Genomic DNA, 55,369 nt, shown 5'->3' on the forward strand with positions numbered 1-55,369 from the left:
TGAGTGCGCCTACTCCGTCCGCCGGAGGGTCACGGCCAGTGCGCGTCTGCCGTCGAGGCGGGGCAGCATCCGGTGTGCTTCGCGCAGCATGTTCTGTGCTTGGTCCTCGCCGAGCTGGCGGCGGAGGTCGGCTTCGTGTCTGATCCACAGTGCGTACAGGCGACGCCACATGGCGGGTTCTTCGGGTCGGTCGTCGATGTGCTCGATCTCCAGCCCGGCGGCCTCGGCCTGGTGCCACGCCTGGCCAGGGTTCCCGCGTACAGCGCGGGTGACGACTGCGCGGCCACCGGGGACGAGGATGCGGTGTACTTCTCCCAGTGCGGTGGCGCGGTCGGGGGCGTTGCTCATGGCGTCCACGCAGACGGCGCCGTGTGCCTCCTGATCCGCGAGACCGGTTGCCTCCACTGTTCCCACGTGGAAGCGGGCACGCTCGGGCGGCACGAACTGGGACCTGCGGACGCTGGCGAGGTCTACAGCAGTGGGCGCGATGTCGATGCCGATGAGGCGTACAGCGAGCGCGCGCGCCAGCCACAGTCCCACCCCGCCAGTGCCGCAGCCGATGTCGACGAGAAGCTGACCGGGCCGCAGGCGCAGCCTGCTCACGAGCGTGCCCAGGAGCGTCCAGTCACAGGAGCTGGACGCGGCGACTTCCTCAGCGTGGGCGTCGCCCAGCGCCTCGGCGTACAGCCGGAAGGCGAGGTCCGACGAGGCGCGTGCCGCGTGGAAGGCGTCGAACAATCGCTGAAGTTCCTGTTCGGCGGCTGACAGCTGAGTCATCGGGGAATCGCCCTCCCGGTCCGGGACCGCGCTCCGGGGCAGATGACCTTGACTGCCGCGACCGGCGAGTCGGGTTCGGAGAGGTCGACACACATGGGCTCGTAGCCGGTGACCCGCTCAATGCGCGTCGCGACGGTGTGGACGTCGGAGGCGAAGCGGCCACGCCGCCGCCGGTACCGCTCCATCAGCTCGCCCCAAGGGCGCGACCGTTTCGCCTTGCGCGGGTGAGGGATGGCGGCGTCGAGGGCTACCGCGTGCGAGGGCAGGTCGTCGCGTGTCCCGGCAATGCAGGTCAGGCGGGACTGGGCGGCTTCGGTGATGGCTCGGGCCAGAGCAATGTGGGGGCTGGAGTGACATCCGGAACCGGCGAACCAGACGGGGTAATCCTCGGACCAGATGTAGGCGAGGCACACCGGCAGGCCGTAGGCGTTGTCCACCACCGCCAGCTCCACGTCGACACGAGCGGCCGCCAGCCTCTGCACAAGCCTGCGGTTGTACGACTCGGTGACGGACTCCGGGGTGATCAGGGTGCGGTGTCCTCCGCCTGCCACTTCGTCTGTATGCAGAGCGTCGCGTTCGATGACTTCGTAAAGGGCATGCAGCAGCGCTTCATCGCGGGTGTTGCCGCAGGCAAGGCCGGTGCTGGTGGGCCGGAAGACGTCCGGCTTCCAGACCGGCTGGCTCGCAGATCGCTCCACCAGGCCCATGGGGAGGGGCACCGCCCGACCACTGCGCACTCCTGTGCCGGCCGTCCAGTCCAGCGCCACGCCCGTCAAGCCGTCGTGCCACACCCTCACGGGCAGCGCCGCCAGCGGGTACGGCAGATCGACGTCACAGGCGGGGACAGTGAAGAGGGGCGTCATGGGCTGTTCGGCGTGCCAGAGCTCGACCGCCTCCATCACCGCCGAGATCTTCGCGAGCAGGTCTGTGGCCCCTTTGCCCTGGGAAGCGGCCAGGGTTTCGGCAGCGGGCCGGATGGCCGTCCACACCGGCAGGCCGAGATAGTCGAGTCCGGTCAGACGGGCAACTCTCGTGATCCCGAACCGTGGCAGCTGCGGAGCAAGCGCCGCCCAGGTGTCCTCGGGGCACCGAGCACGCTCCGTGCCGTCCAGGAGATCATCACCGCAGCACACTGCTCGTCGGCCCCCTCTCGATTTTCCCAGCCTGGTCGTGGAGAAGTCCCGCCATGAAGTGCTTCATCGACCCCACCGCCTGCGCGGCGCTGCGGAATCCGCGAGCAGCCGCTGCGCCTTCGAGTTCATCCGGATCACACCGCCATAACCGCAGCAGCGTGCTGCGGGTGGCCCGTTCGTCGACGGCCTCGGCGCTGAAGGCGCCCCAGGTAGTACCGGCCTGGTCGTTGCATGCCAGGTAACGCACGACGGCCGCCCGGTCCGCCTCCGTCTCACGCGTCAGCAGACGCCGGACCAGGCCCTTGTCCCGCAGGTCGACCGGAGGCCGGAACAGGATGCACGCGGGTACGAAGATCTTCCCCGCCGCTTCGGCTGCCACCGATTGCCCCGGAGAGTCGGCATGTCGAGACAGATGCTCGAGGTAGTCATCCCAGACGCCAGGAAAGTGCGGATCGAAGATCTGCTGGTAGGCAAGCCGGTGCAGGGTAGGCACCTCTCGCCCGTTCACCCGCTCGGTCTCGAAGTGGTTGGCCCATCGCCGGTAATAGCACGTCTCGGGCCGCGCCTCGGACAGCGAGCCCGCTGCTGAAGGGATGCCGTCCAGGGCGGTCTGGACTGCTTCAAGGGCGTCGAGTCGCTTGAGATCCCCGAAGTGCCGGTCGGCTCGACGCCGCTCTGCGAGCCACGCCGCGAAGTCCGCAGCCCCGTACCTGAGGCTGACAGCCCGGACCGCGGCCGTCGTGCGCTGCGGGTAGTACACCGCCCGCAGCAGGGTCAGCAGCCGAACGGCCATGACGTTTGTCATCACGCCCTCGCGCTCCGCCGCTCCAAGGACGTGCCGCACATTCACCAGCGGCCAGGTCAGGGCCCTCATCTCCGCACCGGGCTCCTGTCCCACGGCCACCTCGTCATCGCCCACCAGATCACCGCACGCATAGGCGGCGAAGACACGGCCGACACCGACCATCCCGAAATCGCACAGCTCCGCAGCACGTAGAGCACCGATACTCGCCGCGCCCACCACCCGGACGCCGCGGCTCATCAGGGCCAAGATCTCCTTATGCCGCACGGCCGGCACCTGGTGATAGACACCATCGATGAGGACTACCGTGTCGCTCTCCGCGATCGCTTCATCGAACAGGTCGCCATGGCGTACGGGCGGACGCAGCCGCACTCCGGGGACCGTGAGCAGCGGCTCATGACGAGGCAGCGTCGGCCCGACGTACACGTGAATCACCAGTGCGCTCCTGCCTGCCGGTCGTTGATGTTGATAGGGAGCCGCGGCACCGGTCTCTGTGCTGGGAGTCCAGCGCCGCGGCATTCAGCACACGTCCACGACACCTGCCGGGGCGAACGGCCCGCTGCCGGTCATGCCGCAGAGTGCCGGGACATGCGGGTCACGGACCCTCGTCCTCCACATCCTCGATGCGAACGACGCTGCCGGGCGTCACGATCTCTGCCAGATCCAGCTGCGTCAGCCACTCCGGCTCGGCCATGATGGCGCGGTCGGACTTCGACTCCATGGGCTCCTCCTCTCTGCATGTGTTCGTGGTGACGGCGCGGGCGGGTGCCCGCACCTTTTGCACGGCTGGCTCTGCGCTCACCAGCCACGCCCCACTGGGGCGTTGCCCGCCCCGGCAGGGTTTTCCCAGTCCTCCGGCCGGGGCGGGTGTTCTCCTGCGCGCGAGGCTCAACCCGTTGCGGTCGCTTTGGGTGTGGTGCGGGTGGTCAGCGGATGGTGTGTGGCCGCCGCGGGTGGCTGTCGGGTCGGCGGCGCGTCATGGGTGCCTTGCCTGGTCGAGGCGGGTCAGGGCGTCTGTGAGGGCGACTAGGGCGCGGGCGAGGCGCTGTGCGTAGGCGATGGCCTGGGTGAGGCTGCTGTTCGGGGGCTCCTCGAGAAGCCGGAATCCGGCCCGTGCGACGCTGTCCAGTGCGTTCGCCCATACGTCGTCGTTGTGCGGGTGGGCGGCCATCGCGTCCTCCACGGCGGGGGTGAGCCGCATGATGTGCCCGCGCATCCGCAGCGTCAGCTCGCTCAGCCCGTCGTGCGCCGGGCCGTCTGCGGGGGAGTCCAGCAGCTGCCGGGCGTCCGCCCGCATCTCCTTGGTGTTGAGCCGTGCCGGGCTCGTGGCGGGGCTCACGCGGTACTCCCGGGGTTGTGGGGGTGGTTGCGGATCTCGATGCTGAGGTCGAGGGCTTTCGACTGGTCGCCGGCGGCGAGGGCTTCGGCGCGCTGCCTGACCAGAGCGGCGCACACGCCGCATCCCGGCGCGGGCTCAGCTGGGGGGAGCGGGCTGGGCTCCGGCAGGTGGACGGGGACCGGCGCCGATGCGGTCATGCGATCACCCCGCCGGGGTGGGACAGCGCCGCCGCCCGTTCGCGCGAAGACAGCACATAGGGGCGCACCAGCACACCGGAGTCCAGATACACCTCGTGCGCCAGGACGTGGGACACGGCACGCGGCCGCGACACGTAGCTCCGCGCACTGCCCGGACCGTGCTGCGGCGTCTGGGACGGGCGGTGCGGCTGACGGGTGTACTGGCCGGGGCTGGGGCGCGCGTGCCGTCCAGGCGCGGCGGGCCCCAGCAGAACGGCTCTCACCCACGCGAGCGCGTGTGATAGGCAATGCATGTCGACTCCTCGTTAGTCGGCCATGCCCCGGGACCGTGTCAGGCGGTCGCCGGGGTCTCGTGGTGACCCGCGGGGATCAGGCGTGCCACGAACGCGCCGCGCTGCTTGATCCAGTCGTCGACGTCGGCCTCGCTGGCAGTGAGGTCGGTGACGATGCCCTCGGCTCGGTGCGCCTCGAAGAGCGCAGCGATGCTCGGCCACAGCGGCTGGTCGGCCAGGGCGGTGCCCAAAGCGAATTCGGCACCGAAGTGGCCCACGACGGTCCAGTCCCGAGCCTCTGCGTAGGCGCGGAGCCTGATCGCGGCCCGTCCGTAGAGGACTACTCGGATTCGTGACACCCCGGTGGGAGCATCAGGAAGGATGCCGTTGGCGGCGTCTGCGAGCGTTGCTCGTCTGATGCACTGCTGATGGGTGCGAGTCATACGGGTACGATCCCGCCGACTCGGTTGGGCATGAAGAAACGCCCCGTACGACTCTGACGATTAGTCAGTTCGCCAGTCGTACGGGGCGTATGGCTGTTGCAGGGTCAACTAGCTTTGCTCGTGCGGGACGTACGAGTTACAGGGCTGTGCTGGTTGTGGCGGGCTGGAAGCTGTCCGCGCCAGGGGCGGCCACGCCGATCAGCTTCGACACACGCCGCAGACGTGATGTGGATGCCTTGCCGACCTTCTGCACGATGATCGATGGCAGAGCCTGGTGGCGCGCCCATTCCGGGGCGTCGAGCAGCGCCGATTCGAGAGTGTCCAGCGAGGTGTCCCACATCTTCGCGTCTGCTTGCGCCATGGCCTTGTCCATGGCGTAGCGGTGGCGGGCGGCGCTGGACAGCGCGGCTTCGTGGTCCGGGTTGATGTCCTTCATCAGCGACAGGGCCTTGCCTGACTGCCCGAGTGCAACGTTGATGCCGACTGCCTGCGTCGTCGCGGTCACCGGGCCGAAGACCGTGCCGTGTTCCCTCGCCTCCTTGCCCATGCGGGCACCCGTGGCGTGGGACTGGGAGAGGTAGTCCTTCACCCTCTCCTTGTCCTTCATCCTGGACGCGACCACGGCGGCGAAGTTGATGTGTGATCCGTAGGCGACGAGTTCACCGGTGGTGGCTTTGGAGAAGCGTGGTTCGATGTCCGTTGCCGCCTGCTCCGCCAGGCGAAGGGCTTCCGGCAGGCGGGCGTCCCTGAGATACACCCAGGACCTGCCGGACATGACGAGTGCGGTGCGCAGGCTGTCGGCGGCCTTCGCGGCAGCGTGCTGGGCGTGCCCGATCGCGGCATAGGCGAGGTCTCGGGACCCCATGAGGTTGGCCACGTAGGCGGCGAGCCGGTAGCCGTCTGCCAGCAGCCCCCATGTCCCTGACTGCTCGTCGGCCGGCTGGTCGTGAAGCCGGGCCGCGGTCTCGGCGAGCAGCGGCGCTGCAAGTGAACCTGCCTCGACGTACTTCCCGTTCCAATACAGCTTCCACAGGCGCTGGCTGCTGGCGGTCAGGGTCTCGAGGCTGGGCGCGGTCACGGTGTCGGGGAGGATGCCCGCGGCCACGTCGTGGACAGTCTGGGACAGGGTGCGCATGACTGTCCGGTCGTCGTGTTCCATCGCCCGGCGTGGGGCCTGCTGGCCGAGGATGACGGACGTGTCCACCCGAAGGGCGTCGGCGATCAGGAGGAGCGTCTGGAGGGTGAGCCGCTTGTCCTGCTCGGCTTGCTGAATGGTGGGCAGAGACAGCCCGGTCATCTCTGCGAGGTCGGATTGCCGGATGTCTTTGCCACGAAGGATCTTGATGCGTGCGCCTGTGGTGTAGTCACTCCAGCGGGGCATACTGGTCTCCATTCCTAGCGTCCACTGGGAACGGTACCCCTGCTGAAGAGTTCGGGTAACGGTAACGGTCTTACGGTCTCCGGACCGTAAGACCGTTACGTTTGTCAGCGCGGCGGCGACGAATACGAGCCACACGCGAGTGACGCCCCAGCTGACCTGGGCGACTTGATCAGCCGGGGCGTATTGGCCGCTCGCTGCCGCGGAAGGACGGCAGAACGCAGCGAACTATCTCCTCTGCGGGGGCAGAAGGGGCGATATGCCGACCACAATGCGCCACCCTGGCCGAAACACACAACCCCTGTGCACGCCAATACGTCCCCACCGCCGGAGGGCCCCCAGCGCGTAGGGGGAGGGGCAGGGGAGAAGCCAACCGGCCGCACCGCGATCCGCCGGACTCGTCCTAGACCTCCCGGCCGCGCCCCGCCGCCCCCGGTTCCCGGACGCCGGTCAGATGCGCGTACGCCACCACATTGCCCCGGTAGCCGGTCTTCTCGTCGAAGGCGCCCCCGCAGGTGATCACCCGCAGTTCGGCGCGGCCGCGGGGGCCGTACACCTTGTCGTCGGGGAAGCCCTCGGCGTCGTACACCTCGACCGCGTCGACGGTGAACACGGCGGTGCGGCCGTCCGCGCGGATCACCTCGATCAGGGCGCCCTTCCCTAGCGCGCCGAGGCGGTAGAAGACCGCGGGCCCCCGCGAGTTGTCGACATGGCCGGCGACGACGGCGGTGCCGTTCGCGCCTGGGGGAGTGCCGTCCTGGTACCAGCCGGCGAGATTGCCGTTCTCGGCGGGCGGGACCTCCAGGCTGCCGCCCCTGTCCAGGCCGAGCCGCATCAGCGGGGTGTCGACGCCGATCGCGGGGATGCGCAGCTGTATGGGCGCGGCGGGCGGCAGCGGATCGGCGGCCGACTGGGCGTGCAGGCCGGGACCGGCGGCGAAGGTCTGCTCGGCGGAGGGGACGGGCGGGGTGATGTCCACGGAGCCGTTCTGGATCAGCCAGACGCCCATGACGAGGGCGATGGCTATGCCCCAGGCCCTGCTCCGCTTTCGGGTGGCGTCATCGGCCCCGGGCTCCGTCCCGGATGCCGTCCCGGACGTGGCGTCAAACGCGGCGTCGGAGGACGTCCGGGGCGCTGCCTTGGGCGTGGACACGGCCGGATCCCGACGCGGTCAGTGGTTCCGTGTGCCGTTCGCCCGGCGGCGCAGCATCAGCGCCCCGGCGACGGCGGCCCCGGCGATCACGGCCCCGCCCGCCGCCATCTGGAGGTAGTCCGGTCCCACGCTGCCGCCGACGCCGGTGTGGACATGGCCGCTGGGCCGCATGCCGTGATGGGTGGGGGCATGGGTCGGGAGGTGCGGCGGGCGGTGCGTCGGCTGGGTGTGGTGGTCCCGCCCGTCGCGGTGGTGCACCACCAGATCACCGGCGGCGCTCTTGCCGTTGTCGCAGCTCACGGAGATCTTGTAAGTCCCGGATTCGGCCTTGCGGGGCACGGTGAAACTCCCGGTGACGACCTCCTTGTGGGTGGCGGGGGTCAGCAGGAACTCCGGCACGCCCAGCTTCCGCGCCTCGCCCACGCCGCGCCCGCCCTTGCCGCAGGCGGTGGTGTTCACGGTGACGCTCTCGCCCGGCGAAGCGGACGACGGGAACACCTCCAGCGCATCTCTCTCCCCGGCGTGCGCTCCGGGTCCGCAGACCCCGATCGAGGCGGCCGCGAAGGCGACGCCGGTCAGCAGGCGGGCGGTGGTGCGCATGGTGTTCCTCCGGAAGCGCGGCGGTGCGATGCCATCCCTTCCGAGGTAATGCGCCCCGTGCGCCCCACGCCTGCTGATAGCTCATCAGATCCCCGCCCAGGCTTCGGCGTGTCGCGCTGGACGCCGACCGTCACCGCAGGTCATACCCGGAGTGATGGCCCATCAGAGGGGCGGTTCGCCCCGCCGTGCCGAACGGGTGACGGACGCTGCCGTAAGTCCTCAGTCCTCAGTCCTCGACCGCAGTGCCGTCCGTGCCCAGGAAGCCCGTCGTGTCGAGGTCGAAGTCGAACGGCGGGGGCACGTGCAGCGGTTTCCCGAAGGGGACCGTGGTACGGGAGCGGTACCCCTTCGGGGACGGGTCAACCCGGCTGTCTTCGCCCATTCAGGGCATGCTCAGTCTCCGACCAGCCGCCGCGGCCCCGGACCCTGTTCGGCGAGTTCGTCGCTCGGGTTGGACAGCGCACAGCTGTCCAGGGACAGGCAGCCGCAGCCGATGCAGTCCGTGAGGTGGTCCCGCAGCCGCTGGAGGGTGCGGATGCGGGTGTCGAGGTCCTCGCGCCAGCATTCCGAGATACGGGCCCAGTCCTCCCGGGTCGGGGTGCGGTCGTCCGGGAGCAGCGCCAGGACCTCGCGGATCGTGGCGAGCGGGATGCCCAGGCGCTGGGAGGTGCGGATGAAGGCGACCCGGCGCAGGGTGTCGCGGCTGTAGCGGCGCTGGTTGCCGGTGGTGCGGCGGGAGGCGATCAGGCCCTCGCGTTCGTAGAAGCGCAGCGCGGACGGGGCGACGCCGCTGCGCTCGGCCAGTTCACCGATCGTGGCTTCCTTGGCGTTCCAGGCGAGTTGCGTCATGCGGGCCAGCGTAGCTTGACCTCAACCACGCTTTAAGTACGAGCCTCGTGCGCATGGACTACACAGCAGAACAGCAGCAGCCGACGCGGTCGGAGTCGAGGCCGCAGCCGCTCCGTCTCGCCGTCATCCTCGGCAGCAATCGCGAGGGCCGCTTCGGCCCCGTCCTGGCCGAGTGGTTCCTCTCCCGCGCGGCCCAGCGCGAGGATTTCACCGTGGACCTCATCGACGTCGCCGAGGCCGAGCTGCCCACCTCGCTCTCCTTCAACCCCGGCCCGGCCGTGCGCGCCGAGCTCGCCAAGGTCTCGCCGCGCCTGGACCGGGCCGACGCCTTCGTCGTCGTCACCCCCGAGTACAACCACTCCTTCCCCGCGTCCCTCAAGGCCCTCATCGACTGGCACTACGGCGAATGGCAGGCCAAGCCCGTCGGGTTCGTCTCGTACGGGGGCATCTCCGGCGGGCTGCGCGCCATCGAGCAGCTCCGCCAGGTCTTCGCCGAACTGCACGCCGTCACCGTCCGCGACACGGTCTCCTTCCACAACGCGGGCGCGCAGTTCGACGACGCCGGGGGCCACAAGGACCCGATCGCCGCCGACGCCGCGAACGGCGCGGCGAAGAGCATGCTCGACCAGCTGTCCTGGTGGGCGCGGACCCTGCGGGACGCCAAAGCGGTCCGCCCCTACGCCGCATAGTCCGCATAGCCGCGCAGCCGCGCAGCCCGCAAAGCCGCATCAGCGACTGCCGACGCCGGTCCGGCGTGCTCGGCTCACCCACCGAGCACGAGCACGCCGACCACGGCCGTGACCGTGGTCAGGGCCCAGAGGAGATAGCTCGCACGTGGCGTCATGGAGGGCGGGCCAGAGAGGAGTGCGGGGCGGGCATGGACTGAGTAGACGGTAGGCAGAGATCATCACGGATACCGGGAGGTTGTGTAACAGCCGTGCGTACGGTGGCATGACCGGCCGTGATGTTCGTCCCGTCGTATGTGAGCCGAGTGAAACCGAGCGAAGGAGCCCGCCGAGTGAGCCTGGATGCGAACGCTGTGACCGTGCTGACCGTGTTGACCACGACCGACAGCGCCGAGAAGGCCGAGTCGCTGGCGCGCGGCGCGGTGGAGGCGCGGCTCGCCGCCTGCGCCCAGATCTCCGCCCCCGTCACCTCCGTCTACCGCTGGAACGGCGCGATCGAGACCGCGCAGGAGTGGCAGATCCTGTTCAAGACGACCCGGCATCGCTACGAGGCGCTCGAAGCCCATCTGATCGCCGCGCACGACTACGACACCCCGGAGGTCATCGCGACCCCGGTGGTGCGGGGCGGCACGGCCTACCTGGAGTGGGTCGCCGCGGAGACCGCCGCCCTGTGACGGCCCCGCCCGGCAGCCCGGAGCTGCCGTTCTTCGTCTACGGCACCCTGCGCCCCGGCGAGCGCAACCACGATCTGTTCCTCGCCGGCCGCACGGCGGCCGAGGAGCCCGCCCGGCTCGTGGGCGCGCAGCTGTACGAGGGCCCCGGCTATCCGTACGCGGTCGAGGCCCCGGACCCGGCCATGGACCCGGCCATGGACCCGGCCTGCGGGCAGGTGGCGGGCGAGCTGGTGACGGCGGCGCCGGGGGAGTACGCGCGGCTGCTCGCCGTGCTCGACCGGCTGGAGGAGTACATCGCGCCCGGACACCCCCGCAATCTGTACGAGCGGGTGGTCCGCGACGTCGTCCGCCGCGACGGCACGGCCGCACGCGCCTGGGTGTACCTCGCCGCCCCGCCGCTGGCCGAGCGGCTCCGGGCCTCCGGCGTGCTGATCACGGGCGGCGACTGGAGCACCGCCTCCGGCCGCTGACCCGCGGGCCCGGGCTCGTCTGCCGCGGCCAGGCTCGACGGCGACCCGTTGACCGCGGGTCCGCGCGCGCGGTCAACGGCTCAGGACTCCGCCAGCTCCACCCGCACCGCGCACACCTTGAACTCCGGCATACGGGAGACCGGGTCGAGCGCGGGGTTCGTGACCGAGTTGACGCGGCCCTCGCCCGGCCAGTGGAACGGCATAAAGACCACATCCGGCCGGATACCGCGGGTGATCCGCGCGGGCCCGACCGCCCGCCCTCGCCGTGACACCACGGCGAGGGCGTCCCCCTCGGCGGCGCCGATGCGCTCCGCGAGCTTCGGATGCAGTTCGACGAACGGCCCCGGCGCGGCGGCGGTCAGCTCCTCGACCCGGCGGGTCTGCGCGCCCGACTGGTACTGGGACACCACCCGGCCGGTCGTCAGCAGCACGGGATACTCCTCGTCGACGCTCTCCCCGGCGTCCCGGTGCCCGACCGCTGTGAACCGCGCCCGCCCGTCGGGCGTGGCGAACCGTTCCAGGAACAGCCGCGGGGTGCCGGGATGCGGCCCGTGGCTCGTACCGCCTGCGCCGCCCATGCCTGCGCCGGGCTCCGCGCCCGCGCCGCCCACGCCGGGCTCCGCGCTCACGCCTGCGCCGCCCGCGCCGCCCATGCCTGCGCCGCCCATGCCTGCGCCGGGCTCCGCGCCCACGCCTGCGCCGAGCTCCGCCGGGCCCGTGGCGGGACCCCGGCCCCCGTCCGGGGTCCTCCCCGCGCTGTCGGCGCCGGCCCGCGGCACTCGGGGCACGGCGACCCGCGCGTCGTCCACGGCAGCCCCGGCAGGCTCCGCTGCCGCAGCGCCCCCCGCAGCGGGCGCCGCAGAGGGCTCCGCCGGGCACGGCCAGAACACGCCGTCCTCCGCCTCGATCCGCGCATAGGTGATGCCCGAGTAGTCCGCGACGCCGCCCGCCGAAGCCCGCCCCAGCTCGTCGAAGACCTCCTCCGGGTCCGTGGAGAACCCCTTCTCGCACCCGAGCAGACCCGCCAGCGCGCTGAGCACCTCCAGATCGCTGCGCACCCCCGGCGGCGGATCGACCGCGCGCCTGCGCAGCAGCACCCGGCCCTCCAGATTGGTCATGGTGCCCGTCTCCTCCGCCCACTGGGTGACCGGAAGGACCACATCCGCGAGCGCCGCCGACTCCGACAGCACCACATCCGCCACCGCCAGGAAGTCCAGCGACCTCAGCCGTTCCTCCACATGGGCGGCGCGCGGCGCGGACACCACCGGGTTGGAGGCCATCAGCAGCAGGGCGCGCACATCCCGGCCCAGCGCGTCCAGCAGCTCGTACGCACTGCGCCCCGGCCCGGGCAGAGTCTGCGGCTCCACGCCCCACACCCGCGCCACATGCGCGCGGGCCGCCGGGTCGTCCAGCTTCCGGTAGCCCGGCAGCTGGTCGGCCTTCTGCCCGTGCTCACGCCCGCCCTGGCCGTTGCCCTGGCCGGTCAGACAGCCGTAACCGGACAGCGGCCGTCCGGCCCGCCCGGTCGCCAGACACAGATTGATCCAGGCGCTGACCGTGTCCGTGCCCTTGGACTGCTGCTCCGGCCCGCGCGCGGTGAGCACCATCCCGGTCGGCGCGTCGCAGAACATGCGCACCGTCTCGCGCAGCTCCGGCACGCCGACCCCGGTGATGCGCTCGACCAGCTCCGGCCAGTACGCCATCGCCGCCGCCCGCGCCTCGGGCCAGCCGCTGGTCCGCTCCCGGATGAAGTCCTCGTCCGTACGCCCCTCGGCGACGGCCAGATGCAGCAGTCCCAGCGCCAGCGCCAGGTCCGTGCCGGGGCGCGGGGACAGATGCAGATCGGCCTGCTCGGCGGTCTTCGTCCGCCGGGGGTCGATGACGATCAGCTTGCCGCCGTTCTCCTTCAGCTCGGTGAGGTAGCGCAGCGCCGGGGGCATCGTCTCGGCCAGATTCGAACCGACGAGGATCACGCACCCGGTGCGCGGGATGTCCTCCAGCGGGAACGGCAGCCCCCGGTCCACGCCGAAGGCGCGGATGCCCCCGGCCGCGGCCGACGACATGCAGAAGCGCCCGTTGTAGTCGATCTGCGAGGTGCCCAGCACCACCCGTGCGAACTTCCCCAGCGTGTACGCCTTCTCATTGGTCAGCCCGCCGCCGCCGAAGACGCCGACCGCGTCGGGGCCGTACGCCGTCCTGGCCCCCCGCAGCCCGTCCGCGATCGTCCGCAGTGCCTCCTCCCAGGTGGCCGGTTCGAGCTTGCCTGTGGCGGGGCGACGGACCAGGGGCTCGGTCAGCCGTACCCGGGAGGAGAGCAGCGCGGGGGCCGTGCGGCCCTTGCCGCACAGCGCGCCCCGGTTGACGGGGAAGTCGGGGCGCTCCACCACCTCGACCGCCTCACCGGTGGCGCGGAGGTTCATCCCACACTGCAGGGCGCAGTACGGGCAGTGCGTGGCGGTGTCGGCGGCGGTGGTGACATCGGACATGCCCCCAGCGTGAAACGCTTGTGTTACATGTCCGGATGCCGCGCATTACGACCCTGGTACGCCTGCCTCAGCCCACGTGTCCGCCGACCGTGAGGGCGCCCTGCTCAGCCGGGTCGCCGGGGGCCCGACGCCCGCTGGCTCAGCCCCGGTCGCGGTGCCCGGCGGCCCGCGCTCAGCTCCGGTCGCGGTGCCGGCGGCCCGCGCTCAGCCCCGGCGACCGGTGAGCGCCAGCAGCCGCGACTGCGCGCTGTCGCCCGGCGGCGGCTCGATCGGCGGCGCGAACAGCCCGGACTTGGCCAGATCCGACGCATAGGGAGTGATCTCGTCCAGCGCGAAGTGGACCAGGGCGTCCGGCAGCCGCTCGGACGCGCCGATGGCGCGGGACAGATCCCAGGCGTGCACGATCGCGTCCGTCGTCATCTGCGCGCAGTACGCCGAGGTCGGGGTCTCCCCGTACGACAGCTGCACCGTGCCGCGGAGCGCGCCCTCGGCCGCGAACGCCTTGCGCGCCGCCCGCGCGGCCGCGTCCCAGGCGTGGCGCGGCCGCTTGCCGAGCACATCGCCTTCGTAGGCGTCCCCGACGTCCGCCATCGACGCCCCGTCGGTGACCAGGTCCGGCACCCACAGCTGCTCGGCGGTGAGGTGGTTGACCAGATCGCGCACGGACCACTCGGTGCACGGGGTGGGGGCGTCCCACTGGTCGTCGCGGATGGCGTGCACCCGCTCGGTGAACAGCGCGAGCGCCTCGGAGTGGCGGGCGAGCAGAGCTGATGTGTCGGTGTCCATACGCCTCACTCTGGCCGCCTTCTGCCCGGTACGCGAGCCTTCATCCCCCGGCCGCGTCGAGCGCGTCCCGCACCCCGGTCTCCCGTGCTCCCAGAAACACGGGGTCGGGCCGGAACACCGCTTCCCCGGCCGCTCAGCGTCGCGGTCTCCCAGGGCCGCGAAGGCGCGGCCGAGGTGGCTGAGCAGGCAGGCGTTCTCCCGCCGGGGCAGCGACCTCGCCGCGCGGGCGTCCAGCAGCGGGGCGGACCAGTGCCCCGGCCCGCCACACGCCCGCGACGCGCGTGGCGAGCCGGGGCGCACAGCGGGCCGCACAGCACGGGAGAACCACCGGTGAGCCCATGGAAAACACCCGTCATCCCCATGCAACGGCACGGCAACCTCGGGCGGTCAGGATCGGTTCATGACGGAGCCTGCGACGCCCCTCGATCCGGTCGTATCCGACGACTCCTCCGAAACCTTCGATACGGCGGCGCAGCTGCTCCACCGTGTCAGCGCACAGCTGGGCACGCAGCTCAGACACGTCAGACTGAACGGAACCCCACGCTCATGCCCTACCACGACTCCGACGTCACCGTCCTCGACACCGCCCGCGGCCCCCGCCCCGGCAGCGGCGGGGCCGAGCGGCCCGTGCTCGTCGCCGTCGCGCACGGCAGCCGTGACCCGCGTGCCTTCGCCACCGTCAGCGCGCTCCTCGACCGGGTCCGCGAGCTGCGGCCCGGGCTCGACGTCCGCCTCGGGCACATCGAGCTGAATGAGCCCCTGCTGCCGGACGTCCTCGCCGGGCTGTCCCGGCCCGGTCGCCCGGCGCGGGCCGTGCTGGTGCCGCTGCTGCTCAGCCGCGGCTACCACGTCAAGCACGACCTGCCGCGGGCCGTGGCCGCCCTGGAGGGCATACCCGGCACGGATGTGCGGATCGCGGCCCCGCTCGGACCGCACCCGCTGCTCGTCGAAGCGCTGTACGACCGGCTGACCGAGGCCGGCTGGCGGCCGGAGGACGGGGCCGCCCGCAGTGCCGGGGTCGTACTGGCCGCCGCCGGGTCCCGCGACCCCGAGTCGGCCGCCGATGTACGCCGCACCGCGCGGCTGCTCAGCGAACGTCTCGGCGACACCCCCGTCGTCGCCGCCTACGCCTCCGCCGCCGCGCCCGCGGTCCCGGCCGCCGTCCGCGCGCTCACCGCACGCGGACGCCACCGCGTCGCCGTGGCCTCCTACTTCACCGCCCCCGGCCTCTTCGCCACCCGCAGCGCCGCGGCCGCGCCATGGATCGCCGCGGCCCCCCTCGGCGTGCATCCCGCCCTCGCCCGCCTGGTCCTCCACCGCTACGACGCCGCCCTGGCCGGACCGCACCCGCGGCGGGCCCGTGCGCGAGCGCACCTCGTCGCCGTCTGAGGGCCGTCCCGCAGAACTTGACGCTGCGGCCAGCTCGCCCCGCCGTTTCGGGGCGTCGAAGCCGGCCGCTGGGATGCCCAGTCTGCTCAGTCTGCTCAGTCGAGACAGAACTCGTTGCCCTCAATGTCCTGCATCACGATGCACGACTCGTTCTCGCCATCGGCAAGCATCGTTCGTACGTGTACCGCGCCGAGCGCGACCAGTCGGGCGCATTCGGCCTTCAGCGTGGCGAGGCGCTCTTCCCCCACGAGTCCGGCGCCGGCCCGCACGCAGAGATGTACTCGATTCTTGACGATCTTCCCTTCGGGAACGCGCTGGAAGAGCAGGCGCGGGCCCGCACCCGAGGGATCGCTGCATGCGAAGTAGGTGACCTGATCTTCGGGCGGCAGCGAGCGGTGGCAGTCCTCCCAGGTGGCGAACCCCTTGGGGACCGGCGGTACGACGTACCCCAGCACCTCGCACCAGAAACCGGCGAGCCGCGCGGGTTCTGCGCAGTCGAAGGTGACTTGGAACTGCTTGATCGATGACATCGGCGCACCCTAACAGCGGAGCCTCTGGCAAAGACCCCCGGAACGCGGCCTAGACCGGTGCGGTCTCGCGGAGGCGCATGACTAGACCGCCGTCGAACTGCGGGCCGGGCGGCCGCCGCGGCAGGGCGGGGCGCTCGACTGCGCTGGTCGCCGAGGTGACCGCCCCGCCGTGCGGAGGGCCGCCGGAGCCGACGCCGGGCGCCGCGCACGACTGGCTCTGCGCGGCGCTGGCCGCACAGACCGGCGGGTGATTCCCCCACCCCTTCCCTTGCGCCCTGGAGGCCAGCTCAAATCAGCCTCGCCGGCGTTTGAGGCGCGGGGGTCCGGGGGCGGAGCCCCCGGCAGGCGGGTCCGGATCGGGACCCCGCGCGGCCACGATGTCACCGCTTCCGGTTACCTTCGGTGCATGGCAGGCACCATCGCGACCAGCTCCCCCCACCACACCGCCCCCGAGCCGGACGGATACGACGAGGCGGCCGCCGAGCGCTGGGCCGCTGAGCCCGACAAACGGCCGGGGCGGACGGCTTTTCAGCGTGACCGGGCGCGGGTGCTGCACTCCTCCGCGCTGCGCAGGCTCGCCGGGAAGACGCAGGTGGTGACGCCCGGCTCACGCTCCCAGGCGTGGGACGCCAGCCCCCGCACCCGGCTCACCCACTCGCTGGAGTGCGCCCAGGTCGGCCGGGAGCTCGGCGCGGCCCTCGGCTGTGATCCGGATCTGGTCGAGGCGGCGTGCCTCGCGCACGACCTGGGGCATCCGCCCTTCGGGCACAACGGCGAGCAGACCCTCAATGACTTCGCCAAGGACATCGGCGGCTTCGAGGGCAACGCCCAGTCGCTGCGGCTGCTCACCCGCATCGAGCCCAAGCGGTTCGCGCCCGCGCCCGCTCCCGGTGGGGGAGACCGCGGCGAGCTGGTCAGCGTGGGGCTGAATCTGACCCGCGCCACCCTGGACGCCGCCACGAAGTACCCCTGGCCGCGCGGCGGACACCCCACGGACCCCGCCTCGGTGAAATTCGGGGTGTACGAGGATGACCGGCCGGTCTTCGCCTGGGCGCGCGACGGCGCACCCGGCCACCGCACCTGCTTCGAGGCGCAGGTGATGGACTGGTCCGACGATGTGGCCTACTCCGTGCACGACTTCGAGGACGGGCTGCACGCCGGGCACATCGACCCCAACTGCCTGCTGTCCGAACAGGAGCGCAGCGCCATCTGGGCGGTGGCGATCGGCCGTTACGTCCCCGCCGGCACCGATCCCCAGGAGCTGGCCGAGGCCCTCGACCGGCTCATCGACCAGGAGTGGTGGCCGCACCACTACGACGGCTCGGCCGTCGCCCAGGCCCGGCTCAAAGACGCCACGAGCCAGCTCATCGGCCGTTTCTGTCTGGCCGCCGAGGCCGCGACCCGCCAGGCTTACGGCCCCGGCCGGCTCACCCGGTACGCGGCCGAGCTGGTCGTGCCCCGCGCGGCGCGCCACGAGTGCGCGGTGCTCAAGGCCGTCGCCGACCGTTATGTGATGCAGCGCGCCGAGCAGGAGGCGCTCCGCGCCGATCAGCGGATCGTGCTCGCCGAGCTGGCCGACGCCCTGACGGCGCGCGCGCCCGAAGGGCTGGAGCCGCAGTTCCGGGCGCTGTTCGACGCCGCGGCGGACGACCGGTCACGCAAGCGGGTGGTGGTCGACCAGATCGCGTCCCTGACCGACGCCTCCGCCCGTACGCTCCACACACGGCTCACCGCCCGTCGCTGAGCCGCCGGGCCGCAGGGGCTACCGGGCCGCCGGGCCGCCGGGCCGCGGGGGTCACCGGGGCAGCCGGGCTGTGCCGGGCCGCCGCTGAGCCGTCGCCCGCGGCTCCCGCGCGTCCGGCCCACCCGCGATGACACGCCAGGGAGGCACTCCCTCTTTCGTCATCACGCTCCGTGCGGGACGCTCGCTTAAGGCTGCGCAGCGTGGAAGCAACGAGGAGGCATCACGTGGTCGACGCACATCGGACATTCGTCATCGTCGGCGGTGGACTCGCGGGGGCCAAGGCCGCCGAGACCCTCCGCGCCGAAGGGTTCACCGGACGAGTGATCCTCATCGGCGACGAACGCGACCACCCCTACGAACGCCCGCCCCTGTCCAAGGGCTATCTGATGGGCAAGGAGGAACGGGACAGCGTCTTCGTCCATGAGCCGGCCTGGTATGCACAGGCCGAGATCGAACTGCACCTCGGCCAGTCCGTCGTCGCCGTCGAGCGCGACGCCAAGGCCGTGCACCTGGGCGACGGCGCCGTCATCCAGTACGACAAACTGCTCCTCGCCACCGGCGCCGAGCCCCGCCGGCTGGACATCCCCGGCACCGACCTCGCGGGCGTCCACCATCTGCGCCGCCTCGCCCACGCCGACCGGCTCAGCCGGGTGCTGGCCGCCCTGGGCCGGGACAACGGCCACCTCCTCATCGCGGGCGCCGGCTGGATCGGCCTGGAGGTCGCCGCGGCCGCCCGCGGCTACGGCGCCGAGGTGACCGTCGTCGAGCCCGAGCCGACCCCACTCCACCAGGTCATCGGCCCCGAAGTGGGCCAGGTTTTCACCGAGCTGCACCGTGAGCACGGGGTCCGCTTCCGCTTCGGCGTCCGCCTCACCGAGATCACCGGCCAGGACGGCGTCGTTCTCGCCGCCCGCACCGACGACGGCGAGGAGCACCCCGCCCACCATGTCCTCGCCGCCATCGGCGCGGCCCCGCGCACCGCGCTCGCCGAGGCCGCCGGGCTCGCGCTGGTGGACCGGGCGCACGGCGGCGGCATCGCCGTCGACGCCTCCCTGCGCACCTCCGACCCCGACATCTACGCCGCCGGGGACGTCGCCGCGCAGCACCACCCGCTTCTCGACCTCCGGCTGCGCGTCGAGCACTGGGCGAACGCGCTGAACGGCGGCCCGGCCGCCGCCCGCGCCATGCTCGGCAAGGACGTGATGTACGACCGCGTCCCGTACTTCTTCTCCGACCAGTACGACCTGGGCATGGAGTACTCGGGCTGGGCGCCCCCGGGCAGCTACGACCAGGTCGTGCTGCGCGGGGACGCGGCCAAGCGGGAGTTCATCGCCTTCTGGCTGAAGGACCGCCGGGTGCTGGCCGGGATGAACGTCAATGTGTGGGATGTCACCGACCCGATTCAGGAGCTGATCCGCAGCGGAACGCCCGTGGACCCCGAGGCCCTGGCGGACCCGGGCACCCCGCTCAGCGCCCATCTCGACGCCCCGTAGCGCCTGATCCGGCAACCGCCCGCGGCCCTCACGCCCCGGGCGCCCTCACCCGCCCCGTAGAATCCACGCGTGGCAGGCAGGATCAACGACGACGATGTGAAGGCGGTGCGGGACGCGGTCCCGATCGACGCCGTCGTGTCCGAGTACCTCCAGCTGCGCAACGCGGGCGGCGGCAACCTCAAGGGGCTGTGCCCCTTCCATGACGAGAAGTCGCCCTCCTTCCAGGTCAGCCCGAGCAAGGGACTCTTCCACTGCTTCGGCTGCCAGGAAGGCGGCGACACCATCGCCTTCGTGATGAAGATCGACCATCTGTCCTTCTCGGAGACGGTCGAGCGGCTCGCCGCGCGCGCGGGCATCACCCTGCGCTACGAGGAGGGCGGCTACAACCCCTCCCACCAGCGCGGCGAGCGCATCCGGCTGATCGAGGCGCACAAGATCGCCGCGCAGTTCTACGCCGAGCAGCTGGACGGCCCCGAGGCGGAAACGGGCCGGGTCTTCCTCGCCGAGCGCGGCTTCGACCAGAGCGCCGCCCAGCACTTCTCCATCGGCTACAGCCCGGCCGGCTGGGACCACCTCACCCGCTATCTGCGCGGCAAGGGCTTCACCGACAAGGAGCTGATCCTCTCCGGGCTCTCCCAGGACGGCCGCCGCGGCCCCATCGACCGCTTCCGCGGCCGGCTGATGTGGCCGATCCGCGACATCACCGGCGATGTCGTCGGCTTCGGCGCGCGCAAGCTGCGCGAGGACGACAACGGGCCGAAGTATCTGAACACCCCTGAGACCGCGATCTACAAGAAGTCCCAGGTGCTGTACGGGATCGACCTGGCGAAGAAGGAGATCGCCAGGACCAGTTCCGCGGTGGTCGTCGAGGGCTACACCGACGTCATGGCCTGCCATCTCGCGGGCGTCACCACCGCGATCGCCACCTGTGGCACGGCCTTCGGCGGCGATCACATCAAGATCCTGCGGCGGCTGCTGATGGACAACGCCACCGCCGAGGTCATCTTCACCTTCGACGGGGACGCGGCCGGCCAGAAGGCCGCGCTGCGCGCCTTCGAGGACGACCAGAAGTTCGCCGCGGAGACGTCGATCGCCATCACGCCCGGCGGCATGGACCCCTGCGAGCTGCGGCTCGCCGAAGGCGACGACGCGGTGGCGAAGCTCGTCGAATCCCGCACCCCGCTCTTCGAGTTCGCGATCCGCCATGTCGTCGCCCGGCACAATCTGGAGACCCCGGCCGGGCGGGCCGCCGCGCTCGACGAGGCCGCGCCGATCGTGGCGGGCATCAAGAACGTCGCCATCCAGCATGAGTCGGCCGTGCAGCTCGCCGGGATGCTGGGCATCCTCGACACCCAGTTCGTCGTCAAGCGCGTCGCCCAGCTCGCCCGCTGGGCGCGCGACCGCGGCGGCCGGGGGCCCGCCGGGGGCCCGCAGACGCGGCCCGCCGCCCCGTACGCCGCCGCCGGCCCGCGGACCGCCTCCGGCTTCTCCGGCCCCGCGCTCAACCTCCGCAACCCCGTCCACCGAACCGAGCGCGAACTGCTCAAACTCGCCCTTCAGCACCCCGAGCTGGTCTCCCCGGCCTTCGACGCCTACGGCGTCGACGAGTTCACCGCCCCGCCGTACGCCGCGGTCCGCCAGACCATCGAGGACGCGGGCGGCGCGGAACAGGGCGCGGCGGACGTCACCGACTATCTGGCCCGCGTCCGCGAGGCGGCGCCGGACGACACCGTGCGCGCCCTGGTCACCGAGCTCGCCGTGGAGGCCGTCCACGCCAAGACGGTCGACGAGATCTACGCGGGCGTCCAGCTCGTCCAGGTCCGCCTGCGCGCCGTCGACCGCCGCGTGCAGGACATCCAGGGGACCCTGGCCCGCCTGGGGTCCCACGCGGACCCGGAGCAGCTGTCCGCCGTGCAGAAGGAGTTGTGGGTGCTCCAGCAGTACGGCCAGTCCCTGCGCACCCACGGCGCGGCGGCGCTCTAGCTTCTCCTGGGGACTCCGCCCCCAGCCCCCTCCCGAACCGGGCTCCGCCCCAGACCCCGCGCCTCAATCGCCGGCGGGGCTGGGTTTCTGGCGTCGGCGAGGCTGGAGAATCCAGCCCGTCCGGCGATTGAGGACACGGCCGAAGGCCGTACCGGGGGTCTGGGGGCCTGCCCCCAGTTTCGGGAAGGGGAGGGGAGGGAAAGACGCCCCCTCGGTAACCATCCGGTCACGCACAGGACTCAAAAAGTCACCGCACGCCCCTCGTGGCAGTGATGTGTCGTACCCCACACTGAGGTGCGGTGCCTGAGTCCTCGGAGCGCGGCCGGGCTGGCGATGGCAGGCCAGACACCCCCGCGGATCCGCTCATCGCGTACGGGACGGAAGGCGGCGACGCGGCCGCCGCCGTTCCGCTGCCGCACGCCCCCGAACCGGCAGCGATCACCCTGGAGGTCGCCCCCGTGCAGACCCAGACCCTGACCGAGACCGAGACTGATCTCATCGCGCAGGTCCCCCCGCAGAGCCGGGCGGTCCGGCACCCGGAGGGCCCGCCCGCCGCATCCGTCGGTGCGCCCCCGGCGCAGGAGCAGTCGGCGCACGAGCAGCCGGAGCCGCAGCCGGAGCGGGCGGAACCGCTGGAGACGCCGGTCGGCCGCATCGACGGCGGCGGGCCGTCCTCCGACCTCTTCCGCCAGTATCTGCGGGAGATCGGGAGGATACCGCTGCTCACCGCCGCCGAGGAGGTGGAGCTCGCCCGCCGTGTCGAGGCGGGCCTGTTCGCCGAGGAGAAGCTGGTCAGCACCCCCGACCTGGACACCCGGCTCGCCCTCGACCTCGACCGGCTCGTCGTCATGGGCCGGATGGCCAAGCGCCGCCTGATCGAGGCGAACCTCCGGCTCGTCGTGTCCGTCGCCAAGCGCTACATCGGCCGCGGGCTGACGATGCTGGACCTGGTCCAGGAGGGAAACCTCGGTCTGATCAGGGCCGTTGAGAAGTTCGACTACGCGCGCGGCTACAAGTTCTCCACCTACGCGACGTGGTGGATACGCCAGGCCATGTCCCGCGCCCTCGCCGACCAGGCGCGGACCATTCGCGTACCCGTCCATGTCGTCGAGCTGATCAACCGTGTGGTGCGGGTGCAGCGCCGGATGCTCCAGGAGCGGGGCTACGAGCCCACGCCCGAGGAGGTCGCGGCCCAGCTGGACCTGCCGCCCGAGCGGGTCAGCGAGGTGCTGCGGCTCGCCCAGGAGCCGATCTCGCTGCACGCGCCCGTCGGCGAGGAGGAGGACGTCGCCCTCGGCGACCTCATCGAGGACGGCGACGCCGCGTCCCCCGTCGAATCGGCCGCCTTCCTGCTGCTGCGCCAGCATCTGGACGCCGTGCTGTCCACGCTCGGCGAGCGGGAGCGCAAGGTGGTGCAGCTCCGGTACGGGCTGGCGGACGGCCGTCCCCGCACGCTGGAGGAGATCGGCAGGCTCTTCGGCGTGACCCGCGAGCGCATCCGCCAGATCGAGTCCAAGACCCTCAGCAAGCTGCGCGACCACGCCTTCGCCGACCAGCTCCGCGGCTACCTGGACTAGGTCAAGTCCTCTGATCTGGGACTTTCCACGTCAAGCAGGTCCAGTACCGGCGGGCGCTAAGCGGTTGAGCGGCACGCAAGGGAGCGGGCCGCGCGGGTGTTCCTCGTCTCCCGCGCGGCGCGAGGGCGGCTGTCCAGTTCGCCGCCTGTCCTCGGCGGTCGGCCCTTGAGAGTGCCGTCGGCCGTCGGTCGGTCAGGGCCCGGAGGAGCCACGCCCGCTGCCACCGAATCGCGCACGGCCCTGAGGCCCGAGGTCACGACGGCCGGCCGGGCGTGCGTCTCTCGTACACGGTCACTCTCCGGCCGCGGACTTGCTCATCGGCCACCGGTCGGAAGTACTCCCGAAGCGTGGAGATTTTGATCCTGTCCCGCGCCGAACTCGCCGGCTTCGACGTGTCTTCTGCGTCGGTGACGAGCAGGATGCGCTGCCGGGCCAGCATCTCAGTCCGGATACGCGCGGCATCCCACTCCACTCCCTTCAGCGTTCCGGAACGTTCCGGCGTCTCCTCCAGGGCGATGTCCTGCAGGCCCGTGAACGCGTGCGGGGAGACCAGCTTGGTGTCCCGCCGCGCTGCCGGGACGAACAGCACGGCGTCCCCGGACTTCTTCAACCGCTCCACCTGCGCCGCAGCTGCCAGGACATCGTCCACTGGTTCCGTCCCCCCTGCAGCATCGCCACGAGCAGCAGCGTCGAGAGCCCGGCGCCCGCCGCCACCAGGGCGTACGGACGGCCCTCCTGAAGGTAGAACTGCACGGCGGGAAGCAGCCCGAACGCCATGCCTCCGCCCAGGCCCACCGGATTCCCGGAAAGCCGCCGACCGAGTTCCGCTGCACATGCCGCTCCCGCCGCACCCGCCAGCACGGAGGGCAGTCGTAACACGGTGGGCTCGACGGGAGCCGGGTTCTGGGAAGTGTCGCCCTGGTCGCCCCCAGGGTTTGGCTCCCCGGCGGGCCGCCCCGTGCCGTCAGCTGTCGTCGGAATCGGACTTCTTCCGGCGCGCGTCCACGGCCGCGCCGAAGGCGACGCCCAGTCCCATGCCGAGGCTGAGCCCCAGCAGGCTGTCGTCCAGCGCCACACCCAGGGACAGGCCCACCGCCACGCCCAGCGACAGCCCGACCGCCATCGCGCTGCCGCGCGCCCCCTCGGCCGAGCCGTCGTCCGAGTGGTTCTTCTCCGCCATCCCCCGTACCTCCCCGTCCGATGTTCCGACCCGAACAAAGTACGTCGGTACGTCAGTCCACCTCGGCGACCGCCTGTGCGAACTGCGCCGCGTACAGCCGCGCATACGCCCCGCCGTGCGCCAACAGCTCGTCGTGCGTGCCCTGTTCGACGATCGAGCCGTGTTCCATCACCAGGATCACATCCGCGTCCCGGATGGTGGAGAGCCGGTGCGCGATCACAAAGCTGGTCCGGCCGTGGGCCAGCCGCGCCATCGCCTTCTGGATCAGCACCTCCGTACGGGTGTCGACCGAGCTGGTCGCCTCGTCGAGGACCAAGATGACCGGGTCGGACAGAAACGCCCGCGCGATGGTGATCAGCTGTTTCTCGCCGGCGCTGACCCCGGAGCCGGAGGCGCCCTCGTCGTCGATGACGGTGTCATAGCCGTCGGGCAGGGTGCGGATGAAGCGGTCCGCGTGCGCCGCCCGCGCCGCCGACTCGATCTGCTCGCGGGTGACCTCCCGGGCCGCCCCGTACGCGATGTTCTCCGCGATCGTGCCGCCGAACAGCCAGGTGTCCTGGAGCACCATCCCGATGCCCGAGCGCAGCTCCTCGCGCGGGATCTTCGCGATGTCCATCCCGTCCAGGCTGATCCGGCCGCCCGTCACCTCGTAGAACCGCAGCAGCAGATTCACCAGCGTGGTCTTGCCCGCCCCGGTCGGGCCGACGATCGCCACCGTGTGGCCCGGCTCCACGGTGAGCGACAGATCCTCGATGAGCGGCTTCTCCGGCTCGTAGCGGAAGGCCACATGCTCGAACGAGACCTGCCCGGCGGGCCGCATCCGACCGGCGGGCCTTTCGGGAACCGGCCGCGTGCTCGCCGGGAGCGCGGGCGTCGCGTCCGGCTCCTGCTCCTCCGCGTCCAGCAGCTCGAAGATCCGCTCCGCAGAGGCGACGCCCGACTGCACCAGATTCGCCATCGACGCCACCTGCGTCAGCGGCATCGAGAACTGCCGGGAGAACTGGATGAACGCCTGGACGTCCCCGATGGACAGCGCGCCCGACGCCACACGCAGCCCGCCGACGACCGCCACCAGCACATAGTTCAGATTGGACACGAAGAACATCAGCGGCTGCATGACCCCGCTGTGGAACTGCGCCTTGAACCCCGCCTCGTACAGCGCCTCGTTCTGCTCCGCGAACGCCCGCGCCGACTCGTCCTGCCGTCCGAAGACCTTCACCAGCGCATGGCCGGAGTACATCTCCTCCACATGGGCGTTGAGCCGCCCCGTGGACTTCCACTGCTGTACGAAGTGCGGCTGCGAGCGCTTGCCGACCCGGGTGGCCACCCACACCGACAGCGGCACCGTGACCAGTGCGACCAGCGCCAGCAGCGGCGAGATCCAGAACATCATCGCCAGCACGCCCACGATCGTCAGCAGCGAATTGACCAGCTGGCCCAGCGTCTGCTGAAGGGTCTGCGAGATGTTGTCGATGTCGTTGGTCGCCCGGCTGAGCACCTCGCCGCGTCTGGCCCGGTCGAAGTAGGCGAGCGGCAGCCGGGACAGCTTCGCCTGGACCTCCTCGCGCATCCGGTACACGGTGCGGTTGATCACCAGCACCGACATGCGGGTGGCCAGCAGCATCAGCAGCCCGGCGGCCGCGTACACCGCCAGCGCCGCCAGCAGCACATCGCGTACGGCGGTGAAGTCGATGCCGTGCCCCGGCACGAAGTCCACCGCCGTCAGCATGTCCGCGACGCCGCCGTCGCCGCGCTCGCGCAGCTCCTCGATCGCCCCGGCCTTGCTGCCGCCCTCGTCCATGGACCGGCCGACGACGCCCGCGAAGACCAGATCCGTGGCCCGGCCCAGGATGACCGGGCCGACCGCCGAGAACGCCACGCTGAGCAGCCCCGCCGCCAGCATCGTCCACAGCGCGGCCCGCTGCGGGGCCAGCGCCCGCAGCAGCCGCCTGGCCGACCCCTTGAAGTCCAGGGACCGGTCGGCGGGAGAGCCGCCCGCCATCATCCGTCCGCCCGGCCCGCTCATGCGGCCTCCGCCTCCGTCAGCTGGGAGAGCACGATCTCCCGGTAGGTGTCACTGCCGCGTTCCGGGTCCATCAGCTCCTCATGTGTGCCGGTCCCCACGACCCGTCCTTCGTCGAGCACCACGATCCGGTCGGCGTCGCGGATGGTGGACACCCGCTGGGCGACGATCACCACGGCCGCGTTCGCCGTCTCGGCTGCCAGGGCCCGGCGCAGCGCGGCGTCCGTCGCGTAGTCCAGCGCGGAGAACGAGTCGTCGAAGAGATAGATCTCCGGCCGCTGCACCAGGGTCCTGGCGATCGCCAGCCGCTGCCGCTGTCCGCCGGAGAGATTGACGCCGCCCTGGGCCACGGGCGCGTCCAGTCCGCCGTCGAGGGCCGCGACAAAGTCCCGCGCCTGTGCCGCCTCCAGGGCCCGCCACAGCTCCTCGTCGCTCGCGCCGGGCCGTCCGTACCGCAGATTGGACGCGACGGTCCCGGAGAACAGATACGGCTTCTGCGGCACCAGACCCACGGTCCGCGCCATCAGCTCCGGGTCCAGGTCGCGTACGTCCACTCCGCCGACCAGCACCTGCCCGCCGGTCGCGTCGAACAGCCGTGGCACCAGGCCCAGCAGCGTCGACTTGCCGCTGCCCGTCGAACCGATGATCGCGGTCGTCTCGCCGGGGCGGGCCAGCAGACCGACGCCGCGCAGCACCGGCTCCTCCGCGCCGGGGTAGCGGAAGCCGACGTCCCGCAGCTCCAGCCGGCCGTGGCCGAGCAGCCGCCGCACGGGCGCGGCGGGCGGCACGACGCTCGACTCCGTCGACAGCACCTGCTCGATGCGCTCCGCGCAGACCTCGGCGCGCGGCACCATCATGAACATGAAGGTGGCCATCATCACGGCCATCACGATCTGCATCAGATAGGCGAGAAACGCGGTCAGCGAACCGATCTGCATCGCCCCCGCGTCGATCCGGTGCGCACCGAACCAGACGACGGCGACCGACGAGACGTTGACCACCGTCATCACGGTCGGGAACATCAGCGCCATCAGCCGGCCGGCGGACATGGAGACACCGGTCAGCTCGGCATTGGCCGTGCGGAATCGTTCCTTCTCGTAGCCGTCGCGGACGAAGGCGCGGATGACGCGGATGCCGGTGATCTGCTCCCGCAGCACCCGGTTCACGGAGTCGAGCCGCTCCTGCATCGTGCGGAACAGCGGACGCATCCGCCGCACGATCAGCGACACCGCGACGCCGAGCACCGGAACCACCGCGAGCAGCACCGCCGACAGCGGCACATCCTGGCCGAGCGCCATCACGATGCCGCCCACGCACATGATCGGGGCGGAGACCATCAGCGTGAACGCCATCAGGACCAGCATCTGCACCTGCTGGACGTCATTGGTGGTACGGGTGATCAGCGACGGCGCGCCGAACTGCCCCACCTCGCGGGCGGAGAAGCTCTGCACCCGGTCGAAGACATCGGCCCGCACATCCCGGCCGACGGCGGCCGCGGTACGCGCCCCGAAGAACACCGCCCCCACATTGCAGGCGACCTGCACCACGCTCACGGCGGTCATCAGCGCGCCGACCCTCAGCACATGGCCCGTGTCCCCGCGCACGACACCGTTGTCGATGATGTCGGCGTTCAGGGTGGGCAGATAGAGGGTGGCGCTGGTCTGCAGTAACTGCAGCACTGCCAGCAGGGCGATGGGCTTGCGGTGCGGACGCAGGTACGTCCGCAGGATTCGTATCAGCACACGCGGTCTCTCGGGCTCGGCATCCGCACGGCACACACACGGCACACACAGGGCACACGCACGGCACGGTCAGGGGCAGCCCGACCATCTTCCGCCAGAACGCTCGCGAACCGGCAAGGGTTTACCCGACCGGGCGTCCGCCGAAATGAGCCCCGCCTGGGGGCACCTCCGTTGGGGTACCCCTGGGGGCACCTCCTGGGGGTACCCCCGGACGGAGTCTGGGGGAGGTAGCTGGGGGAGGAGTCTGGGGGAGGCAGCTGGGGGAGCCTGAGGAGCGGGGGCCGGGGCGGAGCCCCCGGAATCAAGCCCCCGCGGGGAACGCGCCCGGATGGATCTGATCCCGCGTCGCCCCGTACTGCTGCCGCACCGCCTGTCCCACCGCCAGCTCCTCACCCGGTTCGAAGACCTGCGCCGCGGCCCCCTGCCAGGCGGGCGGAGACTGCGGGGTCAGCGCGCCCTGTGAGACACCCAGCGCCCAGGCGGCCTGCCGGGCCGCGCCGAGCGCCGCGTAGTCGGCGGGCTGCGGCACCACGACCTGGGCGCCGAAGATCGCGGGGGCGGCGGCCTGGACGGCCGGCAGCTCGGCGGCCGCGCCCAGCAGGAACACCCGGCGCACCTCCACTCCGCGCCCGCGCAGCACGTCCATGGCGTCGGCGAGCGAGCAGAGCATGCCCTCGACGGCGGCCCGCGCCAGATGCTCTGGCTTCATCGACTCACGGCGCAGTCCGCTGAGGGTGCCCGCGGTGTGCGGCAGCTGCGGGGTCTTCTCGCCCTCCAGATACGGCAGCAGCACCAGGCCGGACGCGCCGGGGGTCGACTTGAGCGCCAGGGCGGACAGTTCCTCCAGGCCGTCGAGGCCAAGCAGTTCGGCGGTGCCGCGGAGTGCGCGTACGGCGTTGAGGGTGTGCACGACCGGCAGATGCATCCCGGTCGCGTCCGCCAGCGAGGTGATCATTCCGCTGGGGTCGGCGAGGGCCTCATGGTGCACGGCGGTCACGGAGCCGGACGCGCCGAGCGAGACCACGGCGTCGCCGGCGCCGACGCCGAGGCCGAACGCGGCCGCCATCGTCTCGCCGGTGCCCGCGGAGATCAGCAGCCCCTCGGGGGTCATGCCGGCGGCTTCGGCGGGGCCGAGCACCTCGGGCAGCGCGCAGGGGTGGCCGATGGCCAGCTCCACCAGGTCGGGCCGGTAGGCCCCGGTCGCCGCCGACCAGTAGCCGGTGCCGGACGCGCCGCCGCGGTCGGTGGTGCGGCGGGCGGGCCGGCCCAGCAGCTGCCACACCAGCCAGTCGTGCGGCTGCAGCAGCGCGGCGGTGCGCTGCGCCGCCTCGGGCTCGGTGCGCGCCAGCCAGCGCAGCTTCGCCACGGGCTGGGCGGCCTGCGGCACGGAGCCGACGGCCTCGGCCCACGCCTGCCGCCCGCCGAGGCCGTCGACGAGATCGGCGGCCGCGGCCTGGGCGCGTTTGTCATTGCCGAGCAGGGCCGGGCGCACCAGGGCGCCAGCGGAGTCCAGCGGCACCAGGCCATGGGCCTGCGCGCAGACGCCGATCGCCTCCACGCCTTCGAGGAGCCCGCCCGAGGCCGCCTCGCCGAGCGAGAGCAGCCAGGCCTGCGGATCGACCTCGACGGCCTTGGCCTCTACGGGGTGCGGTGCGTACCCCTGGCGCAGCACGGCGCCCGTGTCCGCATCGCAGACCACGATGCGTGTGAACCCAGACGAACTGTCCAACCCGGCGACTATCCCCATGTCCGGAGATTCTGCCGCACGCGCGGGGCTGTCATGTCATGTGTTGCTGGTGCCCCAGTCGTCCTCGGCCTCCGCCTGCCCGCGCTCCCGCAGCGACCGCACCCGATCGGCCACGGTGGCCGGGACCCGGTCGCCCACCTTGTCGCTGACGACGTGGAAGGCCCGGCCTGCTGCCTCGCGGCCGCCCTGCGCGGCGGACTCGGCGGCATTGCGGACGGCCGGGTTCTGGCTGAAGTCGCGTACGGACTTCTTCATCTTCTCGTACTGCTCGCGCCCGGCGCGCGTGCCCAGCACATAGCCCAGGGCCAGTCCGGCCAGGAACGTGAGCTTGTACCGCATGGCTGCCACCCTTCCCTTGCGTCGGCGCCCTGCCTCGGCTGCCCGGCGTCGTGTCGTGCCCACGGGCTGCCGCGTACCCGGCGGCCGCGGAGATCATCCACGGGCGCCCGCGGCATACCGATTGGCGGAGCACCCCCCTGCTTGCGCTAATGTATGTGTCGCAGCGAGCGCACGCCCTCCGGGACGCCCCCGGTAGGTACGTTCGGTGCACACGCAGCAGTCCCCTGTAGCTCAATTGGCAGAGCAGCCGGCTGTTAACCGGCAGGTTACTGGTTCGAGTCCAGTCGGGGGAGCGCGATCCCCTGTAGCTCAATTGGCAGAGCATTCGGCTGTTAACCGGAGGGTTGCTGGTTCGAGTCCAGCCGGGGGAGCGGACACGGAAGAGGACCCGCGAGGGTCCTTTTTCTATGTGATTTCCCTGCGCCGGGGAACCGGTCGGCCCGCTTCGGGGTCCTCATGGTTGAGCATGGCCGACCAGTCGAGGCAGGAGATCGTATGAGCGGCTATGCTGCGGCAGACGGCGCGCACAAATGTGCGCGACACGCCGTTGGGGGCGGTAGCTCAGCCGGTTAGAGCAGCGGACTCATAATCCGTCGGCCGTGGGTTCGAGTCCCACCCGCCCCACTCCGCAGTATCTCTGCAGGAACGTTTCGGTTGTCCGGGACGAGCATGCCCCCGGCATGGCGCACCTCACGCGCGACACGCTGGGGGCTTTTTGCCGTCTTCACCCGCATGGATCAGCCAGGGCCGCGGCGGCCGGCCGGGGTGGCTAGCGTGACAATCCGGACCATTCGTCGAGCAGGGAGCCTTGAGTCATGGCCGCACAACCTGAGGGAACGCCGGTCTGGGCCGATGCCATGTTCGCCGACGTCGAAGGGGCCAAGAGCTTCTACGGCGCCGTGCTGGGCTGGACGTTCGGAGAAGCTGCGTCGGAGTACGGGAACTACACGCAGGCGTACAAGGACGGGAAGGCCGTCGCCGCCGTCGTGCCGCCCATGCCGGGCGCCGAGGGGCAGTCCGCCTGGTGCCTCTACCTCGCCTCGCCGGACGTCAAGGCGACGGCCGACAAGATCCGCGGCAATGGCGGCGAACTGCTCATGGAGCCCATGCAGGTCGGCGACTTCGGATCGATGCTGCTGGCCCGCGACCCCAGCGGCGTGGTGTTCGGCGTATGGCAGGCGGGCGCGCACCAGGGCTTCGAGGCCTCCGGGGAGCCGGGCACCTACAACTGGGCCGAGGTCTTCACCCGCGAGCCGGAGAAGTCGGACGCCTTCTTCCCCGCCGTCTTCGGCTACACCAGCCAGCGCATGGAGGACGACAAGATCGACTTCAAGGTCTACAACCTCGGCGACACCACCGTGCTCGGCCGGATGAAGATGGACGAGGACTTCCCGCCCGAGGTGCCGCCCTACGTCAATGTGTACTTCGGCGTCGAGGACTGCGACACGGCGGTGCAGAAGGCCGTCGATCGCGGCGGGGTGCTGCGCTTTGGCCCGATGAGCACGCCGTTCGGGCGCTTCGCGGCGCTGAGCGATCCGCAGGGCGCGTCGTTCTCGGTCATCGACGCGTCGACGACCGAAGGCGACATGCCCAAGATGTCCCCTGCCTAGGGGCGGTGTCAGCGGCGGTCTCTCAGCGCCTCGGAGCGCTGACGGATGCCGGTCCTGTCAGGCTGCGGCAGGACGGAGAGGGAGGAATGAGCCCATGAGCTCCGAGGCGATGAGTCAGGACACCGTGACCGTCGAGCGGCGTATCGCCGCCCGCCCCGACACCGTGTTCTCCTTCTTCACCGACCGCGAACGCTGGCTCTCCTGGATGGGTGTGGACGGCGACTTCATCTTTGAGTCCGGAGGCCCGTACCACACCAATGTCACCGGAGCGGACCATGCCTCCGGGCGTCTGCTGGAGATCGACCCGCCCAGGCGTCTCGTCTTCAGCTGGGGCTGGACCGGGGAGGGCGCGCCCGTGCCGCCCGGCTCCAGCATCGTGGAGATCACCCTTGAGCCGGACGGCGAGGCGTCCCGGCTGACCCTGGTGCACAGCGGCCTGCCCTCCGCGGAGGCGTGCGCGGCGCATGAGGAGGGGTGGGAGCACTACCTTGACCGGCTTGCGGTGCGGGCGCAGGGGGGTGATCCGGGGCCTGACGAGTGGGTCCGGGCGTCGGTGTAGGGCGTACGCGGGGGGCTTTCCTCCACCCCGCCCCTTCCCGTAACTGGGGGCTCCGCCCCCAGACCCCCTCCGGGGGGAGAGGCTGCGGGGCTGCCGCCCCGCGCCCCTTCGCGGGCGGCAGCTTCGCGCCGCCGCCCCTGTACGGCCTGAACGCCGTGTCCTCAATCTCCCCCAGACGGGGTCTGGGGGTACCCCAGGAGGTGCCCCAACGGGCTCAATTGAGCCCGTCCGGCGTTTGAGGACACCGCCGGCCGCACGTTCCGGCCTCGTCGGCGCTGGGGGCTCGGGGCTGGAAGTTCACCCCCGTGAGCGCTTGAAGTGCGGAGGCGTTCCAGCGTCGCGGGTGCTTGAGGCGCGGGGGCCGGAAACTCAGCCCCGTGGGGGGCACCTCTGGGGGTACCCCTGGGGGCACCTCCCAGTGGTAGCTGGAGGAGGTGGCTGGGGGAGTTTGAGGCGCGGGGGTCCGGGGGCGGAGCCCCTGGGTAGGGGTCGCGGTGGGTTTGGAGCTTCGCCCAGGCGGCCTGGCATTTGCCATGAAGATTGGGGACTCTCCTTGCAGATGCCGGAATCACCAGCCTACGGTGGCGCATATGCAGTCCTACACCATTGGACAGGCCGCACGGCTGCTCGGCGTCAGCCCCGACACCGCGCGGCGCTGGGCCGACGCCGGTCGGGTCGCGACGCACCGCGACGAGAGCGGGCGGCGGCTGATCGACGGCCGGGATCTGGCCGCTTTCTCCGTCGAGGTCGCGCAGGGCGGCGACGGCGAGGACGGCGAGCCGTACACCTCCGCCCGCAACGCGTTTCCGGGGATCGTCACCGCGGTCAAGCTCGGGGACGTCGCCGCGCAGGTCGAGATCCAGGCCGGGCCGCACCGGCTCGTCTCGCTGCTCACCAGGGAGGCCGTCGAGGAGCTGGGCCTTGAGGTCGGGATGCGGGCCACCGGCCGGGTGAAGTCGACCAGCGTCCATATCGACACCCCATGACTCTTCCGAGGAGCTCCGCCGCCATGCGCACCCCTGCCGCCAGAGCCGCGATACCCGCCGGACGCCGCGCCGCCGCCGCGCTCGCCGCCGTCGCCCTGCTCGCGCCCCTGGCCGCCTGCGGCGGCGACGGCGACGGCGGAGACGAGGCGTCCGGGAAGGAGACCCGGCTGACCGTGCTCGCCGCCTCCTCGCTCACGGACGTCTTCAAGGCGGCGGGCGCCGCGTATGAGGCGTCGCACAAGGGCGTGGCCGTGACGTTCTCCTTCGCCGGGTCGCAGGAGCTGGCCGCGCAGGTCCGGCAGGGCGCGCCCGCGGACGTCCTGGTCACCGCGGACGCCAAGACGATGGACGACGTCAGGGGCGAGACCGGCGACCCGGTGGTCATCGCCGGGAACCGTCTCGTCATCGCCGTCGGCGAGGGCAACCCGCACAAGGTCGGCGGGCTCGCCGACCTGGCCGACCCCAAGCTCAAGGTGGTGCTGGCCGCGCCCCAGGCGCCCGTCGGCAAGTACAGCAGGCAGGTCCTGGACGCACAGCGGGTGACCGTCAGGTCCGTCTCGCAGGAGCCGAATGTGCGCGCCGTGCTCAGCAAGGTCGAGCTGGGCGAGGCCGATGCGGGCATCGTCTACCGGACGGACGCCGCCGTCGCACAGGACAAGGTCGACGCCGTCGAGATCCCCGACGGCCAGAACGCCGTCGCCGAGTACCCGGCGGCCACCCTCAAGGCGTCGGAGAACGCCGCCGCGGCGGCGGAGTTCGTGGCCTGGCTGCGTACCCCGGAAGCGCTGAAGATCCTTCAGGACGCGGGCTTCCAGAAGCCGTGAGAGCCACCCGCACGAGGAACCCGGCACCCCGATGAAACGCACCCGCTCCCGCTCCCGCTCCCGCACCCGCCTCCGCACCCGCCCCCCGCTGCCGCTCGCCGTGCCCGCGGTGCTGGCGATCGCGTTTCTGCTGCTGCCCCTCGCCGGGATCCTCGTACGCACCTCCTGGGGCGAGCTGGGCACGCATCTGACCGCCCCCGGAGTCACCGAGGCGCTCCGGCTCTCGCTCGTCGTCTCCTTCTGGTCTCTCGGTCTGTCCCTGCTGCTCGGGGTGCCGCTGGCCTGGCTGCTGGCCCGAGTGGACTTCCCCGGCAAGGCCCTCGTCCGCTCCCTCGTCCTGCTGCCCATGGTGCTGCCGCCCACCGTCGGCGGCGTGGCGCTCCTGCTCGGCTTCGGCAGGCGGGGGCTGCTGGGCCCCTGGCTGGACGACGCCTTCGGCGTCACGCTGCCCTTCCACACCTCCGGGGCGGTGGTCGCGGCCACGTTCGTCTCTATGCCGTTCCTCGTCATCAGCCTGGAGGGCGCACTCGCCGGGCTGCGGCCGGGCTACGAGGAGACGGCAGCCTCGCTGGGGGCTTCGCCGGTACGGGTGTTCTGCACCGTCACCCTGCCCATGGTCGCCCCCGGCCTGGCCGCGGGGGCCGCGCTCACCTGGGCGCGGGCGCTCGGCGAGTTCGGCGCGACCATCACCTTCGCCGGCAATCTGCCCGGCGTCACCCAGACCCTGCCGCTCCAGGTCTATCTGCTGCTCCAGGACCAGCCCGAGGCCGCCACCTCGCTCTCGCTGCTGCTGCTCGCCATCGCCATGGCGGTGCTCGTCGCGCTCCGCGGACGCTTCAGCACCGGGGCGCGCGGAGACGGCGACGCCCGCCGGGCGGCGCGGACCGCGGACGACGAGCCGACGGCGGGGCTCACTGAACCCGCCGCGGGGAATGGCGTGTCGGCCGCGGGGCCCGGCGGGCGCGCCGCGGGATCCGGCGGGCGGGGCAAGTCCCCAGACCCCCGGCACGACCTTCGGCCGTGTCCTCCGTCTCCCCCGGAGGGGCTGGAAAATCCAGCCCCTCCGGCGATTGAGGAGCCGGGGTCCGGGGGCGGAGCCCCCGTAAACGGGCGCTGGGCGCTGCACGCCGACGTCACCGGCTTCAACCGGCTCACCCTCGACGCGGAGCCGGGCGTCACCGTCGCGGTCGTCGGACCCAACGGCGCGGGCAAGACCACGCTGCTGCGCGCCCTCCTCGGCCTGACCCCCCGCTCCCATGCCGCGCTGAGCCTCGGCGGCCTGGATGTGACCGGCCTGCCCCCGCACCGCCGCGGCGTCGCCTGGGTGCCCCAGAGCGGGGCGCTCTTCCCGCATCTGAGCGCCCTGGGCAACACGGCGTACGGGCTGCGCGCCCAGGGCGTCCCCCGCGCTCAGGCGCGCCGTGCCGCGCAGGAGTGGCTCGACCGGCTGGGAGTCGGCCATCTCGCGGCCCGCAAGCCCGCGCAGCTCTCCGGCGGACAGGCGCAGCGCGTCGCACTCGCCCGCGCCCTGGCCGCCCGGCCCCGGCTGCTGCTGCTCGACGAGCCGCTCGCCGCCCTCGACCAGACCGCCAAGGGGCGCGTCAGACATCTGCTGCGGCGTCATCTCGACGGCTTCGGCGGCGTCTGTCTGATCGTCACGCACGACCCGGTGGAGGCGCTCTCGCTCGCCGACCGGGTGCTGGTGCTCGACGGCGGCCGGGCGCTCCAGGACGCCCCTCCGGCCGAGGTCACCCGGCATCCCCGCTCCGCCTGGGTGGCCCGGATGCTCGGCCGCAACGCCTGGCCGGGCACGGTCGCCGAGGACGGGCTGGAACTCGCGGGCGGAGGGCGGCTGGCCGCCGCGGGGCCGCTGGACGGCGAGCGGGAACGCCCAGCCGCGGGCGAGCGGGCGCTGGCGATCATCGCGCCGGAGGCGGTCTCCGTCCACCGCGACCGGCCCGGCGGCAGTCCCCGCAATGTCTGGCCCGGCGCCGTACGGGAGATCACGGCGGTCGGCAGCAGGCTGCGGGTGCTCGTGGCATCGGACCGGGTGCCTGATCTGGTCGCGGAGATCACCCCGGAGGCGGCCGCGGAACTCGCGCTCGCCGACGGGGTGCCCGTATGGACGAGTGTCAAAGCCACGGAGGTCTCTCTGGTGGCTCTCTGAGCCGGGCATGCCGCTGCCTTTTTGACGCAGGGTCAATTTCAGCTCGATATAGCACGGTTCTGCTCATCCGGGATCGCGATTGGCCGTCGATCCGGAACTCTTGTTCCATGTACGTGTGTTGTGGAAGGGTGAGCTTCCGTACGCCCGAACATGGCGTTTCTGTTCAGTAGTTCGAATTCGGCTGCTTATCAGGTCCATACCAATTCAGTGTGGCCTGGTTCCACCCCTCACCGCTGTGCCCTGAACGGAAAGACACCCATGCAGCATCCGCGCACCCCCCACACCTCTCCCGCCGTGCCGGTCGCAGCAGCCGCCGAGGGCGGTGACGCGGCGCTTGCGGCCCTGCTGGGAGGCGAGGACGAGACCTTCGCCGTCGCCGCGCTGCTGACCCGGCACTGGCAGGCCGTCAGCGACTACGCCGCCCTGTGTGCACCCGCGCCCGAACCCGTACCCGCACCCGCACCCGCACCCGGCGCGTCGGCGGACGGCGGCGCACTGGGCGCAGGCCCGGCAGAGAGTGCCGCCGGGACGCTCGCGGCGGCCGCCTTCCGGCAGACACTCGGGGAACTGCGTGAGCAGGGCGGGCTCAAGGGCGCGCTCCGGCCCCGGCTTCTGGTGACCGTACGGGAAATCGCCGCGATCTGGGCGGCGGACCCGCGCGTCGCCGCAATGCTGCCGCCCGGGCTGCGGAATCCGGACGTCCCAGGAGAAAGCCGCCGCCTCGTCTCGCGTGCATTTCAGATGATGCCCGCACCGGTGCAGATACTGCTCTGGCACACCGAGGTCGAGGCGGAAGGCATATCGATTCCCGCCGCATTGCTTGGCGTCGACCCGCGCAGCGCCTCCGGCCAACGGGAACAGGCGCGTGAAATGTTCCGGAAGGGCTGTCTACGCGCGCATATCGAACTGGCTCCGAACGCGGAATGCCGCCACTACAGTCGTCTTCTCGACATATCTCTGCGCCGCGGCGGCACGCTCATTCCCGACATTCGGCAGCACCTCGCACAGTGCCCGTACTGCCGCTATGCCGCACAGCAACTCCGCCAGTCCGACGGGCGACTGGCGCTGCTGCTCGCCGAAGGCGTGCTCGGCCACGCGGCCCGCGGCTATCTCGACGGGCGGCCCGGCCGACTGCGGCGGCGCGCACAGCAGCGCACCGCCGAGACCGCCGAAGCCGCCGAAGCGGACCCGGCTGTCCCGGCCGCCTCGCCCCGGGCGGCCGGTCGCCACTCACGGGCCTCACGGGCCTCGCGGGCCTCGCGCGTCTCGCCGGCCCGGATCGCGGCCCGAGGACTCCGGGTGCGCGGCGCGCTCCGCCGCCTCGGGCCGGCCCGTCTGCTGAGCAGCGCCGGTGCCGGCAAAGGTGCAGGTGCAGGTGCGGGGGCGGTGGCGTCCGGCGTCCTGTTCGTCGTCCTGTGCGCCGTCGTCGCCGGACTGCTCATCGGCGGCGGCCAGGACGGAGACGGTGGAGGCGGCGGCAACGCGGGGCCCGCGGGCCCGAGCGGCCAGGTCACCGGCTCCGCGACGCCCGCGCCCGGCGGGCAGCAGCCCAGCCGCGCCCCCTCCGCACCCGCGCCGTCCCCGCCGTCGTCCGGCACCTCCGCCGCCGCCCATCCCGGCGGCCCGCTGGAGACCAGGCTGCGCAACGCGGGCACCGGCCTCTGTCTCGACGTCCACGGCCGCACGGCACGGTCGGGCGTCGAGGCCGCCATGTCCCGCTGCACCTCGACCGCGACGCAGCGCTGGCTGTACGAGGACGACGGGCTGCTGCGCTCCTTCGCCGCCCCCGGACTGTGCCTTCGCTCCCGCGAACTGGACGGGGTGGCCCGGCTGGGCGGCTGCGCCGGGGCATCCGCGGACGACGCGGACGACGTGCGGTACGACCTGACGATCCACGGCCTGGTCATTCCCCGCTGGAACGAGGCGCTGGCCCTCGTCCCCGCCTCCGACGACGCCGGGACCAACGTTGTCATCAAGATCCGCGACGGCTCCGTGGAGCAGCGGTGGTTCACCGACTTCCCGGTCTACACGCCGCGGCTGAAGCCGGACGCGGGCGCGGACTCCCCGACCGCCGAAGAGGTCAGCACCGCCGAGGACGCCGCCGCAGGCCGCCGCGGCGCGCCGACCCGGAGCCCGCACCCGCAGCCGCACCCGTCCTCGGTACCGTCCGATGCGCAGACCCCGCCCTCCGCCGTTCCGCCGGTCTCACCGTCGTCCACGGCGTCCCTTCAGGCGGGGGAGGGGGAGCGGGCCGCGGGGCGGTCCGCCCCGGAGGAGCCCGGGCACGGGCTGCGCCGGGTGAGCGACGCCGAACGTCCCCCTTCCGGGCCGCGACACGCGCCGCCGCTGGACCGACCCGCCGAAGGCGGCCTCTCCCCTCAGGACAGGTCCGGCGGCTCGCCGACCGTCGTCGCCGGATCGATCACGGAGAACACCGCCCCCTGGGGGTCCTTGACCGTCGCATAGCGCCCGAACGGGCTGTCCGTCGGCTCATGCCCCTGGAGCACCTGACCGCCGAGCCGCCGGACCGTCTCCACCGCGGCGTCGCAGTCCGCCACGCCGAAGTACACATTGATGAACGGGTGTACGTCCGAGGGGAAGTCGTCCGTCATATGGCGCCGCCCCGCCACCGGTCTGCCCGCCACCTTCCACACATGGAAGCCGGCCGGTCCGCCCTCGCCGCCCTGCGCGTTCCCCAGCGGCCGCACCTCCAGGGGGAAGACGGCGGGGTAGAAGGCGTCGGCCTTCGCCGCGTCCCGCGCGGTGACCTCCGCCCAGCAGTACGCACCGGGCTCCCCCGTCCGGCCGAACCCCTTGTGGGAGGCCGGCTGCCAGGCGCTGAAGTACGCCCCGCTGGGGTCCTCCGCGGTGACCATCGTCCCGTAGTCGCCGACCTTCATCGGGTCCATCAGCAGCGCGCCGCCGTTGTCGCGGATCTTCGCCGTCGTCGCCTCGATGTCGGACGTCGCGAAGTACAGGTTCCAGGACGGCTCCCCGCCCAGGCCGGGCCGCATGGTCTCGACCGCGGCCACGGGCTGCCCGTCCTTCAGAGCCTGGGTGTAGCCGCCGAACTGCGCCAGGGCGTCGGTATAGGTCCACCCGAACAGCTCGGCGTAGAAGTTCTTCGCGGCCTCCAGGTCCGGAAACGCCGCATCCGCCCAGCAGGGGGCGCCTTCCGGTAGTGCGGCCATGGTCTGCCTGCCTCCCGTCGTCTGCTCCGTCTCACGCTATGCGCCCCGGTCCGGCGCCGCTCGTCGAGCGCGGTCATGCGGGGCCCCGATCCTGCGCGGGGCCCTCATCCGGCGTGGCGTCCTGATCCGGCGCGGCGTCCTGCTCCCGCGCGGCCCGCGGGACGACGCCCCGTACGACCCCCAGCTCCACCAGATCCTGTGGCCGCAGCCGCAGCTGATCCGCGGTGCGCGGGATGCGGTCGGGGGTGCGTTTGAGGATCGCGGCGGCCAGTTCGGGTGCGATGACGGAGAAGTAGCTGTCGGGCGTCGCCCAGGTGTTGCCCGGTGCGGCCAGCGCCAGCGCTCCGCCCGAGCCGCCCTCGCCGATGAGGAGGCTGGTCAGCGGGGTCCGGGCGGCGGCCATCGCGGAGAATGCCTCGGCGATGGACCCGCCCGCGCCCGCGCGTTCCGCCGCGGCGTCGTTGGCCGCGCCGGGCGTGTCGACGAGGGTCAGCACCGGCAGCCCGAACCGGTCGGCGAGCCGGACGACGCGCGCGGCGGTCCGGTAGCCGGCGGGCCGGGTCGCCGTGCCGCGCTGGGCGACGTACACGACGGCGCGCCCGTCCGCCGCCCGGACGCCGACCCCGCACAGCAGCCCCGGGTCCGCCCCGCCCCCGCGGTCCCCGCTGAGCGGCTCACGGCGGGCGAAGTACCGGTCGAGATAGGCCTCGGCGTGTGCGCGCCGCGTGTCGCGGGCGCGGCGGACGGCCTCCCAGCCGGTGCGGGGGAGGAGCGGTGTGCCGTCGCCCGGCGGCAGCGCCTCGGGCGGCGGCACGGGCTGCGGGTCGAACACGCCCGGGGCCAGGACGCGGGCCCAGAAGCCGGCCGTCTCGCGCAGCCGCTCTGGGCGTACGACCGCGTCGACATGGCCGTGCGCGAGCTGGGACTCCGCCGTGTACGCGGCCGGGTCGGCGTCCTTGGGACGTACCCGGGAGCCCGCGAAGGCGACCTGCGCGCCCGGCAGCGCCAGGATCACATCCGCGCCCGCGCCCAGGGTCGCCCAGCCGCCGCCCGTGGTCGGGTCGCGTACCACCGCGATATGCGGGACGCCCGCCTCACGCAGCAGGACCCCGGCGCGGGCGGCGCGCTGCAGCTGGCTGAGCGCGATCATGCCCTCCTGCATCCGGCTGCCGCCCGTCGCGATCAGCGACACCAGCGGCAGTCCGCCCTCACGGGCGCGGGTGTAGGCGGCCTCCAGCCGGTCCCCGGCGCGGCGGCTGAGGGAACCGCCCAGAAAGGCGAATTCGAAGGACAGCAGCACACAGCGGCGGTCCTCGCCGAGGGTTCCCTCGCCCCACAGGACCGACTCCGTCGAGCCCGTGGCCTGCTCGGCACGTGCGCGGGCCGCGTCATAGCCCTCCCAGCCGATCGGCCCGTCGATCGTTCTGTCGCTCGCGCGGTCGGCCTCTCCGGAGGGTTCTTCGCGCGTCGTGTGCTCGGTGAAGTCGTCGCAGAGCAGCGTGATCGCCTCGCGTGCCGTCCACCGCCTCGACTCAGCCATGCCGGGACGCCTGCCCGCTCAGCGCCTGGTTCAGCGCCCGCTTGGTGACCTTGCCCATGTCGTTGCGGGGCAGGGCGTCCAGATACCGCACCGTACGCGGCCGCTTGTGCGGTGCGAGCTGCCCGGCCACATGCTCCGCCAACTCCTCGGCCGGCGGCGGCGTCCGGGGATCGGCCGGCACGATCCAGGCGACGACCCGCTCCCCCAGATCCGCGTCCGGCTCGCCCGTCACCGCCGCCTCACGCACACCGGGGTGGTCCAGCAGCGCGTTCTCGATCTCACCCGCGCCGATCTTGTAGCCGCCGCTCTTGATCAGATCGGTGGCCTTGCGCCCTACGATCCGTACATATCCGTCCGGATCGCGGACCGCCATGTCGCCCGTGCGGAACCAGGCTCCGGGCCGTGTGCCGTCGAAGGCGGCGGCGGTGGCGTCGGGCCGGTTCAGATACTCCGTGAAGAGGCTGTCCCCGCGCACCTGGATCTCGCCGATGGTCTCCCCGTCGTACACGGAGATCTCCGCGCCGTCGTCGGCGATCAGCCGCAGCTCCACGCCGGGCAGCGGCGGCCCGACGGTCCCCGGCCGGGCTGGCCCGCCCACCGGGACGGACGCGGGGGTCCGGGGGGTCACCCGCGGAGAACACAGCATCAGGGTTTCGGTCATGCCGTAGCGTTCGATCACCCGGCGGCCGGTCGCCGCCGCGATCCGTTCGTGGTCGTGCAGCGGCAGCGCGGCCGAACCCGACACCAGCAGCCGTGTGTCGGCCAGCGCCTTGGCCAACTCGCCGTCCTCCTCCGCCGCCTGGGCCAGCCGGTGGTACATCGTGGGCACGCCGAAGAGCATCGTGCCGCCGGACGCCAGCTCACGCCCCGCCGCCTGCGGGGTGAAGCTCCCCAGGTGGCGCAGCTCCCCGCCCCGCCTCAGCGGCCCCAGCACGCCCAGGATCAACCCATGCACATGGAACAGCGGCAGCCCGTGCACCAGGACGTCGTCCGCGGTCCAGGCCCAGACGTCCGCGAGGGCGTCAAGAGTGGCGGCGACCGCCCGGCGCGGCAGCACCGCGCCCTTCGGCGGGCCGGTGGTGCCCGAGGTGTAGACGACGAACGCGGGCAGGGCGGGGTCGTACGCCGTGTCGAGCCCCCACACCGCGCCCGCGCCCGTGCCTGCGCCCGCGCCGTCGTCGTTGGCCGGCTCGGCGGTGACGTCGATGCGCGGCAGCGCACCGAGCCGGCCGGGCAGCGCCTCGCCGGGCGCGGCCAGCACGGCGGCCGGCGCGCTGTCCGCGATGACATGGGCCAGCTCGCGCTCGCCGGACTTCGGGTTCAGCGGCACCACAGCCGCACCCGCCAGCAGCGCCCCGACGACCGCGACGGCCGTCTGAGGCGTCGGCACAGCCCAGACGGCGACCCGCGCCCCCTTCTCCAGCCGTTCGGCCACCGGGTGTGCCGCGGCCGCCAGTTGTCCGTACGTCAGGGAGCGGCCGGGGAAGCGCAGGGCGACGCGGTCCGGATCCGCGCCGGCGGGCCGGGGAAAGAGGGAACTCACGGGCTGACTGGTCCTCTCCGGTCGGTGCGGTCGCCGCGATCCGCGCGACCACTGCGATCGTTGCATGGGACACGGGTGCTGGGACACGGGTGCATGGCTGTCGTTCGCCGATGCCCCCAGGCGGCAGCATTCCCCTGTCTACTCGTGCGTAACAAGGCGGGCGCGTGCCCATGGCCACATCTACGGCAACGGCGCCTACGGCAACGGCAGCGCGATCTTGACCGCGTATCCGGCCACCAGGCCGTATCCGATCCGGAAGGTCCACGCACGGGCGCGCGCGGAGATCCGGGCCCCGGCGAAGGAGGAGCCCGCGATCAGCAGCTGCTGCCAGAGGAGGGAGGCGAGGAACACCCCGGCGACGAAAACGCCCCCGGCGGCGGGGCCGCGCAGCGCCGCCCCCTGCGCGGTGGTCAGCGCGGCGAAGTAGAGCGCGGTGGTGGGGTTGACCGCGGTGAGCCCGGCGAACGTCCAGAAGGTACGGGCGACACCGGCGGCCCCGTCGGCTGGACCGGTCCCGTCGGCTGGACCGGCCGCGGCCGCGGCGGCGGGCGGAGGCGTACGCGACGCCAGCAGCCCGCGGGCCGCGATCACAAGGAGGACGGCCGCGGCGACGAGCCGCACCCATGCCTCGACGCCGGAGAGGGCGGCGGCGACGAGCGGGCCGAGAGCGGTGGCCACGGCCGCGTACACCAGATCCACCACGGCGACGGCGGTCGCCGCGGCCACCGCGCCGCGGCGTCCGCGCATGCCCTCCTGGATGAGCAGCACGCCCATCGCTCCAAGCGGCATCGCCACTCCCAGCCCCGCCGCCGCGCCTGCCGCCGCCGTCGTCCACCACTCGCCCATGGGCCCCACTGTCGGGTCCGGGGCCCGTGGCCGGCGACTGATTTTCGCTGCTGCCCCGCTACCCCGCTGCCCCGCTACCCCGCTACCCCGCTTCCCCGTTCGCCGCTCCCCGCTCGCCGTACGCAGCCATGAGGCCAGGCCGCTACCCGGGATGCTGCCAGGTGAACACCGTGCCGCCCGGCGCGCCGTCGTCGCGGACGCCGTCGTCCCTGACAGCCAGGCGCACAGTGTTGCGGCCGTCCGCAGGCCGGGCCGTCGCCTCGATCTCCACCTCGACCGCGGAGACGCCCGGCCGGCGGTGCGCCGCCGCCAGCGCGCCGCGCAGCGCCGCGAGCAGCTCGGTCGCCGCGGGCTCGGCGACGAGTGCGTCCACCGCGCCCGTGAAGTGCACCGAGGGGACAAAGCCCAGCAGCGCCGCCGCTCCGCCGGTCTCCCGCAGCACCCGGCCGCGGAACCCGGTGGGAGCCTCGGCCGGCGGCTGCTGAAGGGCGAAGATCGCCGTCCGCACCTCCTGGATCGTGGCGTTCAGTTCGTCCACCGCCTGCCCGAGCAGTGTGTCTGTGTCCCGAGCGGTCTCGCTCGCCGCGCGCCGCCGCGTCGACTCCAGCATCATCTCCGTGGCGAACAGCCGCTGCACGACAAGGTCGTGCAGATCCCGGGCGATCCGGTCCCGGTCCTCGTACACCGCGAGCTGCTCGCGGTCGTGCCGGGCGTCCGCGAGCACCAGCGCAAGCGCCGCCTGCGAGGCGAACTGCGAGGCCAGCAGCCGCTCCACCGCCGTGTACGGGCGGCCGTGCCGGCGGCGCGGCAGGGCCAGTGTGCCGATCAGCCGGCCGCCGCTCTGCAGCGGCAGCATCATGCTCGGCCCGAACCGGTGCCGCACCTGAGTGGTCATCCGGGGATCGGTCGCCGAGTCCTCCACGAACACCGGCTCCCCGCCGAGCAGTTGCTCCAGCACGGGCGAGCCAGGGGCGATCGCCGTGCCGATCAGATCCCCCGGGTCGCCGTGCGTCGACGCGGCCACGATCTCCATGCCGCCCGCCGGGGTCGGCTGCAGGATCACCCCGGCCGAGGCGTCGGCGAGGATACGGGCCCGCTCGGCCACGACCGTCAGCGCGTCGTCCGCGCTGCGGCCGGTGAGCAGCGCCGTCGTCACCGCCGCGGCCCCTTCGATCCAGCGTTCCCGCTGCCGGGCCGTCTCGTACAGCCGGGCGTTGCCGATCGCGATGCCCGCCTGGGAGGCGAGTACGCGGAGCACCGCCTCGTCCTCGCCGGTGAAGGGGCCCTCGCGCTTCCCGGTGAGACAGAGCCGGCCGAAAGCCTCGGTGTGGACGCGTACGGGGACCCCGAGGAACGTCCGCATCCGCGGGCCGCCCTCCGCCAGGCCGTCGATCCGCAGCGGCTGCGGCCCGTGGCCTTCCTCGCCCTCCTTGTCCCGGTCGGCGAGGAGCGCGGCGAGCCGGCCGATCAGCTCCCTGTCCGCGTCGGACATCGCCGTGGTGTAAAGCCCGGTGCGGCGGCCGCGCTCCGGGTCGATCACCTCAAGCGCGCCGTACCGGGCGTCCGCCAGTTCTGCGGCGGTGTCCACGACGCGCTGGAGCGTGGTGCGCAGCTCCAGGTCGGAGCCTACGGCGAGAACGGCGTCCAGCAGTGTCGGAAGCCGGGGCCTCACTCCGCCGCGGCAGGCTGGGCGGTTGCGCCCGCGGCCTTGGCCGGGGCGGCGGCTCGCTCGGGCCGCACCGCCTTCTCCTTCCTGTCACTGACGCGGATCGTGTCGGCCAGCGGGTCGAGCACCATGGGCTGGATCTTGCCCTCCAGCATCGCGCCGAGGCCCAGGACGGCGCAGACGTCGGGCCGTTCGGCGATCCGCACCGGCATTCCGGTCGCGTTGTGCAGCATCTGGTCGAGCCCGGGCAGCAGCGCACTGCCGCCGACCATCATGATCCCGCGGTCGGCGAGATCGGCGACCAGGTCCGGCGGGCAGTCCCGCAGCACCTTGCCGATGCCGTCGAGGACCGCCGTCAGCGGGGTGTGGATGGCGTCCCGCACGGCGGCGGTGTCCACGTGCACGGAACGGGCCAGACCGGTGGCCACGTCCCGGCCGTGGATCTCCGTCGAGGCGGGGCCGTGCGGGGTCAGGCCGTTGCCGTGCAGGGCGAGCTGGAGCGGCCGGACCGACTGGGTGGGCAGCATCAGCTCATGCTGGTGCCGCAGATGCTGGATGACGGCGTGGTCGATGGCGTCCCCGCCGACGGGAATCCGCTCGGCCGTGACGATCGAGCCGAGGGAGAGCACGGCGACCTGCGTGGTCGCCGCACCGCACACCATGATCATCGTGGCGGTGGGCTGCTCCACGGGGAGCCCGCAGCCGACGGCCGCGGCGATCAGGGTGTCCACCAGCTCGACCCGGCGGGCCCCGAGGCCCACGAGCGTCTCGACGGCGGCGCGCTGGGCCAGCGGATCGCTGTCGTGCGGGGTGCAGGCGGCGGCGCGCAGCCGGGGCTTGCGGCGCAGCTGGCGACGGAGCTTCTCGCCGAGGAGATGGCGCAGCATCCGCTGCGCCATCTCGATGTCGACGACGGTGCCGCCGGAGACGGGGCGGGCGACGCGGATGTAGTCGGGTGTGCGCCCGGTCATCTTCTCGGCGAGCGCGCCGACCGCGATGAGCGCGCCGGTGCGCGTGTTGACGGCGGCGACGCTGGGCTCGTCGACGACGAGTCCCACGCCCTTGACGAAGACGCGGGTCCTGGCCGCTCCGATGTCGACGGCGAGATGGCAACGGCGCAGCTGCTCAAGGTTGACGGTCACGACGGGTCCTCCCGAATGGGGTTCTCCTCGCATCCTCCGATCACGACGCCCTGCGCGCGCGCTGAACTCCGCCGCACGGGCGTACACCCCCTGACACCCCACCAGCTCCCCGCTCCCCGGGCAGCCCCACACGGGGGCCGCGCCCCCCGCCCACCGCCGGCCAGCCCCGAGGCACAGGCACCAAACACCCGCCTCGTGCGGGCGGCCTTACACCGCGGTGCGGCTGGGGCGTGCCGCGGGGTGCGCCCGGCGCTGCGCGCGGGCGGGGTGCCGGGGGGCTTTGCCCTCCACGGTCTCAGGCTCGCCCCCGGCCCGGTGCTCCGCACGGGCGGAGCCGGGTGGTACCGGGCGTGACCGGTTGGCAGGGGTGTCTGCGTGCACCTCGCTTCCGGCTCGTTGTTCCGCGAGCGGAGGGGGCCGGAGCGCGTGGCGCGCTCCGCTCGGGTGGGGCTCGGCGGCGTCGGGTGTCTGCCCCGCGCTGCGCGGGAGCGGGAGGGCGGGACGGCTCTTGGTGTGGGCGGAGTGCTCGCCTCGTGCGGGCGGCCCCACACCGTGGGGGGCGGCGCGACGCGGGGTGCGCCCGGCGTTGCGCGCGGGGCCACGGGCACGCCCGCTGGCACGGGCGTCGGCCCTGCTGAAGTCCCGGGGCCCGGGGGTTTGCCCCCGGTTTCGGGAAGCGGGGGTCCCCCACGTCGCAGGGGGAGGGGATGGGGAGAACGCCCGCAAGGGCACCGCCCTCCCGCCCGCCCTCACGGCAGCCGCTGCAACAGCCCCCACGTGAACTCCGCCACCCGCTCCCGCCCGTCGGGCATCGTCAGCCGCAGCCGCCACCGTGTCGGCGCGGACCCCTCCAGGGGACGCGCCGGAGAAAACGCGGCGGCGGCCTCGTCGACCGTGCAGGACCAGGGGACCAGGTCCGCCTCACCCCGCAGCGCCGGCCCGGGCGTGCCCGGCGCGCGCACCAGCCACTCGTTCCACACCGCGCCCTTGTCCCCCGCCAGAACCTCGAACCGCAGAGTCGGCCAGAGCGGCAGCGGCCACAGCAGCGCATCGCACTCAAGGTCGCCGATACGGCGGCGGGCGGTCTGCTCCGGCGGGCCGAGCACCGAACGGTAGCGGGCCAGCGCGCCCCGCCCCCGGGGCGCGCGCACCATCGCCTGCCAGCGGCGGTTGGCCTCTCGCATCTCGGCGACCGAGGCTCCCAGCTCCCGCCGGGCGTCCTCGACCAGCCCCGGCTGGAAGTCGGCCATGCGGCGCAGCAGCACCAGCTGGAACTCACGCACCCCGAACGGTGTGGCATCGGCAGACATGCCGACATACTGCCGTTCCCGGTGACCGCCCACATACTCCGGACCGAGGCAGTCCACACAGGATCCTCACAGTGCGGACCGGCCGGCCTGCCCTTCGGGCGCATAATCTGCGGGCGCCATGGATTACTGCCAGCCGTGCCGACGGCACCTCAACGGCGCCCTCGCCTGCGCCGGGTGCGGTACGCCCGCCGAGGAGCTGCACCGCCACACCAGCGGCCTCGGCGCGCCCGCGGGGGACCAGGTCTTCGAGCTGTCCGACGTGTCGGAGACGTACGGCGACGGCGGCCACCACACCCACCGGCGTGCGCGCCGGGACACCCCGCGCCGCCAGCGGCCCAGCGGGCGCCGGGCCCGCAGGCGGCGCGGCCGCAAGGCGGTGATCGGCACGTTCGGGCTGGCGCTCGCGGCCGGCGCGCTCAGCCTGGCCGAGCTGGCGACGGAGTACGGCGGCGGCGACGGCCCCGCGGACCTGGTGAAGGAGAAAGCTTCCTACGAGTCCGAGACCGCGCCGCTCCCAACCGAGGTCGACGACACCCCCGACGGCCCGGGCGAGGTGACCCGGCCCGCCGTCATCTCGTCGGGCTCCCCGGAGCCCTCCGCGAGCGGCAGCTCCGGCGCCGGTGAGCCGACCGGGTCCGGAACGGCGACGTCCGGCCCCGCCGCGCCGGGCGGCGGGGAGGGCAGCGGCAGCCCCGCTCCCGGCGGCGAGAACAGCGAAGACGGCGGCGACGGCGACGGCGGCGACGCGGACGGCATACGTCCGTCGGGGTCCGCGTCGCCCGGTGACGGCGACGCCTCCCCGACGGCCTCCGACCCCGCGGACCCGCCTCCCGGCGACGACGCCTCCCCGTCGGCGTCCGCGCCGACCTCCAGCGAGAGCCCGTCCGATCCCACGTCGAGCCCTTCCCCCACCCCCACCGAGGACGAGAGCTGTTTCCTCTGGTTCTGCTGGTGACCGCCCCGGCCGCCGGCCGCGCTGCCTCGGCCGGCCACGCCGCCCGCTCCGGCCCTTACGCCGCCTCGCCGAGCATCCGCCGCAGCAGATCCCGCAGCACCGTCCGCTCCTCGGCCGACAGCTGCGCCAGCGGCTCCCGCGCGAAGTCCAGTGAGTCCCGCAGCCGCCGGGCCGTCTCACGCCCCTGAGCCGTCGGCGCGGCCAGCTTGATCCGCCGGTCGGCCGGGTCCGGGCGGCGCTCCACCAGCCCGCGGGCCTCCAGCCGGTCCACGATCCCCGTCACATTCGACGGCTCGCACTTCAGCTTCTGCGCGATACGGCGCATGGGCATCGGCTCCAGAGTGAGCAGCCCCAGCACCCGCGCCTGCGCGCCGGTGAGGGAGTGCTGGGCCGCGGCCTCCTCGTACTCCTCGTGGTAGCGGGCCACGACCGTGCCGATCAGCTCGACCACTTCGAGGGTGAGGGCGTCGGCACGGGGGGCGGGGGCCGAGGCGGCGGCGCTGGCTGAATCCATGACACGGAGTCTACCCAGATACTTGACAACATGAAATATCCAGGCGCATGGTTGTTTCAGTTCATGAAGCTTTTCTAGGAGGCATCGCCGTATGTCCGCACTCCCCGCGTCCGGCCGCGCCTGGCATCTGACGGCCCGCCCCCACGGCTGGCCCACGGCCGACGACGTCGCCCTGCGTGAAGTCCCGGTCGCCGCGCCGGGCGAGGGCCGCATCCTGGTGCGCAATCTGCACTTCTCGGTCGACCCCTATATGCGCGGCCGGATGAACGACGTGAAGTCGTACGTCGCGCCGTTCCAGCTCGACCAGCCCATGGACGGCGGCGCGGTCGGCGAGGTCATCGCGTCAAACGCCGAGGGCTTCGCCGTCGGCGACCACGTCCTGCACGGCCTCGGCTGGCGTGAGTACGCGGATGTCGAAGCCCGCCATGCCACCAAGGTCGACGGCTCGCTCGCCCCGCTCTCCACCTACCTCGGCGTCCTCGGCATGCCGGGCCTCACGGCGTACGCAGGGCTCTTTGAAACCGCCTCCTTCAAGGAGGGCGACGCCGTCTTCGTCTCCGGCGCGGCGGGCGCGGTCGGCAGCCAGGTCGGCCAGATGGCGAAGATCAAGGGCGCCTCGCGCGTCATCGGCTCCGCCGGCTCCGACGAGAAGGTCAAGCTGCTCGTCGAGGAGTACGGCTTTGACGCGGCGTTCAACTACAAGAACGGCCCCGTCGCGGAGCAGCTCAAGCAGGCCGCCCCCGACGGCATCGACGTGTACTTCGACAATGTGGGCGGCGACCACCTGGAGGCCGCCATCTCGTCGCTCAACGTGCACGGCCGCGCCACGCTCTGCGGTGCGATCGCCCAGTACAACGACACCGCGCCGGCCCCCGGCCCGCGCAATCTCGCCCTCGTCATCGGAAAGCGGCTGCGGCTCCAGGGCGTCCTGGTGCGCGACCACGCCGCGCTTCAGCCGCGGTTCGTCCAGGACGTCTCCGGCTGGATCCGCTCCGGCGAGCTGAAGTACGCGGAGACCGTCGTCCAGGGCATCGAGAACGGCTTTGACGCCTTCCTCGGCATGCTCCGCGGTGAGAACACCGGAAAGATGATCGTTTCCCTTGCCCACTGAGCCCGGCTAGGCTCACGCCAGACCGCCGCGATCGTGGGCGCGAGTCGCGGCGACACTCCAGGAGGAATCCTCAAGCATGTCCATCCAGAACATAGACGTCCTCTACACCGCCGTCGCCACCGCCGAGGGCGGCCGCGACGGCCGGGTGTCCTCCAACGACGGTCAGCTGGACGTCGTCGTCAACCCGCCCAAGGAGCTGGGCGGCAGCGGCGCCGGCACCAACCCGGAGCAGCTGTTCGCCGCGGGCTTCAGCGCCTGCTTCCAGGGCGCGCTCGGTGTGGTGGCCCGCCAGGAGAAGGCGGACATCTCCGGGTCCACGGTGACCGCGTCGGTCGGCATCGGCAAGAACGAGGCAGGCGGCTTCGGGCTGGAGGTCGCGCTCACCGCGTCCATCCCGAACGTCGACGCGGAGACCGCGAAGACGCTGGTGGAGAAGGCGCACCAGGTGTGCCCGTACTCCAACGCCACCCGCGGCAACATCAAGGTCGACGTCTCCGTCGCCTGACGTCCCACCGGCCTGCCGGCCCAACGGGCCCGCGCCCCGCGGGGGGCGCGGGCCCCGTGCCGTCTCGGGAGGGGGAAAGACCCCCCCGGCACCGCCGAGTGCCGTATCCGCGTACCGTATCCGCATGCGTGATTTCGGCGTGGGCTTCGGCTACTTGATGAAGGGCCAGCGCTGGGTCGCAGGCCGTCGCCGCTGGTTCGGCTTCGGGCTGCTGCCCGGTCTGGTGACCCTGGTGCTGTACGCGGCCGCGCTGGTCGGCCTCGGCTACGGCGCGGACGATCTGGCGGCCTGGGCCACGCCTTTCGCCGACGGCTGGTCCTCGCCCTGGCTGGGCGTCTTCCGCGCCACGCTGACCGTGCTCGTCTTCGCCTTCGGACTGTTCCTCGCGGTGATCACCTTCACCGCGGTGACGCTGCTGGTCGGCCAGCCCTTCTACGACTCGCTCTCCGAGCAGGTCGACCGCAGCGAGGGCGGCGAGGTCCCGACCTCCGGCCTGCCGCTCTGGAAGGAGCTGTGGATCTCCGCGCGCGACTCGGCGCGGATCCTGCTGCGGGTGGCGCTGTACGGGGTGCTGCTCTTCGCCCTCGGTTTCATCCCGGTCATCGGCCAGACGGTCATCCCCGTGCTGGGCTTCTGCGTCTCCGGCTTCTTCCTCGCGGAGGAGCTCACGGCGGTGGCGCTGGGGCGGCGCGGCATCGAGCTGAAGGAGCGTCTGGAGCTGCTGCGCGGCCGCCGGATGCTGGCGCTCGGCTTCGGGGCGCCGCTGACCCTGGCGTTTCTGATCCCGTTCGTCGCGGTGTTCCTGATGCCGGGAGCGGTCGCGGGGGCCACGCTGTTGTCCCGCGAACTGGCTCCCGGCCCGCACCCTCAGGGGCCACGGAGTGAGGCCGGCGAGAACGGCGGGGGCGACGAGGCCGACGGGGAGCCCGCCCCCGCCGCCCGGCTTACCGACGGCGGGCCGCCGGTCAGACCTTGACGGTGCGGACCCGGGATCCGCAGAGTGCCGTGATGTCATCGGGGTCCGACGTCAGCACGATGATCGGCCCGGGGAAGCGCAGTGCGGTCGCGGAGACCATCGCATCGATGGCGTACTTGTGGCCGTGCAGCTTCGCGGAAGCCAGCAGTTTGGAGGCCTCCCGGGCGATTTCCTCGCTGACCGGTTCGATATGAATCCTGGAGACGGTCCAGTCGAACCGCGCCTGCGGAGTACGGGGGTTGCGTGCCTCGACCAGCGTGGCGGCCGAGGTGATCACGCGAGTGTCCTCCTCGTGGGCGGCCACGAGCCAGGCGGTGAGGGCGGGGTCGCGGGCCACGGCCTTGGACAGTCCCTCGCTGTCCAGCACCAGCGTGCCGCCAGCCATCAGGCGGCCGCCTTCGTGTCTGCATGGCGTACGTCGTCGGCGGTCGCCGGGCTCTCGTACACGTCGGCCGCGCTGTCAGCGGCGTCGTTGCGCAGCAGCGCCCGAGCTTCCTCCACAGCCTGACGGCTCACCGGGCCGTGGTCCGCTTCAGCCTGCTCGATGAGCTCGCGCAGCCGCATGCGCTCCATATGCCGGGCGACGGCCTCGGTGACGAAGGCGGAGAAGCCGCCTGGGCCGGTGTGCGCACGCACGGTTTCGGCCAGCTCTTCCGGCATGCTGATCGAGTACTTGCGTGTGGTTCCGCTCATAAAGCTCACGATACCACCGGCGGTAGCATAAACGTTTCCGCTGTGCGACGGCCCACAACCCGGTTGATCACCCGCCCCCGGCGACCAGCATCGACGCTTATGACAGAAGTGTTCGCCGTCGCCCTCATCACCGTGCTCGCCGTCATCAGCCCCGGCGCCGACTTCGCCATGGTCGTGCGCAACAGCGCCCTCCGCGGACGGTCCACCGGACTGTTCTCCGCGGCGGGCGTCGCCGCGGGCGTCCGACATCCGGCTGCGCGCCGCGATGCCCCGCTGGCAGAAGGCGCTCAACCGCGCGATTGGCTCGGTCCTCGTCGGTCTCGGCGTCTCCCTGGGCTTCGCCCGCCAGGCGGGGCAGCGGGCCGCGTTCTCAGGAGTCCGCCGCCACCGTGATGATCGACCGGACCTGGGCGATGATGTCCAGCCGGTTGCGTACGAAGTCGGGGTCGGTGATCTCCGTGGTGTTGCCGGCCCCGAACTCCAGCACCGGCGTGTGCACATGGCCGCCGGGCATGCCCAGGCCCAGCCGGTCCCGCAGCAGGGTGGCGCGGTAGGCGATCTCGTTGGAGAGATAGTCGCCCCCGCCCCCGCTGCGCGCCGTGGAGCCGGGCGTGGGGCCGCCGGGGCGGACGACCTCGGCGGCGCCGCCCGCCGGGATCTCGGTCACCGTCGTGTTGTCGTACACGGGGAAACGGCCGGTCGAGGCGGCGGTGATCTTCTCGTACGGGAGGGTGGTCGCCGTCCACTGCGGCTGGGAGGCCGGGTCGGCGACCGGGACCGTGCCCGTGGACGAGAGGTTCTCGTTGTCCGGGAAGCCGCCCCGCCACGCGCCGTTGAAACGCTCGATGTCGAAGCGGCCCACCCGGCCCTGGCTCACCGTGGTGAACATATCCGCCTGCGGCAGCCGCCCGCGAAGGGTGCGCTCCACCTCGCCGTCCGCGAAGTCCCGCCAGCGCACCGGGAAGACCGCGGTCTCGACGCGGGCCCACCCGCCGGCCGTACGGATCCAGGCGCCGTCCAGGGCCAGGGCCGCCGCGCCCGACGGGTTGCTGATCCGGATGTCGCGGTCCAGCGTGAACGGGTCAAAGCCCGTCAGCACGATCCGCTGAAAGCCCTTGCCCCGCGGGAAGTCCATCGAGTCCTGCCCGCGCGAGGAGGTCTCCAGCCGGTCCAGCAGCCGTGCCCGCGCGCGGTCGGAGAGCGGGAACGCCGGTTTCCAGGCGCGCAGTTCCCGCGTCATGGACAGCCGCGCCCAGTACAGCGGACGGTCGTCGTCGCGGCTCAGGTCCCCGTGCGCCGGGCCCCTGCCGCGGGCGCGGTCGACCGCCCGGTCCCACAGCCGCGCCCCGTGCCGGGCCGCGGCCCGCTCGGCCTCCCGGTATGAGCCGGCCCGCCGCAGGGCCCGGGCGAAGTCACGCCCTGCCGTGTCGAACCCGCTGCGCCGGAGGATCTCCTGTGGCACGGCGCGCTCCAGCCGCTGCTCCTCGACGGTCGCCGGGGCGGGGCCGTCGCCCGCGGGTCCCGCCGCCGGGGGAGCGGCGAGTGCGGTGGGCGGGGAGAAGGCGACGGCCAGGGAGGTGAGCAGGACGAGCGCGGCGGCGGTACGGCGGCGGGGGCGTATCCGGGGTGCGGGAGTGCGTGACACGGGAGTCGGTCCTTCCGTCGGCGGGTCGCCACAAGGGCGGTCGTGCGTGCCGGGAAGTATTCATGCCGGTCACAACTCCCGCTACGGGGTGTCCAAAAGACCACACCCGCCCCACAGGACATGGCCGGTATCCATGTCCTGCCACGCCCCTTGCGGGCCCTCGCCTTGGACGCCCTGGTCCGGATGCCCGGTCCGGACGCCCTGGTCCGGATGCCCGCTCCGGGCGTCCGTTCCCGTCACGCGGGCGGCTCCGCCGCGGTGACGCGCCGATAGGCGATCTCCGCCAGCCGCTGCTGCCCGTCCCTGCTGGGGTGGAACAGATCCCAGCGGCTGAGCTGCTCGCGCGTGAAGTGGAACCCGAAGACCGCGCCGCCGTCATAGCGGCAGCGCCGGTCCCGGGCGCAGACGTCCTTCAGCGCGGCGTTGTAGTCGACCACCCGCTGCCGGACCGCCGCCCTGCGCTGCCGCGCCTCTGGCCCGTCGTCCTCGGCGTCGGCGAGCATCGAGGCGCACACGCCCAGCTTCCACACCTGCCGGCCCAGCGGATGGCCGCGCCCGGTCGACCAGAGGCGTTTGAGGTCCGGCACGCTCGCCACGTACACCTGGGACTTCGGCGAGGCGCGCCGCAGCGCCGCCAGCGCCTTCTCGAAGGAGCTGCGGAACTCCGCGACCGGCGTCATCTGCTCCGCCGTCGCCCGGCAGGCGTCGTTCGCGCCCGCCAGCACGGTCACAAGATCCGGCTTCTTCTCGGCCGCCCGCGTCATCTGCCCGGCCAGATCGCCGGCAGTCGCTCCGGAGCGGGCGAAGTTCCAGCTCCGCTCGGCCGCGCCCGCCGGACCGAGGAGCTGTACCGCCAGTGAGCGCACGGAGGCGTCCGTGCCGGTCGCCCAGGAGACTTCCGGGCAGTCGGCGAGCACCCCGCAGGCGTCGAAGCCACGGGTGATCGAATCGCCGACGGCGGCGATCGAGTCGGGGCTGCGGTCCCAGACCGGGGTCGGACTGGGGGAGGGGCGCGCGCTCTGGGCCGTACGGCGTGACCCGTCGGGGCCGTCCGACGCCGCGTCACATCCTGTGACCGCGCCCAGGGAGAGGAGCAGACCAGCGAGGGCGGCTGCCACGGTGGCGGACCCGGCTCCTCTAGAAGGCCCGGCTCCGGAAGGCCCGGTGGCTCCGGCAGACCCGGCTGCTCTGGAGGAGCCCGCCGCCCCGGAGGCCGCCGCCCCGGAGGCCGTCGCTTCGGAAAGGTCCGCCGTGCGCACGCCTCGTCGGCGCTTCCGCACTCCCATGTCCGTCTCCCCGTCCCCTCTGCCCCTCTGCGTCATCGCCGGTCATCGCACGGCGGGCGCAAGACGTCCTGGCGGGTGAAAGCTTCGTGCGTACGGCCCCGGGACCGACAGTACGTCACCTCCGGGCCACCGCCGCACGGTAGCTTTTTCCCGTCGACCCAGAGGCGCGCCTCGCCCACCGGCTCCGGTAAATTACATCACGTCACAAGCTGTCCCTTTTGTGGAGATTAACTCCCGATGCTGTTTACTGAGGCCACTGGGGAAGGTGATCCTCGTCCCACACTGGAGGTCCCGGTGACGACACGTGGCGTTCTGTACGTTCACTCCGCACCGCGCGCGCTGTGCCCGCACGTCGAATGGGCCGTCGCGGGCGTGCTGGGCGTACGGGTGCAGCTCGACTGGATCCGCCAGCCCGCCGCCCCCGGCACCTGGAGAGCGGAGTTCTCCTGGCAGGGCGAAGCGGGCACGGCCTCCAAGCTCGCCTCCGCGCTGCGCGGCTGGCATCTGC

General features: G+C 72.5%; 53 protein-coding genes, 3 tRNA genes and 2 pseudogenes (1 of these 58 cut by a window edge). 24 read left to right on the forward strand and 34 right to left on the reverse strand.

Annotation, left to right across the window (positions count from 1 at the left end; all coding sequences use genetic code 11):
- Window positions 1–9: 9 nt before the first annotated feature.
- The 13 genes from OF819_RS23815 to soxR all read right to left on the reverse strand — a co-directional run bounded on the left by OF819_RS23815 (window position 10) and on the right by soxR (window position 8,943).
- Window positions 10–777, reverse strand: coding sequence for a class I SAM-dependent methyltransferase (locus OF819_RS23815; RefSeq protein WP_267245672.1), 768 nt, complete (start codon window positions 775–777; stop codon window positions 10–12).
- Window positions 774–1,910, reverse strand: coding sequence for a YcaO-like family protein (locus OF819_RS23820; RefSeq protein ID WP_267245673.1), 1,137 nt, complete (start codon window positions 1,908–1,910; stop codon window positions 774–776). The genes OF819_RS23815 and OF819_RS23820 overlap by 4 nt, the downstream gene beginning before the upstream one ends.
- Window positions 1,897–3,147, reverse strand: a complete 1,251-nt coding sequence (locus OF819_RS23825) for a TfuA-like protein (protein WP_267245674.1) — start codon at window positions 3,145–3,147, stop codon at window positions 1,897–1,899. The genes OF819_RS23820 and OF819_RS23825 overlap by 14 nt, the downstream gene beginning before the upstream one ends.
- Before the next feature lie 160 nt (window positions 3,148–3,307).
- Complete coding sequence (locus OF819_RS23830) at window positions 3,308–3,433, reverse strand: hypothetical protein (protein ID WP_267245675.1); 126 nt, start codon at window positions 3,431–3,433, stop codon at window positions 3,308–3,310.
- Window positions 3,434–3,688: 255 nt separating this feature from the next.
- The gene (locus OF819_RS23835; RefSeq protein WP_267245676.1) at window positions 3,689–4,051 is read right to left on the reverse strand and encodes a DUF6415 family natural product biosynthesis protein; all 363 of its coding nucleotides are present in this window, start codon (window positions 4,049–4,051) and stop codon (window positions 3,689–3,691) included.
- Entirely contained in the window at window positions 4,048–4,248 is a 201-nt protein-coding gene (locus OF819_RS23840; RefSeq protein WP_267245677.1) for a hypothetical protein, read from the reverse strand. The genes OF819_RS23835 and OF819_RS23840 overlap by 4 nt, the downstream gene beginning before the upstream one ends.
- Window positions 4,245–4,382, reverse strand: a complete 138-nt coding sequence (locus tag OF819_RS23845; protein ID WP_267245678.1) for a hypothetical protein — start codon at window positions 4,380–4,382, stop codon at window positions 4,245–4,247. Before OF819_RS23845 ends, OF819_RS23840 begins: the two co-directional genes overlap by 4 nt.
- Before the next feature lie 197 nt (window positions 4,383–4,579).
- Complete coding sequence (locus OF819_RS23850) at window positions 4,580–4,963, reverse strand: hypothetical protein (RefSeq protein ID WP_267245679.1); 384 nt, start codon at window positions 4,961–4,963, stop codon at window positions 4,580–4,582.
- Between the two features lie 136 nt (window positions 4,964–5,099).
- Window positions 5,100–6,356: a helix-turn-helix domain-containing protein gene (locus OF819_RS23855; protein WP_267245680.1), complete on the reverse strand. Its 1,257-nt coding sequence runs from the start codon at window positions 6,354–6,356 to the stop codon at window positions 5,100–5,102.
- 388 nt (window positions 6,357–6,744) lie between these two features.
- A complete protein-coding gene (locus tag OF819_RS23860; RefSeq protein WP_267245728.1) occupies window positions 6,745–7,350 on the reverse strand; it encodes a class F sortase in 606 nt (201 codons plus the stop codon).
- A gap of 162 nt (window positions 7,351–7,512) precedes the next feature.
- Entirely contained in the window at window positions 7,513–8,094 is a 582-nt protein-coding gene (locus OF819_RS23865; protein WP_267245681.1) for a hypothetical protein, read from the reverse strand.
- 226 nt (window positions 8,095–8,320) lie between these two features.
- Window positions 8,321–8,476, reverse strand: a complete 156-nt coding sequence (locus OF819_RS23870; RefSeq protein ID WP_267245682.1) for a hypothetical protein — start codon at window positions 8,474–8,476, stop codon at window positions 8,321–8,323.
- A gap of 11 nt (window positions 8,477–8,487) precedes the next feature.
- Window positions 8,488–8,943 carry a redox-sensitive transcriptional activator SoxR gene (gene soxR, locus OF819_RS23875; RefSeq protein WP_267245683.1) on the reverse strand — a complete coding sequence of 152 codons (456 nt, stop codon included), beginning with the start codon at window positions 8,941–8,943 and terminating at the stop codon, window positions 8,488–8,490.
- 53 nt (window positions 8,944–8,996) lie between these two features.
- Here soxR and OF819_RS23880 point away from each other — a divergent pair, with 53 nt between their 5' ends.
- From OF819_RS23880 to OF819_RS23890, 3 genes are all read left to right on the forward strand, one after another.
- Window positions 8,997–9,632 (forward strand): NADPH-dependent FMN reductase, encoded by a 636-nt coding sequence (locus OF819_RS23880; protein ID WP_267245684.1) that lies wholly within the window; start codon window positions 8,997–8,999, stop codon window positions 9,630–9,632.
- Window positions 9,633–9,961: 329 nt separating this feature from the next.
- Window positions 9,962–10,303: a divalent-cation tolerance protein CutA gene (gene cutA, locus OF819_RS23885; protein WP_267245685.1), complete on the forward strand. Its 342-nt coding sequence runs from the start codon at window positions 9,962–9,964 to the stop codon at window positions 10,301–10,303.
- A complete protein-coding gene (locus OF819_RS23890) occupies window positions 10,300–10,773 on the forward strand; it encodes a gamma-glutamylcyclotransferase family protein (protein WP_267245686.1) in 474 nt (157 codons plus the stop codon). The genes cutA and OF819_RS23890 overlap by 4 nt, the downstream gene beginning before the upstream one ends.
- 80 nt (window positions 10,774–10,853) lie before the next feature.
- Here OF819_RS23890 and OF819_RS23895 read toward each other — a convergent pair whose 3' ends face one another.
- Together OF819_RS23895 and OF819_RS23900 are read right to left on the reverse strand one after the other, a co-directional pair.
- A complete protein-coding gene (locus OF819_RS23895; protein ID WP_267245687.1) occupies window positions 10,854–13,259 on the reverse strand; it encodes a molybdopterin oxidoreductase family protein in 2,406 nt (801 codons plus the stop codon).
- A gap of 204 nt (window positions 13,260–13,463) precedes the next feature.
- The gene (locus OF819_RS23900) at window positions 13,464–14,045 is read right to left on the reverse strand and encodes a TIGR03086 family metal-binding protein (protein WP_267245688.1); all 582 of its coding nucleotides are present in this window, start codon (window positions 14,043–14,045) and stop codon (window positions 13,464–13,466) included.
- 546 nt (window positions 14,046–14,591) lie between these two features.
- Here OF819_RS23900 and OF819_RS23905 point away from each other — a divergent pair.
- On the forward strand, window positions 14,592–15,434 hold the full coding sequence (locus OF819_RS23905; protein WP_416370613.1) for a sirohydrochlorin chelatase: 843 nt from the start codon (window positions 14,592–14,594) through the stop codon (window positions 15,432–15,434).
- Window positions 15,435–15,529: 95 nt separating this feature from the next.
- Here OF819_RS23905 and OF819_RS23910 read toward each other — a convergent pair whose 3' ends face one another.
- The gene (locus OF819_RS23910) at window positions 15,530–15,964 is read right to left on the reverse strand and encodes a VOC family protein (RefSeq protein ID WP_267245689.1); all 435 of its coding nucleotides are present in this window, start codon (window positions 15,962–15,964) and stop codon (window positions 15,530–15,532) included.
- A gap of 77 nt (window positions 15,965–16,041) precedes the next feature.
- Here OF819_RS23910 and OF819_RS29290 point away from each other — a divergent pair, with 77 nt between their 5' ends.
- The 5 genes from OF819_RS29290 to OF819_RS23935 all read left to right on the forward strand — a co-directional run bounded on the left by OF819_RS29290 (window position 16,042) and on the right by OF819_RS23935 (window position 22,761).
- Window positions 16,042–16,215 carry a hypothetical protein gene (locus OF819_RS29290; protein WP_416370614.1) on the forward strand — a complete coding sequence of 58 codons (174 nt, stop codon included), beginning with the start codon at window positions 16,042–16,044 and terminating at the stop codon, window positions 16,213–16,215.
- Window positions 16,216–16,370: 155 nt separating this feature from the next.
- The gene (locus OF819_RS23920) at window positions 16,371–17,708 is read left to right on the forward strand and encodes a deoxyguanosinetriphosphate triphosphohydrolase (RefSeq protein WP_267245690.1); all 1,338 of its coding nucleotides are present in this window, start codon (window positions 16,371–16,373) and stop codon (window positions 17,706–17,708) included.
- 224 nt (window positions 17,709–17,932) lie between these two features.
- Complete coding sequence (locus OF819_RS23925) at window positions 17,933–19,201, forward strand: NAD(P)/FAD-dependent oxidoreductase (protein WP_267245691.1); 1,269 nt, start codon at window positions 17,933–17,935, stop codon at window positions 19,199–19,201.
- Window positions 19,202–19,270: 69 nt separating this feature from the next.
- Window positions 19,271–21,184 carry a DNA primase gene (dnaG, locus tag OF819_RS23930; RefSeq protein ID WP_267245692.1) on the forward strand — a complete coding sequence of 638 codons (1,914 nt, stop codon included), beginning with the start codon at window positions 19,271–19,273 and terminating at the stop codon, window positions 21,182–21,184.
- A 299-nt stretch (window positions 21,185–21,483) separates the two neighbouring features.
- A complete protein-coding gene (locus tag OF819_RS23935; protein WP_267245693.1) occupies window positions 21,484–22,761 on the forward strand; it encodes an RNA polymerase sigma factor in 1,278 nt (425 codons plus the stop codon).
- Between the two features lie 253 nt (window positions 22,762–23,014).
- On the opposite strand, the pseudogene OF819_RS23940 reads toward OF819_RS23935, so the two are convergent.
- The 6 genes and pseudogenes from OF819_RS23940 to OF819_RS23965 form a co-directional block, all read right to left on the reverse strand.
- Window positions 23,015–23,643: pseudogene (locus OF819_RS23940) on the reverse strand (hypothetical protein); the annotation flags it as partial.
- Between the two features lie 82 nt (window positions 23,644–23,725).
- Window positions 23,726–23,941: a hypothetical protein gene (locus tag OF819_RS23945; RefSeq protein ID WP_267245694.1), complete on the reverse strand. Its 216-nt coding sequence runs from the start codon at window positions 23,939–23,941 to the stop codon at window positions 23,726–23,728.
- Window positions 23,942–23,993: 52 nt separating this feature from the next.
- Entirely contained in the window at window positions 23,994–25,967 is a 1,974-nt protein-coding gene (locus OF819_RS23950) for an ABC transporter ATP-binding protein (protein WP_267245695.1), read from the reverse strand.
- Entirely contained in the window at window positions 25,964–27,706 is a 1,743-nt protein-coding gene (locus OF819_RS23955) for an ABC transporter ATP-binding protein (RefSeq protein WP_267245696.1), read from the reverse strand. The genes OF819_RS23950 and OF819_RS23955 overlap by 4 nt, the downstream gene beginning before the upstream one ends.
- A 301-nt stretch (window positions 27,707–28,007) precedes the next feature.
- The gene (locus OF819_RS23960) at window positions 28,008–29,453 is read right to left on the reverse strand and encodes a xylulokinase (RefSeq protein WP_267245697.1); all 1,446 of its coding nucleotides are present in this window, start codon (window positions 29,451–29,453) and stop codon (window positions 28,008–28,010) included.
- Window positions 29,454–29,489: 36 nt separating this feature from the next.
- Complete coding sequence (locus tag OF819_RS23965) at window positions 29,490–29,792, reverse strand: YtxH domain-containing protein (RefSeq protein ID WP_267245698.1); 303 nt, start codon at window positions 29,790–29,792, stop codon at window positions 29,490–29,492.
- A gap of 220 nt (window positions 29,793–30,012) precedes the next feature.
- Between OF819_RS23965 and OF819_RS23970 the strand changes: the two genes are divergently transcribed.
- From OF819_RS23970 to OF819_RS24010, 9 genes are all read left to right on the forward strand, one after another.
- A tRNA-Asn gene (locus OF819_RS23970) sits at window positions 30,013–30,085 on the forward strand.
- A 5-nt stretch (window positions 30,086–30,090) separates the two neighbouring features.
- Window positions 30,091–30,163, forward strand: a tRNA-Asn gene (locus tag OF819_RS23975).
- 179 nt (window positions 30,164–30,342) lie between these two features.
- A tRNA-Ile gene (locus OF819_RS23980) sits at window positions 30,343–30,416 on the forward strand.
- A gap of 191 nt (window positions 30,417–30,607) precedes the next feature.
- Window positions 30,608–31,402: a VOC family protein gene (locus OF819_RS23985; RefSeq protein ID WP_267245699.1), complete on the forward strand. Its 795-nt coding sequence runs from the start codon at window positions 30,608–30,610 to the stop codon at window positions 31,400–31,402.
- A gap of 94 nt (window positions 31,403–31,496) precedes the next feature.
- Window positions 31,497–31,961, forward strand: a complete 465-nt coding sequence (locus OF819_RS23990; protein WP_267245700.1) for an SRPBCC family protein — start codon at window positions 31,497–31,499, stop codon at window positions 31,959–31,961.
- A gap of 590 nt (window positions 31,962–32,551) precedes the next feature.
- On the forward strand, window positions 32,552–32,947 hold the full coding sequence (locus tag OF819_RS23995; RefSeq protein WP_267245701.1) for a TOBE domain-containing protein: 396 nt from the start codon (window positions 32,552–32,554) through the stop codon (window positions 32,945–32,947).
- A gap of 23 nt (window positions 32,948–32,970) precedes the next feature.
- Window positions 32,971–33,771, forward strand: a complete 801-nt coding sequence (gene modA, locus OF819_RS24000; protein ID WP_267245702.1) for a molybdate ABC transporter substrate-binding protein — start codon at window positions 32,971–32,973, stop codon at window positions 33,769–33,771.
- Between the two features lie 31 nt (window positions 33,772–33,802).
- Window positions 33,803–35,938: an ABC transporter permease gene (locus OF819_RS24005; protein WP_267245703.1), complete on the forward strand. Its 2,136-nt coding sequence runs from the start codon at window positions 33,803–33,805 to the stop codon at window positions 35,936–35,938.
- Between the two features lie 258 nt (window positions 35,939–36,196).
- Entirely contained in the window at window positions 36,197–38,404 is a 2,208-nt protein-coding gene (locus OF819_RS24010; protein ID WP_267245704.1) for a ricin-type beta-trefoil lectin domain protein, read from the forward strand.
- Here the strand turns inward: OF819_RS24010 and OF819_RS24015 are convergent.
- The 7 genes from OF819_RS24015 to OF819_RS24045 form a co-directional block, all read right to left on the reverse strand.
- The gene (locus tag OF819_RS24015) at window positions 38,317–39,129 is read right to left on the reverse strand and encodes a VOC family protein (protein WP_267245705.1); all 813 of its coding nucleotides are present in this window, start codon (window positions 39,127–39,129) and stop codon (window positions 38,317–38,319) included. The two genes, OF819_RS24010 and OF819_RS24015, sit on opposite strands and share 88 nt — an antisense overlap.
- A 73-nt stretch (window positions 39,130–39,202) precedes the next feature.
- On the reverse strand, window positions 39,203–40,669 hold the full coding sequence (locus OF819_RS24020; RefSeq protein WP_267245706.1) for a carboxyl transferase domain-containing protein: 1,467 nt from the start codon (window positions 40,667–40,669) through the stop codon (window positions 39,203–39,205).
- A complete protein-coding gene (locus OF819_RS24025; RefSeq protein WP_267245707.1) occupies window positions 40,662–42,212 on the reverse strand; it encodes an acyl-CoA synthetase in 1,551 nt (516 codons plus the stop codon). The genes OF819_RS24020 and OF819_RS24025 overlap by 8 nt, the downstream gene beginning before the upstream one ends.
- 195 nt (window positions 42,213–42,407) lie before the next feature.
- The gene (locus OF819_RS24030) at window positions 42,408–43,058 is read right to left on the reverse strand and encodes a LysE family transporter (protein WP_267245708.1); all 651 of its coding nucleotides are present in this window, start codon (window positions 43,056–43,058) and stop codon (window positions 42,408–42,410) included.
- Window positions 43,059–43,200: 142 nt separating this feature from the next.
- Window positions 43,201–44,730: a GAF domain-containing protein gene (locus OF819_RS24035; RefSeq protein WP_267245709.1), complete on the reverse strand. Its 1,530-nt coding sequence runs from the start codon at window positions 44,728–44,730 to the stop codon at window positions 43,201–43,203.
- Window positions 44,727–45,866, reverse strand: a complete 1,140-nt coding sequence (locus OF819_RS24040) for a rod shape-determining protein (protein ID WP_267245710.1) — start codon at window positions 45,864–45,866, stop codon at window positions 44,727–44,729. Before OF819_RS24040 ends, OF819_RS24035 begins: the two co-directional genes overlap by 4 nt.
- A gap of 749 nt (window positions 45,867–46,615) precedes the next feature.
- Window positions 46,616–47,176, reverse strand: coding sequence for a hypothetical protein (locus OF819_RS24045; RefSeq protein ID WP_267245711.1), 561 nt, complete (start codon window positions 47,174–47,176; stop codon window positions 46,616–46,618).
- Between the two features lie 118 nt (window positions 47,177–47,294).
- Between OF819_RS24045 and OF819_RS24050 the strand changes: the two genes are divergently transcribed.
- Window positions 47,295–48,131, forward strand: coding sequence for an SCO2400 family protein (locus tag OF819_RS24050; RefSeq protein WP_267245712.1), 837 nt, complete (start codon window positions 47,295–47,297; stop codon window positions 48,129–48,131).
- Window positions 48,132–48,186: 55 nt separating this feature from the next.
- Here the strand turns inward: OF819_RS24050 and OF819_RS24055 are convergent, their stop codons facing one another.
- A complete protein-coding gene (locus tag OF819_RS24055; RefSeq protein WP_267245713.1) occupies window positions 48,187–48,645 on the reverse strand; it encodes a MarR family winged helix-turn-helix transcriptional regulator in 459 nt (152 codons plus the stop codon).
- Window positions 48,646–48,736: 91 nt separating this feature from the next.
- On the opposite strand from OF819_RS24055, the gene OF819_RS24060 reads away from it, so the two are divergent.
- The 3 genes from OF819_RS24060 to OF819_RS24070 all read left to right on the forward strand — a co-directional run bounded on the left by OF819_RS24060 (window position 48,737) and on the right by OF819_RS24070 (window position 51,237).
- Window positions 48,737–49,756 (forward strand): NADP-dependent oxidoreductase, encoded by a 1,020-nt coding sequence (locus OF819_RS24060; RefSeq protein ID WP_267245714.1) that lies wholly within the window; start codon window positions 48,737–48,739, stop codon window positions 49,754–49,756.
- A gap of 76 nt (window positions 49,757–49,832) precedes the next feature.
- Window positions 49,833–50,261, forward strand: coding sequence for an organic hydroperoxide resistance protein (locus OF819_RS24065; RefSeq protein ID WP_267245715.1), 429 nt, complete (start codon window positions 49,833–49,835; stop codon window positions 50,259–50,261).
- Window positions 50,262–50,385: 124 nt separating this feature from the next.
- The gene (locus OF819_RS24070) at window positions 50,386–51,237 is read left to right on the forward strand and encodes an EI24 domain-containing protein (RefSeq protein ID WP_267245716.1); all 852 of its coding nucleotides are present in this window, start codon (window positions 50,386–50,388) and stop codon (window positions 51,235–51,237) included.
- Here the strand turns inward: OF819_RS24070 and OF819_RS24075 are convergent.
- Both OF819_RS24075 and OF819_RS24080 read right to left on the reverse strand, forming a co-directional pair.
- Window positions 51,227–51,622: a PIN domain-containing protein gene (locus OF819_RS24075; RefSeq protein ID WP_267245717.1), complete on the reverse strand. Its 396-nt coding sequence runs from the start codon at window positions 51,620–51,622 to the stop codon at window positions 51,227–51,229. The genes OF819_RS24070 and OF819_RS24075 overlap by 11 nt on opposite strands.
- A complete protein-coding gene (locus tag OF819_RS24080) occupies window positions 51,622–51,930 on the reverse strand; it encodes a hypothetical protein (RefSeq protein WP_267245718.1) in 309 nt (102 codons plus the stop codon). The genes OF819_RS24075 and OF819_RS24080 overlap by 1 nt, the downstream gene beginning before the upstream one ends.
- 99 nt (window positions 51,931–52,029) lie before the next feature.
- On the opposite strand from OF819_RS24080, the pseudogene OF819_RS24085 reads away from it, so the two are divergent.
- Window positions 52,030–52,173: pseudogene (locus tag OF819_RS24085) on the forward strand (LysE family translocator); the annotation flags it as partial.
- A gap of 127 nt (window positions 52,174–52,300) precedes the next feature.
- Here OF819_RS24085 and OF819_RS24090 read toward each other — a convergent pair.
- Together OF819_RS24090 and OF819_RS24095 are read right to left on the reverse strand one after the other, a co-directional pair.
- Window positions 52,301–53,575, reverse strand: coding sequence for a pyroglutamyl peptidase (locus tag OF819_RS24090; RefSeq protein ID WP_267245719.1), 1,275 nt, complete (start codon window positions 53,573–53,575; stop codon window positions 52,301–52,303).
- A 236-nt stretch (window positions 53,576–53,811) separates the two neighbouring features.
- Window positions 53,812–54,693 carry an SGNH/GDSL hydrolase family protein gene (locus OF819_RS24095; RefSeq protein WP_267245720.1) on the reverse strand — a complete coding sequence of 294 codons (882 nt, stop codon included), beginning with the start codon at window positions 54,691–54,693 and terminating at the stop codon, window positions 53,812–53,814.
- A gap of 462 nt (window positions 54,694–55,155) precedes the next feature.
- On the opposite strand from OF819_RS24095, the gene OF819_RS24100 reads away from it, so the two are divergent.
- A protein-coding gene (locus tag OF819_RS24100) for a DUF3145 domain-containing protein (RefSeq protein WP_267245721.1) crosses the window boundary here: on the forward strand, window positions 55,156–55,369 show its beginning. The gene runs 281 nt beyond the window's last position; 214 of the gene's 495 nt are visible here — the first part of the coding sequence; its start codon is at window positions 55,156–55,158; its stop codon lies beyond the right edge, outside the window.

Source organism: Streptomyces sp. PR69 (assembly GCF_026420845.1).
In the GTDB taxonomy this organism is placed as follows: Bacteria; Actinomycetota; Actinomycetes; order Streptomycetales; family Streptomycetaceae; genus Streptomyces.

Excerpts from the sequence above, each read along its gene's own strand:
- OF819_RS23965 (WP_267245698.1), bottom strand. The coding sequence starts at position 29,792 with ATGCGGTACAAGCTCACGTTCCTGGCCGGACTGGCCCTGGGCTATGTG.
- soxR (WP_267245683.1), bottom strand. The coding sequence starts at position 8,943 with ATGACGCAACTCGCCTGGAACGCCAAGGAAGCCACGATCGGTGAACTG.
- OF819_RS23960 (WP_267245697.1), bottom strand. The coding sequence starts at position 29,453 with ATGGGGATAGTCGCCGGGTTGGACAGTTCGTCTGGGTTCACACGCATC.
- OF819_RS23880 (WP_267245684.1), top strand. The coding sequence starts at position 8,997 with ATGGACTACACAGCAGAACAGCAGCAGCCGACGCGGTCGGAGTCGAGG.
- OF819_RS23815 (WP_267245672.1), bottom strand. The coding sequence starts at position 777 with ATGACTCAGCTGTCAGCCGCCGAACAGGAACTTCAGCGATTGTTCGAC.
- OF819_RS24055 (WP_267245713.1), bottom strand. The coding sequence starts at position 48,645 with ATGGATTCAGCCAGCGCCGCCGCCTCGGCCCCCGCCCCCCGTGCCGAC.
- OF819_RS24065 (WP_267245715.1), top strand. The coding sequence starts at position 49,833 with ATGTCCATCCAGAACATAGACGTCCTCTACACCGCCGTCGCCACCGCC.
- OF819_RS24010 (WP_267245704.1), top strand. The coding sequence starts at position 36,197 with ATGCAGCATCCGCGCACCCCCCACACCTCTCCCGCCGTGCCGGTCGCA.
- OF819_RS23905 (WP_416370613.1), top strand. The coding sequence starts at position 14,592 with ATGCCCTACCACGACTCCGACGTCACCGTCCTCGACACCGCCCGCGGC.
- OF819_RS29290 (WP_416370614.1), top strand. The coding sequence starts at position 16,042 with ATGACTAGACCGCCGTCGAACTGCGGGCCGGGCGGCCGCCGCGGCAGG.
- OF819_RS23860 (WP_267245728.1), bottom strand. The coding sequence starts at position 7,350 with ATGGGCGTCTGGCTGATCCAGAACGGCTCCGTGGACATCACCCCGCCC.
- OF819_RS23990 (WP_267245700.1), top strand. The coding sequence starts at position 31,497 with ATGAGCTCCGAGGCGATGAGTCAGGACACCGTGACCGTCGAGCGGCGT.
- OF819_RS24075 (WP_267245717.1), bottom strand. The coding sequence starts at position 51,622 with ATGGCTGGCGGCACGCTGGTGCTGGACAGCGAGGGACTGTCCAAGGCC.
- OF819_RS24070 (WP_267245716.1), top strand. The coding sequence starts at position 50,386 with ATGCGTGATTTCGGCGTGGGCTTCGGCTACTTGATGAAGGGCCAGCGC.
- OF819_RS24050 (WP_267245712.1), top strand. The coding sequence starts at position 47,295 with ATGGATTACTGCCAGCCGTGCCGACGGCACCTCAACGGCGCCCTCGCC.
- OF819_RS23850 (WP_267245679.1), bottom strand. The coding sequence starts at position 4,963 with ATGACTCGCACCCATCAGCAGTGCATCAGACGAGCAACGCTCGCAGAC.
- OF819_RS23895 (WP_267245687.1), bottom strand. The coding sequence starts at position 13,259 with ATGTCCGATGTCACCACCGCCGCCGACACCGCCACGCACTGCCCGTAC.
- OF819_RS24080 (WP_267245718.1), bottom strand. The coding sequence starts at position 51,930 with ATGAGCGGAACCACACGCAAGTACTCGATCAGCATGCCGGAAGAGCTG.
- OF819_RS23840 (WP_267245677.1), bottom strand. The coding sequence starts at position 4,248 with ATGACCGCATCGGCGCCGGTCCCCGTCCACCTGCCGGAGCCCAGCCCG.
- OF819_RS23865 (WP_267245681.1), bottom strand. The coding sequence starts at position 8,094 with ATGCGCACCACCGCCCGCCTGCTGACCGGCGTCGCCTTCGCGGCCGCC.
- OF819_RS23910 (WP_267245689.1), bottom strand. The coding sequence starts at position 15,964 with ATGTCATCGATCAAGCAGTTCCAAGTCACCTTCGACTGCGCAGAACCC.
- OF819_RS24030 (WP_267245708.1), bottom strand. The coding sequence starts at position 43,058 with ATGGGCGAGTGGTGGACGACGGCGGCGGCAGGCGCGGCGGCGGGGCTG.
- OF819_RS23950 (WP_267245695.1), bottom strand. The coding sequence starts at position 25,967 with ATGAGCGGGCCGGGCGGACGGATGATGGCGGGCGGCTCTCCCGCCGAC.
- OF819_RS23985 (WP_267245699.1), top strand. The coding sequence starts at position 30,608 with ATGGCCGCACAACCTGAGGGAACGCCGGTCTGGGCCGATGCCATGTTC.
- OF819_RS24045 (WP_267245711.1), bottom strand. The coding sequence starts at position 47,176 with ATGTCTGCCGATGCCACACCGTTCGGGGTGCGTGAGTTCCAGCTGGTG.
- OF819_RS24005 (WP_267245703.1), top strand. The coding sequence starts at position 33,803 with ATGAAACGCACCCGCTCCCGCTCCCGCTCCCGCACCCGCCTCCGCACC.
- OF819_RS24015 (WP_267245705.1), bottom strand. The coding sequence starts at position 39,129 with ATGGCCGCACTACCGGAAGGCGCCCCCTGCTGGGCGGATGCGGCGTTT.
- OF819_RS23870 (WP_267245682.1), bottom strand. The coding sequence starts at position 8,476 with ATGGGCGAAGACAGCCGGGTTGACCCGTCCCCGAAGGGGTACCGCTCC.
- OF819_RS23945 (WP_267245694.1), bottom strand. The coding sequence starts at position 23,941 with ATGGCGGAGAAGAACCACTCGGACGACGGCTCGGCCGAGGGGGCGCGC.
- OF819_RS23900 (WP_267245688.1), bottom strand. The coding sequence starts at position 14,045 with ATGGACACCGACACATCAGCTCTGCTCGCCCGCCACTCCGAGGCGCTC.
- OF819_RS24060 (WP_267245714.1), top strand. The coding sequence starts at position 48,737 with ATGTCCGCACTCCCCGCGTCCGGCCGCGCCTGGCATCTGACGGCCCGC.
- OF819_RS23830 (WP_267245675.1), bottom strand. The coding sequence starts at position 3,433 with ATGGAGTCGAAGTCCGACCGCGCCATCATGGCCGAGCCGGAGTGGCTG.
- OF819_RS23855 (WP_267245680.1), bottom strand. The coding sequence starts at position 6,356 with ATGGAGACCAGTATGCCCCGCTGGAGTGACTACACCACAGGCGCACGC.
- OF819_RS23995 (WP_267245701.1), top strand. The coding sequence starts at position 32,552 with ATGCAGTCCTACACCATTGGACAGGCCGCACGGCTGCTCGGCGTCAGC.
- OF819_RS23920 (WP_267245690.1), top strand. The coding sequence starts at position 16,371 with ATGGCAGGCACCATCGCGACCAGCTCCCCCCACCACACCGCCCCCGAG.
- modA (WP_267245702.1), top strand. The coding sequence starts at position 32,971 with ATGCGCACCCCTGCCGCCAGAGCCGCGATACCCGCCGGACGCCGCGCC.
- OF819_RS24020 (WP_267245706.1), bottom strand. The coding sequence starts at position 40,669 with ATGGCTGAGTCGAGGCGGTGGACGGCACGCGAGGCGATCACGCTGCTC.